Source organism: Aquabacterium sp. A7-Y (assembly GCF_026153205.1).
Classification (GTDB): domain Bacteria; phylum Pseudomonadota; class Gammaproteobacteria; order Burkholderiales; family Burkholderiaceae_C; genus Caldimonas.
Genome location: NZ_JAPFBW010000009.1, coordinates 167,572 through 216,157, shown reverse-complemented (window position 1 = coordinate 216,157; position 48,586 = coordinate 167,572). Strand labels below are relative to the sequence as shown.

General features: G+C 67.5%; 40 protein-coding genes, 2 tRNA genes and 2 pseudogenes (1 of these 44 cut by a window edge). 34 read left to right on the top strand and 10 right to left on the bottom strand.

Features of this window, described 5'->3' with window-relative positions; all coding sequences use genetic code 11:
* The 7 genes and pseudogenes from OOT46_RS10725 to OOT46_RS10695 form a co-directional block, all read left to right on the top strand.
* Window positions 1–206 (top strand): annotated as a pseudogene (locus OOT46_RS10725) (Tol-Pal system protein TolB); the annotation flags it as partial.
* Between the two features lie 157 nt (window positions 207–363).
* Complete coding sequence (gene pal, locus OOT46_RS10720; RefSeq protein ID WP_265403581.1) at window positions 364–891, top strand: peptidoglycan-associated lipoprotein Pal; 528 nt, start codon at window positions 364–366, stop codon at window positions 889–891.
* A 13-nt stretch (window positions 892–904) separates the two neighbouring features.
* Entirely contained in the window at window positions 905–1,693 is a 789-nt protein-coding gene (gene ybgF / locus OOT46_RS10715; protein ID WP_265403580.1) for a tol-pal system protein YbgF, read from the top strand.
* A 48-nt stretch (window positions 1,694–1,741) separates the two neighbouring features.
* Window positions 1,742–2,857, top strand: coding sequence for a YeeE/YedE family protein (locus tag OOT46_RS10710; protein ID WP_265403579.1), 1,116 nt, complete (start codon window positions 1,742–1,744; stop codon window positions 2,855–2,857).
* Window positions 2,858–2,874: 17 nt separating this feature from the next.
* Complete coding sequence (locus OOT46_RS10705; protein WP_265403591.1) at window positions 2,875–3,669, top strand: tRNA threonylcarbamoyladenosine dehydratase; 795 nt, start codon at window positions 2,875–2,877, stop codon at window positions 3,667–3,669.
* Window positions 3,670–3,707: 38 nt separating this feature from the next.
* Window positions 3,708–3,783, top strand: a tRNA-Lys gene (locus OOT46_RS10700).
* Between the two features lie 51 nt (window positions 3,784–3,834).
* Window positions 3,835–3,910, top strand: a tRNA-Lys gene (locus tag OOT46_RS10695).
* Between the two features lie 28 nt (window positions 3,911–3,938).
* Here the strand turns inward: OOT46_RS10695 and OOT46_RS10690 are convergent.
* Entirely contained in the window at window positions 3,939–6,539 is a 2,601-nt protein-coding gene (locus tag OOT46_RS10690) for a hypothetical protein (protein ID WP_265403578.1), read from the bottom strand.
* A 106-nt stretch (window positions 6,540–6,645) separates the two neighbouring features.
* Window positions 6,646–9,234: a PEP-CTERM sorting domain-containing protein gene (locus OOT46_RS10685; protein WP_265403577.1), complete on the bottom strand. Its 2,589-nt coding sequence runs from the start codon at window positions 9,232–9,234 to the stop codon at window positions 6,646–6,648.
* 287 nt (window positions 9,235–9,521) lie between these two features.
* Between OOT46_RS10685 and OOT46_RS10680 the strand changes: the two genes are divergently transcribed.
* Together OOT46_RS10680 and OOT46_RS10675 are read left to right on the top strand one after the other, a co-directional pair.
* On the top strand, window positions 9,522–10,037 hold the full coding sequence (locus tag OOT46_RS10680; RefSeq protein ID WP_265403576.1) for a hypothetical protein: 516 nt from the start codon (window positions 9,522–9,524) through the stop codon (window positions 10,035–10,037).
* Between the two features lie 16 nt (window positions 10,038–10,053).
* The gene (locus tag OOT46_RS10675; RefSeq protein WP_265403575.1) at window positions 10,054–10,404 is read left to right on the top strand and encodes an ArsC family reductase; all 351 of its coding nucleotides are present in this window, start codon (window positions 10,054–10,056) and stop codon (window positions 10,402–10,404) included.
* Window positions 10,405–10,490: 86 nt separating this feature from the next.
* Here the strand turns inward: OOT46_RS10675 and acnA are convergent, their stop codons facing one another.
* Both acnA and OOT46_RS10665 read right to left on the bottom strand, forming a co-directional pair.
* Window positions 10,491–13,241, bottom strand: a complete 2,751-nt coding sequence (gene acnA / locus OOT46_RS10670; RefSeq protein ID WP_265403574.1) for an aconitate hydratase AcnA — start codon at window positions 13,239–13,241, stop codon at window positions 10,491–10,493.
* 142 nt (window positions 13,242–13,383) lie between these two features.
* Window positions 13,384–13,995, bottom strand: a complete 612-nt coding sequence (locus OOT46_RS10665) for a DUF4349 domain-containing protein (RefSeq protein WP_265403573.1) — start codon at window positions 13,993–13,995, stop codon at window positions 13,384–13,386.
* Between the two features lie 174 nt (window positions 13,996–14,169).
* Here OOT46_RS10665 and OOT46_RS10660 point away from each other — a divergent pair, with 174 nt between their 5' ends.
* Both OOT46_RS10660 and OOT46_RS10655 read left to right on the top strand, forming a co-directional pair.
* A complete protein-coding gene (locus OOT46_RS10660) occupies window positions 14,170–16,536 on the top strand; it encodes a hypothetical protein (RefSeq protein WP_265403572.1) in 2,367 nt (788 codons plus the stop codon).
* Between the two features lie 44 nt (window positions 16,537–16,580).
* Window positions 16,581–17,324, top strand: coding sequence for a DUF72 domain-containing protein (locus tag OOT46_RS10655; protein WP_265403571.1), 744 nt, complete (start codon window positions 16,581–16,583; stop codon window positions 17,322–17,324).
* 102 nt (window positions 17,325–17,426) lie between these two features.
* Here the strand turns inward: OOT46_RS10655 and acnB are convergent, their stop codons facing one another.
* From acnB to OOT46_RS10625, 6 genes are all read right to left on the bottom strand, one after another.
* A complete protein-coding gene (acnB, locus tag OOT46_RS10650) occupies window positions 17,427–20,012 on the bottom strand; it encodes a bifunctional aconitate hydratase 2/2-methylisocitrate dehydratase (protein ID WP_265403570.1) in 2,586 nt (861 codons plus the stop codon).
* A 153-nt stretch (window positions 20,013–20,165) separates the two neighbouring features.
* Entirely contained in the window at window positions 20,166–21,617 is a 1,452-nt protein-coding gene (locus OOT46_RS10645; protein WP_265403569.1) for a bifunctional 2-methylcitrate dehydratase/aconitate hydratase, read from the bottom strand.
* A gap of 27 nt (window positions 21,618–21,644) precedes the next feature.
* Window positions 21,645–22,109 carry a hypothetical protein gene (locus OOT46_RS10640; protein ID WP_265403568.1) on the bottom strand — a complete coding sequence of 155 codons (465 nt, stop codon included), beginning with the start codon at window positions 22,107–22,109 and terminating at the stop codon, window positions 21,645–21,647.
* Window positions 22,110–22,182: 73 nt separating this feature from the next.
* Window positions 22,183–23,343 (bottom strand): 2-methylcitrate synthase, encoded by a 1,161-nt coding sequence (prpC, locus tag OOT46_RS10635; RefSeq protein ID WP_265403567.1) that lies wholly within the window; start codon window positions 23,341–23,343, stop codon window positions 22,183–22,185.
* Window positions 23,344–23,404: 61 nt separating this feature from the next.
* A complete protein-coding gene (locus OOT46_RS10630; protein WP_416136177.1) occupies window positions 23,405–24,463 on the bottom strand; it encodes an HpcH/HpaI aldolase/citrate lyase family protein in 1,059 nt (352 codons plus the stop codon).
* A 93-nt stretch (window positions 24,464–24,556) separates the two neighbouring features.
* Entirely contained in the window at window positions 24,557–25,543 is a 987-nt protein-coding gene (locus OOT46_RS10625; protein ID WP_265403566.1) for a malate dehydrogenase, read from the bottom strand.
* Between the two features lie 204 nt (window positions 25,544–25,747).
* On the opposite strand from OOT46_RS10625, the gene OOT46_RS10620 reads away from it, so the two are divergent.
* The 23 genes and pseudogenes from OOT46_RS10620 to OOT46_RS10510 all read left to right on the top strand — a co-directional run.
* Window positions 25,748–26,527, top strand: coding sequence for a GntR family transcriptional regulator (locus OOT46_RS10620; RefSeq protein WP_265403565.1), 780 nt, complete (start codon window positions 25,748–25,750; stop codon window positions 26,525–26,527).
* A 104-nt stretch (window positions 26,528–26,631) separates the two neighbouring features.
* On the top strand, window positions 26,632–27,051 hold the full coding sequence (sdhC, locus tag OOT46_RS10615) for a succinate dehydrogenase, cytochrome b556 subunit (protein ID WP_416136176.1): 420 nt from the start codon (window positions 26,632–26,634) through the stop codon (window positions 27,049–27,051).
* Window positions 27,052–27,070: 19 nt separating this feature from the next.
* Complete coding sequence (gene sdhD / locus OOT46_RS10610) at window positions 27,071–27,469, top strand: succinate dehydrogenase, hydrophobic membrane anchor protein (RefSeq protein ID WP_265403563.1); 399 nt, start codon at window positions 27,071–27,073, stop codon at window positions 27,467–27,469.
* The gene (sdhA, locus tag OOT46_RS10605) at window positions 27,469–29,244 is read left to right on the top strand and encodes a succinate dehydrogenase flavoprotein subunit (RefSeq protein WP_265403562.1); all 1,776 of its coding nucleotides are present in this window, start codon (window positions 27,469–27,471) and stop codon (window positions 29,242–29,244) included. Before sdhD ends, sdhA begins: the two co-directional genes overlap by 1 nt.
* Window positions 29,245–29,268: 24 nt before the next feature.
* Window positions 29,269–29,976 carry a succinate dehydrogenase iron-sulfur subunit gene (locus OOT46_RS10600; RefSeq protein ID WP_265403561.1) on the top strand — a complete coding sequence of 236 codons (708 nt, stop codon included), beginning with the start codon at window positions 29,269–29,271 and terminating at the stop codon, window positions 29,974–29,976.
* 37 nt (window positions 29,977–30,013) lie between these two features.
* Window positions 30,014–30,283 (top strand): succinate dehydrogenase assembly factor 2, encoded by a 270-nt coding sequence (locus OOT46_RS10595; protein ID WP_265403560.1) that lies wholly within the window; start codon window positions 30,014–30,016, stop codon window positions 30,281–30,283.
* 28 nt (window positions 30,284–30,311) lie between these two features.
* The gene (locus OOT46_RS10590) at window positions 30,312–31,625 is read left to right on the top strand and encodes a citrate synthase (RefSeq protein WP_265403559.1); all 1,314 of its coding nucleotides are present in this window, start codon (window positions 30,312–30,314) and stop codon (window positions 31,623–31,625) included.
* A 141-nt stretch (window positions 31,626–31,766) separates the two neighbouring features.
* Window positions 31,767–33,176: a 3-isopropylmalate dehydratase large subunit gene (leuC, locus tag OOT46_RS10585; protein ID WP_265403558.1), complete on the top strand. Its 1,410-nt coding sequence runs from the start codon at window positions 31,767–31,769 to the stop codon at window positions 33,174–33,176.
* Between the two features lie 28 nt (window positions 33,177–33,204).
* Window positions 33,205–33,852 carry a 3-isopropylmalate dehydratase small subunit gene (gene leuD, locus OOT46_RS10580; protein WP_265403557.1) on the top strand — a complete coding sequence of 216 codons (648 nt, stop codon included), beginning with the start codon at window positions 33,205–33,207 and terminating at the stop codon, window positions 33,850–33,852.
* A gap of 118 nt (window positions 33,853–33,970) precedes the next feature.
* A complete protein-coding gene (gene leuB, locus OOT46_RS10575) occupies window positions 33,971–35,050 on the top strand; it encodes a 3-isopropylmalate dehydrogenase (protein ID WP_265403556.1) in 1,080 nt (359 codons plus the stop codon).
* A gap of 122 nt (window positions 35,051–35,172) precedes the next feature.
* Window positions 35,173–36,306 carry an aspartate-semialdehyde dehydrogenase gene (gene asd / locus OOT46_RS10570; RefSeq protein WP_265403555.1) on the top strand — a complete coding sequence of 378 codons (1,134 nt, stop codon included), beginning with the start codon at window positions 35,173–35,175 and terminating at the stop codon, window positions 36,304–36,306.
* 283 nt (window positions 36,307–36,589) lie between these two features.
* Complete coding sequence (locus tag OOT46_RS10565) at window positions 36,590–38,032, top strand: FimV family protein (RefSeq protein WP_265403554.1); 1,443 nt, start codon at window positions 36,590–36,592, stop codon at window positions 38,030–38,032.
* Window positions 38,017–39,192, top strand: a complete 1,176-nt coding sequence (locus OOT46_RS10560; protein ID WP_265403553.1) for a FimV/HubP family polar landmark protein — start codon at window positions 38,017–38,019, stop codon at window positions 39,190–39,192. The genes OOT46_RS10565 and OOT46_RS10560 overlap by 16 nt, the downstream gene beginning before the upstream one ends.
* An 18-nt stretch (window positions 39,193–39,210) precedes the next feature.
* Complete coding sequence (gene truA, locus OOT46_RS10555) at window positions 39,211–39,993, top strand: tRNA pseudouridine(38-40) synthase TruA (RefSeq protein ID WP_265403552.1); 783 nt, start codon at window positions 39,211–39,213, stop codon at window positions 39,991–39,993.
* A gap of 18 nt (window positions 39,994–40,011) precedes the next feature.
* The gene (locus tag OOT46_RS10550) at window positions 40,012–40,659 is read left to right on the top strand and encodes a phosphoribosylanthranilate isomerase (RefSeq protein ID WP_265403551.1); all 648 of its coding nucleotides are present in this window, start codon (window positions 40,012–40,014) and stop codon (window positions 40,657–40,659) included.
* Between the two features lie 22 nt (window positions 40,660–40,681).
* A pseudogene (gene trpB / locus OOT46_RS10545) lies at window positions 40,682–41,900 on the top strand (tryptophan synthase subunit beta); the annotation flags it as partial.
* Between the two features lie 7 nt (window positions 41,901–41,907).
* A complete protein-coding gene (gene trpA, locus OOT46_RS10540) occupies window positions 41,908–42,738 on the top strand; it encodes a tryptophan synthase subunit alpha (protein WP_265403549.1) in 831 nt (276 codons plus the stop codon).
* Window positions 42,735–43,607, top strand: a complete 873-nt coding sequence (gene accD, locus OOT46_RS10535) for an acetyl-CoA carboxylase, carboxyltransferase subunit beta (protein WP_265403548.1) — start codon at window positions 42,735–42,737, stop codon at window positions 43,605–43,607. The genes trpA and accD overlap by 4 nt, the downstream gene beginning before the upstream one ends.
* A 128-nt stretch (window positions 43,608–43,735) precedes the next feature.
* A complete protein-coding gene (gene folC, locus OOT46_RS10530) occupies window positions 43,736–45,094 on the top strand; it encodes a bifunctional tetrahydrofolate synthase/dihydrofolate synthase (protein ID WP_265403547.1) in 1,359 nt (452 codons plus the stop codon).
* Window positions 45,095–45,175: 81 nt separating this feature from the next.
* On the top strand, window positions 45,176–46,018 hold the full coding sequence (locus OOT46_RS10525; protein ID WP_265403546.1) for an SPOR domain-containing protein: 843 nt from the start codon (window positions 45,176–45,178) through the stop codon (window positions 46,016–46,018).
* 10 nt (window positions 46,019–46,028) lie between these two features.
* On the top strand, window positions 46,029–46,523 hold the full coding sequence (locus OOT46_RS10520; RefSeq protein ID WP_265403545.1) for a CvpA family protein: 495 nt from the start codon (window positions 46,029–46,031) through the stop codon (window positions 46,521–46,523).
* A 30-nt stretch (window positions 46,524–46,553) separates the two neighbouring features.
* Window positions 46,554–48,071, top strand: coding sequence for an amidophosphoribosyltransferase (gene purF, locus OOT46_RS10515; RefSeq protein WP_265403544.1), 1,518 nt, complete (start codon window positions 46,554–46,556; stop codon window positions 48,069–48,071).
* An 11-nt stretch (window positions 48,072–48,082) separates the two neighbouring features.
* Window positions 48,083–48,586: the beginning of an O-succinylhomoserine sulfhydrylase gene (locus OOT46_RS10510; protein ID WP_265403543.1), read on the top strand. 738 nt of this gene lie beyond the right edge of the window; the window shows 504 of its 1,242 coding nt (coding positions 1–504); its start codon is at window positions 48,083–48,085; its stop codon lies beyond the right edge, outside the window.

Sequence of the window (48,586 nt, the reverse complement as noted above, 5' to 3'; positions counted from 1 at the left end):
CCTCCGGCACCGTGACGACCATCTCCGACACCCGCGACGACGAAAGCCCGAGCTTCGCGCCGAACAGCCGCCTGGTGCTTTTCGCCACCCGGGCCCAGGGGCGCGACGTGTTGATGACCTCCACGCTTGATGGCAAGATCAAAGCGACCCTGCTGTCCAACCGCGGGGATGTGCGCGAGCCGGTCTGGGGGCCGTTCTCGCGCTGAGAGGCCGGGGCTGTGCGGATTCGTTGTGTCGGCCTCACAATCACGCACCGTGCCGCTGGGCGGTCACTGTTTCCCTGCCTGCCCGTCTTTTGTGGGTGGGCCTTCACCCCAAGCGTGGTCCCGGATCACGCGTTTCGTTCTTGATAGGAGCTATTCCATGAAACTTCGCACTGTGTCCTCCGCGCTGGCAACCGCATGCCTGTCCGCGGTTCTCGCGGGCTGCGGATCCAGCGTGAAGCTGGACGAGACCCCGGTCGAAAGCCGCACCGGCAATCTGGTGGGGCAGGGCGGTGCTGCGGAGTCGGCTGTCAAGCAGGTTGAGCTGCAGGGTCAGGACAACCAGCAGGGCGCCGCCGGCAAGCTGGACCGCGTCGTCTACTTCGACTTCGACAGCTATGTCGTCAAGGACGAGTACGGCCAGACCATGTCCTCCTATGCCAAGCTGCTGAACGGCGGTCAGCGTCGCCTGACCATCGAGGGCCACGCCGACGAGCGCGGCGGCCGGGAGTACAACCTGGCGCTGGGCCAGAAGCGCGCCGAGGCGGTGCGCAAGTCGCTGGCGCTGCTGGGCGTCAAGGAAGCCCAGATGGAGGCGGTGAGCTATGGCGAGGAGCGTCCCGTCGCGCTGGGCACGGACGAAGAAGCCTGGGCCAAGAACCGCCGCGCCGAGCTGAACGTGCGCTGAGCGCCCCGAGGCGATGAGATCCCGCATTATCTCGGGCCGCCTGGGCAGTGTGGCGCAGGCTACGCTGCTGGCGCTGGCCTGCGCGGCGCCGCTGTCCGCGCATGCGATCTTCAGCGACGACGAGGCGCGCCGGGCCATCCTCGAGCTGCGCCAGCGCCTCGACCAGGCCACCGAGCAGCGCCGCGGCGAGCAGACGCGCAACACCGAGCAGATCGAGCAGCTGCGCCGCAGCCTGCTCGATTTGAACAACCAGCTGGAGCAGACCCGCTCCGAGCTGGCCCGGCTGCGCGGCGAGAACGAGCAGCTGGCCCGCACGCTGGCCGAGCTGCAGCGCGGCCAGACCGACCTGAAGGCAGGCTTGGACGAGCGCATGCGCCAGTTCGAGCCGCAGCGTGCGGTGGTGGACGGCAAGGACATCCAGGTCCGGCCCGACGAAAAGCGCGACTACGAAGCGGCCCTGGAGCTGTTCCGCAAGGGCGACTTCCCGGCTGCGGCCGATGCTTTTGCCGCCTTCCAGCGCCGCTACCCCGGCAGCGGCTACAACGAGGCGGTGCTCTACTGGATGGGCAACGCGCTCTACGGCAAGCGCGACTACCGCGAGGCCATGACGGCCTTCCGCAGCCTGGTCACGGCCTCGCCCCAGCACCTGCGGGCGCCCGAGGCGCTGCTGTCGATCGCGATGTGCCAGATCGAGCTCAAGGACCGGACGGGCGCGCGCCGCACGCTGGACGAGCTGATCAAGGCCCACCCGCAGAGCGAAGCCGCGGCCGAGGCCAAGGAAAGGCGGGCGGCGCTGCGGTAACTGACCCTGCAGCTGCCGCGGCGTCGGGGCGCTTCTAAAATCGGTCCCATGCAAGACGCCGATCTTCCAGCCATCGCAGCCCAGGTTCTCTGGGCTGCTTTCTTTTTGTCGGTCGCTTTCGGCGTGATCGCGCACCGCAGCCGCTTCTGCACCATGGGTGCCGTCGCCGACATCGTCGCGATGGGAGATTGGGGTCGCATGCGCATGTGGGTGCTGGCGATCGGCGTGGCCATCGTCGGCTTCAACGCGATGGCAGGGCTGGGGTGGGTGGAGGCCTCCAAGAGCCTCTACGGCGGGCCCCGCCTGATCTGGCTGTCGGCGCTGGTCGGCGGCTTCCTGTTCGGGATCGGCATGGTGCTGGCCTCGGGTTGCGGCAGCAAGACGCTGGTCTGCATCGGCGGCGGCAATCTCAAGTCGCTGGTGGTCTTCCTGGTGCTCGGGCTGGCGGCCTACGCGACGCTGCGCGGCGTGACGGGCGTGCTGCGCGTTCACACGGTGGACCAGGCGGCGCTGACCCTGCCGGCCGGCCAGGACCTGCCGAGCCTGCTCAGCCATCTCTCGGCCGGTCCGCGCACGCTGTGGTCGTGGGGGCTGGGCCTGGGCATCGGCGGCACCTGTATCGCCTGGGCCCTGGCCCGGTCGGAAGGGCGCAGCGCCGAGCGGCTGCTGGGCGGTATCGGCATCGGCCTCGTGGTGGTCGGTGTCTGGTGGGTCTCGGGCCGCCTGGGTTATGTGGCCGAGGATCCGAACACGCTGCAGGAGGCCTTTGTCGCGACCCACTCTCAGCGCATGGAAGCGCTGAGCTTCGTCGCGCCGGTGGCCTACACACTCGACTGGCTGATCCTCTTCAGCGACCGCAGCCGCGTGCTGACCCTGGGCATCGTCTCGGTACTGGGGGTCGTGGCAGGCGCCGCGCTGCATGCGCTGGCCACCCGCAGCTTCCGCTGGGAGGGCTTCCGCGACGCGCCGGACACCGCGCGTCACCTGATCGGCGGGGTGCTGATGGGGGTGGGCGGCGTCACGGCGATGGGCTGCACCGTAGGGCAGGGCGTCTCGGGCCTTTCGACCCTGGCACTGGGCAGCTTCATTGCCTTCGCAGCGATCCTGGCCGGGGCCGTCGCCGCGCTGAAACTGCAGCTGTGGCTCATGGAGCGTGGGGTATGAACGATACGACGGCCATCATGGCGGCTGCGGTCACCGACAACGATGACGGCGACGGCGGTGAGCGCCGCTTCGGCGGCCTGCGCCGGCTCTACGGCACCGAGGGTTACCAGCGCATCCGCGCGGGACGGGTCGCGGTGGTGGGAGTGGGCGGCGTCGGCTCCTGGGCGGCCGAGGCGCTGGCGCGCAGCGGTGTGGCCGAGCTCTGGCTGTTCGACCTCGACCATGTGGCGCTTTCCAACGTCAACCGGCAGGTGCATGCGCTGGAGACCACGCTGGGCCAGGCCAAGGTGCTGGCGCTGCAGGAGCGCATCGCGCTGATCCATCCGGGCTGCCGGGTGCATCCGGTCGAGGAGTTCGTCGAGCCAGACAACTGGCCCGCGCTGCTGGGCGGGCCGGTGGATGCGGTGATCGACTGCTGCGATCAGGTGCGTGCCAAGAGCACCCTGGCCGCCTGGTCGCTCGCGACCGGCACGTCCTTGGTGGCCATAGGCGCAGCCGGCGGCAAGCAGCGCGCGCAGGACGTCGAGCTGGCCGACCTCGCGCTGACCACACACGACCCCTTGCTCGCCTCGATGCGCCAGCGCCTGCGGCGCGAGCACGGCGCGCCGCGCCGTGGCGAGATCGGCGTGAGCTGCGTGTTCTCGCGCGAGTCGGTGACGCGGCCGCCCGAGAGCTGCGACGTGGATGGCAGCCTCAACTGCCACGGGTACGGCTCCGTGGTCAGCGTCACGGCGACCTTCGGGCTGGTGGCTGCCGGCGAGGTGATCCGCCGGCTTGCGAAAACTTCGCGCAAGTCCGCTCACACCTCTTGATCGCATCGTAAAACCCTGTCTATAATCTAAGGCTTCGCGGGTTGTTAGCTCAGTCGGTAGAGCAGCGGACTTTTAATCCGTTGGTCGCAGGTTCGAATCCTGCACAACCCACCACCAGATTTTGTGAGACACTTCGGTCCTCGCAAAATTCAGCGAACAGGTTTCGGGCTCTTAGCTCAGTTGGTAGAGCAGCGGACTCTTAATCCGTAGGTCGAGTGTTCGAGTCACTCAGGGCCCACCAGATATCTCGAAAAGAACCCCGGTAGCCGTCAGGCTCCGGGGTTTTCTTTCAGGTGCAGTCCGGAGCACGGTAGCACGCTCGCCCACTGCATGCGCCGGCGTCGCAAGCACCCGCACAACATGACCAGTCCCCCCGCCGACAAGGCCCAGCTTCCGGGCTCCGGGGCGGTCGACACCACCAGTTCCACGTAATTCGGGCCGTAGTTCACGGCAAGCTGGAAGTGCGACGTGTCGAGATTGCTGCCCAGGGTGGCGAACTGGCCGTAGACGCCTCCGTCGGCGGTCAGGAAGCGGTAGACGCCGGGCGCCAGAGCCGGGGTGTCGAAATCCGCCCACAACAGGCCGTCGAGGGTCGCGATGCCGGCGACGCGGACATGGTCGAAGACGGCGCTGCTGTCCACGTCGAGCAGCAGCCGGCTGCTGCCGAAGCTCAGGCGGCCGAGCAGCGTCGCTTCGCCGACCTGCCCCTCGGCCCCGGCGCTGAAATCGCCCTCGAAGATGTCCGCACTCCAGGGGTCCAGCGTGCCGGCCAACCAGGTGGCGGGACGCGCTTCGGACCCTGGATCGCCGCGTTGCGTGTAGCCATCCGTCTTCAGCACGCTGCCTTCGTCCACCTGGAGCCGGCCGATGTTCTGCATCCAGCCGCTCTGCAGCGAGGCGCCGTTCAAGAGGGCCAGTTCGCCGGCATTCAAGAGGCTTTCACCCAAGGCGTTGTGGTCACTGCCTTGCCAGAACGTCGCGATGCGCGCCTGCGGGCCGTCGAGAACGATGCGGCCCTTGTTGGTGGCAATGGCGGTGGGACGGGTGCCGTCCGGCACACTGCCCAGGTTCAGGGCCAGCGTGCCGTTGCGCACGACATAGTCCCCGGCGGCGAGCCCGCCTTCTTTCCACTGCGCCAAGGGCCCCCAGATCATCAGGCGCGACCGATCGACCTCCAGCACCCCTCGGTTGTCCAGCGCGCCGGCGAAGGTCAAAGGGGCGGCCTTCACCAGCTTGACCACCCCCAGGTTCTCGAAGGCGGACTCGACCACCGTCTGTCCGGCGCCGGTCTTCACATAGGTGCCTTCGTTGCGGAAGCTGCTGACGGCCACCCGGGTGGGGCGGGGGCGCAACGGCAAGCTCTCTACATCGCGCGTCCCGCGAGCATTGCGATCCTCGAAACGGGTGCCCGCCGCCACCCGGATGCTGCCGCTGCCGAAGACATCGGCGCTCCCGTCCCAGATCACGCCGCCCAGGAAGGCCGCGGCGGTCCGGATTTCCTTGTGTGGCGGCGGCTCGTCGTAGTAGGTCCAGGAGCGCGGATCGTCGCCGGACAGGACGGCTTGGCCTTTGACAGTGAGCGGGCCGCTCAGCTCGAGGCGACCCACACCCCATTCAAGACGGTCCAGCACGACCTGGCCTTGGACGACCAAGCTGCTGAACCGGGATACCCCAGCGGCGCCCTCATCGGATGGCCGCGATTCCCCGATCCTGAGACGAGCGATGCGCAGGTCCCCTTCCACCTTCAGCTGGGCCCCTCGCGCGAGCTCCAGGGTGCCCGGCCCGCGGAGTTCGACGTCCTTCTGCAAGCGCGCCTCCCCCTCCGAGAAACGCAGGGTGCCGGCGTTGTCGATCAGGCCGGTGGAGAAACGCGCTTCGAAGGTCTCCCCGTATTTCTGGGCCGAGCGTATCTCCACCCGGCCCCCTTCGGCGATATGCCAGGCTCCCGTGCTGAGCAGCCGGCCGCGCTCGTGTCGCACGGCCAGCGTGCCGCCGCGAAGTGCCTCCACCCGGCCTTCCTGCAAGAAGGAAGCCGATTCGACAGAGACCTCGGCCCGGGCGTTCTCGACGCGCAGCAGGCCCTGATTGCGCCATGAGGCATCGACCAGCCCCACGGACCGCCAGTGGCCGCCCAGCACCTCGAGCGTGCCCAGGTTCTCGAAGCGACGGGTGTGACCCACGCTGGTCGTTGCAGCCCCCGTTTTGACATAGCGCCCCTCCACGGTCATGAGGTCCAGGCCCGAGCGACCCAGAACGTGGTCTGCGGAGTTGGCGTCGTCGTGGAAGACGGCCCCTGTCCCGACCGAGAAGATGGAGGCCGGCTCCAGCGCGGAGGCGCCGTCCTGCCACAGCGTCGCCCCGTCCAGATGCAGGCGGGTGCCGTACTCGACCTGCAACGTGCGTCCGGCCAGCACCGCCGGACCCTGCACTCGCACCTCAAAGGGCTGGTCCGACCATTGCCCGGCGTAGCCGAGGACCCCACCGGTCCATTGCAGACGGCCGACACTCAATGAGGCGCTGTGCCCTGCCAAGCGCCCGCTGCTCAACTCGAGGCCGCCGACACTCGAAGGTCCGCGCAGGTCCAAGGCTGCACCCGACATCTGCAATGCGCCTGTGCCTTCGAGCTGCCGAGCGAGGAAGGAGCCGCGACGCAAGGTCGTGTTGCTGGCGCCCAGCAGCACGTCGGTGTCCGCTGCTGCCGGCCAGCCGGCGGACCAGTTGGCAGCGAGGTCCCAGAAGGGCGCGTCAGGGCCGGCGCCCCCGATCCAGCGGGTGTCTGCGGCCATCGCCGGCGCGGCCGCCAACACGAGCTGCAGGGCGGCGGCCACAGCGGTGCAGCCCCACGAACGAGCGGTGCTTCTTGCCATCATCGACATCTCCATCAAGGGACACGCTCGAAGCGCACGAGCGAGTGTTGGTGAACGGCATTGAAAGGCCGCCACCGGGTCGGTGGACGGCCACGCTAGGCTGCGATGCTCACGCCGGCTCTGCCTGCGCGGCCCGGCGTCGGCGCGCTCTGCCTGCCAGGGCTGCCGCGCCGATGCCAGTCAACATCCAGCTGCCCGGCTCGGGGACGCTCGACACCACCAGATCCACGTGATGCGTGCCGTAGCGGGCCGACAGGTGGTAGAGCGCGGGATCCAGATTGCTGGCAAGGGACGAGAAGGTCCCGCTGACGCCGCCGCCCGCGGTGAGGAAGCGATAGCTGCCTGGCGCTGCCGCGGCGTCGACGAATTCAGCCCGGAGGGTGCCATTCAGCTCCACGCTGCCCGAGATGCGAAGACGGTCATAGACCTCGGCCGCCGCCACGTCCAGCAGCAGCCGGCTTCCGGCGAGCGACACCGACTCCCCGAGCAGGCTGGCATCGCCGACTTGCCCCTCGAGGCCGGCACTCAGTCTGCCGTGCTCGAAATGGACCTCCCGCACGTCCAGGATGCCGGCGAGCCAAGTGGCCGCCTCTGGCGTCGGTTCCTGGGTCATCGCCTGCCAGAACATGTCGGCTTGCAGCACGCTGCCGGCGCCGATCTCGAGCCGGCCGTAGTTGGTGAGGGACAGCGTCTGCAGCGTCGCGCCGCCCAGCAGGGACAGCTGTCCTTCGTTGCCCACCCAACTGCTCAGTGCGTTCTGCTCGACGCCGCGCCAGACCGTGACGAAGCGCGCCTCCGGTCCATCGAGGACGATGGTGGCGCGGTTCTGCTGGATCAGGGCCGGCCCGAACCCGTATGCGGCATCGCCAAGATTGAAGACCAGGCTGCCGTTGCGAGCGATGTAGCGACCCGCCCTCAGCTCACCCTCCCGGTATTGCGCCAGCGGACCCCAGATCACGACCCGGGACCGGTCGGCCTCCATCGTCCCCGTGTTGTCGAGCCGGCCGGCGAAGGTCAGTGTCCCGGCCGCCACCGAGCGCACGCTGCCCCGGTTGACGAAGGAGGAGACCACCGTCGTCTGCCCCGCCCCGGTCTTCAGGTAGCTTCCCTCGTTCAGGACACTGGCCACCGCCACGCGGGTCGGACGCGCCGGACGGTCTCCCGCATCACGGGTGCCGCGCGAGTTGTGGTCCTCGAAGCGTCCACCGGAGCCGATGTGGATGCTGCCGCTGCCTTGCAGATCCGCATTGCCGTCCCAGCGGGTGGGCCCCAGAAAGCTGAAGGCGGTCTTGATCTCCTTGACTGGCGGCCTCATGGGGCCGGCCCAGTACTCGAGCCGGTCGTACAGTTCGGCCTGGCCTCGAACGGTCAGGGGCCCGCTGGTGTCCAGCCAGGCTTCCCCCCACTCCAGGCGATCCAGCGTCGCACGGCCGTGGAGCTCCACCCGGCTGTACACGGCGTTGTAATACGGTGGTGATTCGCCGCGGTTGTCCGGCTCACCGATCCTGAGGCCGCCGACGTCGAGGTCGCCTTCTATCGTCAGGCGTGCTCCCCGCGCGGCTTCGATGGTGCCGGGTCCGTGCCACTCCACCTCTTTCGAGACCCGCGCGCGTCCCTGGGAGAAACGGAGGGTGCCGGCGTTGTTCACTGCGCCGCGTAAGAACAGCGCCTCCCCTTCATAAGGGTCGTCGTTGCTCACCTCGACGGTGCCGCCCTCCGCGATATTCCAGAGGCCGGTGCTGCCCAGCCAGGCCCGGTCATGACGCAGCGTGATCTTTGCGTTGGACAGGACGTCAACGATGCCGTGCTGGCCGATCGGCGAGCGGAAGGTCGACACCTTCATCTCGGCATCCTGGACGCGAATCCTGCCGGTGTTGCTCCAGGTTCCATTCGGGAAGTTGTGTTGCTCCCACGTTCCCCCCAGCACCTCGAGAAGCCCGCGGTTCTCGAAAGCGTCGTAGCCGCTGCCGACTGTGGTGGTTGCCGCGCCCGTCTTGACGTAGCGACCTTCGAGGATGCTCGCGCCCATCCGGTGGTCCGCCGTGCGGGCGTCGTCATGGAAGACGCCGCGCGGACCGGTGGCGAGATGTGCAAGCGCAAGGGTGGAGGCGCCGTCCTTCCAGGAGGTGAGGCCCTCCAGCCGCAGCACCGCGCCGCCGAACGACAAGCTCGCGCCCTGCAGCACCGCCGGCCCTTCCACGGTGAAGTTCATCCCGCTGTCCTCGGGACTGGACGCGACGCCGACCTGCCCGGCCGTCCACCGCAAGCTGCCGACCCGCAGCGCTGCCTGGTGGCCCACGATGCGGCCGCCCGACAACTCGAGACGGCCCAGGCTCGATGCGCCTGCATGCAGGTCCAACTGTCCTCCCTTCATGCTCAACGCGCCTGTGCCCCGCACGCTCCTCGCCACGAAGGAGCCGCTGCGCAATGTCGTGTCGCTGCTGGCGAGCTGCACGTCGGTGTCGGCGCTCGCCGGCAGGCCGGCGGACCAGTTGGACGCCAGATCCCAGAAGGGCTGGGCCGCCCCGGCCTGCCCCGTCCACAGGGTCTCGAGCGAGAGCGCCGGGCCGGCGTGACAGGAGAGCTGTATCGCGGTGACCAGGGCGAGGAGCGGGGCGCGCCTGCCAGGGGCCGGGCTGGGTAACGAGAACCGAGGGTGCCGGGGCGTTAGGGAAGGACATGAAGCAAGCTCAGCCATGCGCCATCTCCTCGATCAGGACTTGATGCGAAGCCGATGCGCCGAAAGTCGGGCGCCTGACTGTCAAGTTAGGCGCCAGAAGGCAGGCTTGCGCCCCCCAAGGTCGGGGGCGATCCTCAGCCGGCACGACTTGCCCCTCGCTCGGCAGCATGACACTGCACGTCTTCAGCACAGCGCCGATACGCCTCGGCCCTTGCCCGCCGCAGGCAAAATGCTTCCTTCCCTGGCAGGCTCGCCGCCCCACCCCGTGGTGGCAGGCGGGAGCGCCGGTTGCAGAAGGAGAGACCATGCAATCCACCGTTTTTTCCCGGCGCCTTGTAGCGGCGGCAGGCGCAGCGGCTCTCCTCGCCGGCTGCGCCACGGCCTACTCGCCCGGCCAGCTCGCGGCCGGCACCCCGGCCTCCGAGGTCATCGCGCGCATGGGGCCGCCTACCGGCGAGCATGCCGGACCACAAGGCACGCGGCGCCTGGAGTTTGCGCGCGGGCCGTTTGGCAAGCACACCTACATGGTCGACCTCGACAGCCAGGGCCGAGTGACCGGCTGGCAGCAAGTGCTCGACGAGAAGACCTTCAACGCGCTGCCTGTGGGCATCGGCCGGCAGGACGTGCTCTACCGCCTGGGCCGTCCGTCGAACGTGATGGAGATTCCCCGCCGCAACGAGCTGGTCTGGTCTTACCGCTACGATGCCGTCTTCTGCCAGTGGTTCCAGGTCAGCCTGGACCGCACCTCACAGCAGGTGACCTCCACCAATTACAACGTCGACCCGATGTGCGATCCGGACGATCGCGTCGTCCCTTTCTGATCTCCTTCACCGCCCAATGATCACTCTCTACGGCATCCCGAATTGCGACACCGTGAAGAAAGCGCGCCGCTGGCTCGACGAGCACGGCCTGGCCTATACCTTCCATGACTTCAAGAAGCAGGGTGTTCCCGAGGACGGCCTGGACCGTTGGCTGGCGGCGAAGGGCTGGCAGACTCTGGTGAACCGCCAGGGCACCACCTGGCGCAAGCTGGACCTTGCGCAGCAGGCGGCCGTCACCGACGAGGCGAGCGCGCGCGAGCTGATGAGGGCGCAGGCCAGCGTGATCAAGCGCCCGGTGCTGGAGTCTGGCGGCTGTGTACTGGTCGGCTTCGACCCGCAGGCGTACGCGGAGCTGGCAGCGGGCTGACGCCGGGCCTCCTTCCCGAGCCATGAAAAAAGGCCGTGCCCCTCGGGGACGCGGCCTTGCGCTTGGACCGGTACGGCGAGCCGGGCTCAGGCCGCCAGCAACTGGCGCAGCACGAAGGGCAGGATGCCGCCGTGCTTGTAGTAGTCGACCTCGATCGGCGTATCGATGCGCAACTTCAGGGTCACGCGCTGCTCCTCGCCGCCGGTGCGGCGGATCACCAGCGTGGCCTCCTGCTGCGGGCGGATATCCTCGCCGACCAGCACGTCGAACTCCTCGTCGCCGCGGATGCCCAGCGACTCCCAGGAGTCGTTCCCGAGGAACTGCAGCGGCAGCACGCCCATGCCGACCAGGTTGGAGCGGTGGATGCGTTCGAAGCTGCGCGCCACGACTGCCTTGATGCCCAGCAGCTGGGTGCCCTTGGCGGCCCAGTCGCGCGAGGAACCGGTGCCGTACTCCTCGCCGCCGAAGATGATGGTGGGCGTGCCCTGCTCGATGTATTTCATCGCGGCGTCGTAGATGAACATCTTCTCGCCGCCGGGCTGGAACAGGGTCAGGCCGCCTTCCTCGCGCGAGCCGTCCTCGCGCGCCGGGATCATCAGGTTCTTGATGCGCACATTGGCGAAGGTGCCGCGCATCATTACCTCGTGGTTGCCGCGCCGCGAGCCGTAGCTGTTGAAGTCGGCCTTGATGACACCGTTTTCCTTCAGCCAGCGGCCGGCCGGCGAGTCCTCCTTGATGGAGCCGGCCGGCGAGATGTGGTCGGTCGTGATGGAGTCGCCGAACAAGGCCATCGCACGAGCACCGCGCACGCCGGCGTCGGTGAAGGTCGGCTCCATCGCGAACCCTTCGAAGAAGGGCGGCTCGGCGATGTAGGTGGACTTGGGCCAGTTGTAGACCTGGCCGGCCACGCCCTCGATCTGGGTCCACAGTTTGCCCGGCTCGCTGCTCACCTTGGCGTAGTTCTCCTTGAACGCCTTGGCGTTCATCGCGTACTTCATCAGTGCATGGACCTCGTCGCTGGTCGGCCAGATGTCGCCCAGGTAGATGTCGCGGCCGCCCTTGCCCTTGCCGACCGGCTCGGTCATCAGGTCGCGGCGCACGTTGCCGGCGATCGCATAGGCCACCACCAGCGGCGGCGAGGCCAGGAAGTTGGCCTTGATGTTCGGGTGGATGCGCGCCTCGAAGTTGCGGTTGCCCGACAGCACCGCCGCGCAGACCAGGTCGTTGCGCCAGATCACCTCGTTGAGCTCGGGCGCCAGGTCGCCGGCATTGCCGATGCAGGTGGTGCAGCCGTAGGCGGCGACGCTGAAGCCGAGCTTTTCGAGGTAGGGCAGCAGGCCCGCCTTCTCAAGGTATTCGGTGACGATACGCGAGCCCGGGGCCAGCGAGGTCTTGATGTGCGGCTTGACCTTCAGGCCCGCCTCCACGGCCTTTTTCGCCAGCAGGCCCGCGGCCAGCAGCACGCCCGGGTTGGAGGTGTTGGTGCAGGAGGTGATGGCCGCGATCAGCACGTCGCCGTTGCGGATGTCCAGGCCGTTGCTGGTCGGGAAGACCTGTTCCAGCTTCTCGGGCGGCTGGTTGAAGCCGTTTTCCGAGGTCGGCTTGCTGAACAGCTCGCTGAAGGTGCTGGAGAGCCTGCCGATCTCGATGCGGTCCTGCGGCCGCTTGGGGCCGGCCAGGCTGGGCGTCACCGTGCCCAGGTCCAGCTTCACGACCTTGGTGTAGTTGATCTGGCCGGCCTGCGGCACGCCGAACAGGCCCTGGGCCCGGAAATAGGCCTCGAAGGCCTCGATCTCCTGCTTGCTGCGACCGGTGCCCCGGAAGTAGTCGATGGTCTTCTCGTCGACCGGGAAGAAGCCCATGGTCGCGCCGTACTCGGGCGCCATGTTGCCGATGGTGGCACGGTCGGGCACGGCCAGCGAGGCGGTGCCCTCGCCGAAAAACTCGACAAACTTGCCCACCACTTTCTCCTTGCGCAGGATCTCGGTGACGGTCAGCACCAGGTCGGTCGCGGTGACGCCTTCGCGCAGCTGGCCGCTCAGCTCGAAGCCGACCACGTCGGGCGTCAGGAAGTAAACCGGCTGGCCCAGCATGCCGGCCTCCGCCTCGATGCCGCCGACACCCCAGGCGACCACACCGATGCCGTTGATCATGGTGGTGTGGCTGTCGGTGCCGACCAGGGTGTCGGGATAAAACACGCCATCGGCGCGCTGGTGCACGCCGCGCGCCAGGTATTCCAGGTTCACCTGGTGCACGATGCCGAAGCCCGGCGGCACCACGCCGAAGGTGTCAAAGGCCTGCATGCCCCACTTCATGAACTCGTAGCGCTCCTGGTTGCGCTGGAACTCGAGGCGCATGTTGAGGTCCAGGGCCTTCTTGCTGCCGTAGTGGTCGATCATCACCGAGTGGTCGACCACCAGGTCCACCGGCACCAGGGGCTCGATGGTCTTCGGGTTCTTGCCCATGTCCTGCGCGACCGAGCGCATCGCCGCGAGGTCGGCCAGCAGCGGCACGCCGGTGAAGTCCTGCAGCACCACCCGGGCGACGACGAAGGGGATCTCGTCGGTGCGCTCGGCGGTGGCCTGCCAGTTCGCCAGCTGCTCGACATGCTCGGTGGTCACCTTCTTGCCGTCACAGTTGCGCAGCACGCTCTCGAGCACGATGCGGATCGACACCGGCAGCCTGGCGACATTGGGGAACTGCTTGGCAAGCTCGGGCAGCGAGAAGAACTTGCCGGTGCGGCCGGAAGCCGTTGCAAAGGTCTTCTGGGTCTTGGCGAAGGCATGCACGGGCGCTTTGGCGTCCTTCTGGCGGGGCGCGAGGGTGGCTTTGGCCATGGGGGTCACTCCGAGGTGCGGTTCAAGGTGGGGCGGATCGTGGCGATTCTCTCAGTTTGGGCTTGCGTGGCAAGAAGCGTGCAGGCGCTTCGCGAGGGTGCGCCCCTCGCGGTCGATCCTGCCCGGGGCCCTTCAGGCCGCTTCAGCCGCGCGTGCCCGGGCTTGCCGAGTGCGCCGCAGCGGCGCCATGCCAGCGCCCCCCGCCGAGACCGAGGGCCCTGGGCAGCGCGGCGACGACGACGTGGATCAAGGTCGCCACGCTGTCCGCCCGCACGTGCCCGGCACGCAGCACCGCGTCGCGCACCGGCGACCACATCCCCGTCTCAAGCACCGAGGGGCGAGCCTGGATAGAGAGCCTGACGTGCACCTTGTCGGTGAGGCCGGCCAGTGCCTTGCGGCGCGAGGCCAGGCGGTCGATCTCGCTCTGCACCCGGGTCAGCTCGCGCTCCACCTCGATCAGCTTTGCCAGCTTGGCCTTCGGTGTGGCCATCAGGCGCCGCAGCTGGTCCCGGAACTCGCTCATGTTCTTCAGCCGCGCCTCGGTGTCGACCACCTCGTCGGTGCGATCCTCCGCGGTCTTGTTGTGCTGCCCCACCTGGCCCAGCGCGGTGACACGCGCCAGGAAGGCGTCCAAGGCCGCCGTGTAGAGGCCGAGCTCGTGGCGCACTGCCAGGTAGCGGCGCGGCGCAGCCGGCTCGGCGGGCGCCTCGGCCCGTCGGGCCCGCTCGATCAGGCGGCGGGGAGGGCAGGGCATGTGGGCTCCAGGGCAGTGCAGACGTGAAATGACTTCGACGCAGGCGACCATGCGACGGGGTTGACCGGAGCTCACGCGGCGTGTGGGGGGTTACTTACACTTGCTATAGGTAGCGACTTTTTGCTACTTCGCTGCGGTTTAATCCCGTTCACAACAAATCCCAAGGAGGTTTTCTTGAAGTTGCGTCCCTCGTACGCGGCGGGTCTCGCTGCGCTTTCACTTGCCGCCTGCGGCGGCGGTTCCGGCGGTTCCACCGACTCTTCTTCCGCTCAATCGCCAGCTCGCGGTCAGGCCGAGGCCCCGGCACCGGGCCCGTCGTGCCGCGCCGCGCGTCCGCTGGAGGAACTGCCTCCGGGGCAGACCGCGGTCGCGGAGTCCGCCTTCGACACCGACTTCACGGGCCTGGCGCCCGGCTGGCAGGTCAACCAGTGGGGCGGTGCCGCCTGGGATGCCGGCCGCAGCACCGACGCCCGAAACAGCAGCGGAGCGCAGCGTTTCCGGGTCAACAACCGTGGGACGGGTGATGCGCAGCTGTTCTACGACTTCGCCTTCAAGGCCAACAAGATGTACCGCGCGGTCTTCTACATCAAGAAGATCAAGCAGGACTCCGAGGAAGCCGACACCCTGGTGGACGTGATGTTCCGCCGGCACAAACCCTATGACGTCGCGACGAAGACGACCGTCAGCGTCGGCGGCAACTGGCAGCGCGTCGAGATCGAGGGCTATTACCGCTGGACGGACCGCGGCGCGCTGCGCATCGCCGTGCAGGACGTCGGCAAGGACATCCTGATCGACAGCATGACGCTGATCGAACTTAGCGACGAACTCCGGGCGGCGCCGACTCCGCTGCCGAACAGCGATCCGCTCGCCACGCCGGTGTCCACGCTGGTCAGCTGCTCCGACTTCAGCGGGTCCCCGGACAGCAAGTTCGGCTGGGGGTGGAAGGTGAACGATTGGTGGGTCGACGGTCAGCCCAGGCCCAAGTACCTGGCCGAGGTCCGCACGGACGGCGGCATGGGTGGCTACCAGCGTTTCCAGCTCGAGAGCAAGGGCTCGGGCGATGCGCACCTGATCTATGGCTACCCCTTCCGCGTCGGCCGCACCTACCGCGTCGAGATGCTGGCGCGGACGAGCGGGGACGGCAACCCGGCGGTCACGCTGGGGATCCGGCGGGAGCGCAAGGACAGCCACCCGATGCTGATCGAAAAAACCTTCAGGCCGGGGCCCTCCTTCCAGCGGATCGGTTTCGAAGTCGCGATCGACGGACGCGAGCCGAAGACCCTGAGGCTGGCGCTCGACCAGCCCGGCACCCTCGACATTGACGAGGTCCGCATTTACGAAGTCAACAAGAACGACGTGAAGCCGGCCAGCAAGAGCGTGGCGCCCGACTTGCTGTTCGGCGTGCACTACACCCTGCTCCCCGAGCATGCCCTGGACGCGGGTGTGAACGCATCGGTGCTACGGCTCTGGGACACCACGACGACGTGGAAGGATCTCGAGGATGCCGGGCCGGGCCAGTGGTCGACGAAGATCTTCAGAGACCGGCTTCAGTGGGTCTATCTGGCGCGTGCGACCAGCAAGGGCCAGAAGGTCCTGATGACGCTCGGGCAGACGCCTGGGTGGGCACAGCCGAAAGGCCCGCAGTACGCGCCCGAGCGCTTCGACGATTGGAAAAACTACGTTCGTCACCTGAAAGAGCATCCAAATCTCGCGGGCAAGATCCACTACTGGGAAGTGTGGAACGAAGCCGACTACAACCTCTTCTACAAGGACAGCGTCGCCAATCTGTTGAGGCTGACCGAGACGACACGCGAGGCGCTCGGGAACGACGCGGTGATCATCTCTCCGAGCTTCACGGTCAGCACCGGCCTGGCCCGGCTGGAAAGCTTCCTGGCCGCGGGCGGCCACAACCATGTCGACAAGATCGGCTACCACTTCTATTACAACCCGGTGAGGCCCGAGAACATCGTGGCGCCGATTGCCAACGTGCGCGCCGTGCTGAAGAGCCACGGCGTCACCAAGCCGATCTGGAACACCGAGGGCGGTCCCTACTGCTCGGTGTCCGACACGGCCACGGGTGGCTGCGTCGCGGACAATCCGACGGAGAACGAGCACTGGGCCAGCATGCCGCGCGCGCTGATGGTGATGTGGTCACAGGGGATCGAGAACTTCAACTACTACCAGTACGAAGGCAAGCGCAACTTCTCGCCGGTGAGCGCGCTGGCGCGTCCGGACTCGGGCTGGCGGCCGCTGACCACCGCCGGCAAGGCCTATAACAAGATCCGCGAATGGCTGACCGGCGCGCAGCTGGAGGACGCGTACGAAGTGCGCGACAACCCGACCGACGAGAACCTCGTTTATGTGTTCAAGCTGAAGCGTGGCACCCGGTCCTTTGCAATCCTTTGGTCGACCAATGAGGGCCGCAAGGTCCAGCTGCCCGCCACCTGGGGCTTCACCACCGCGACACCGCTGAACGGCAGCCAGGCCCCCATCTCCGGCCAGCAGCTGACCCTCGGCGTGGTGCCGGTCCTGCTCCAGTGAGTGCGGGCGGGGGCCCCGGCCTCCGCCCTGCCATACTGGCTCGCATGATCCGCATCGGAACGGCGGGATGGAGCGTCCCGCGGGCGGCTGCGGCCGCCTTTCCCGGCGAGGGCTCGCACCTGGCGCGTTACGCCCGGGTCCTGCCCTGCGCCGAGATCAACACGTCCTTCTACCGGCCGCATCAGCGCAAGACCTATGAGAGCTGGGCGGCGCAGGTGCCTGAGCACTTCCGCTTCGCGGTCAAGCTGCCGCGGACCATCACCCACGAAGGACAGCTGCGGCGGGCCCGTCAGCCGCTGGCTGCCTTCCTCGAGCAGGTGGGTGGCCTGGGCGACAAGCTCGGCGTCCTGCTGGTCCAGCTGCCGCCATCCTTTGCCTTCGAGGCGCGCGTCGCACGCACCTTCTTCGACCTGCTGCGCGAGCTGCATGAGGGCGCGGTGGTCTGCGAGCCGCGCCACAAGAGCTGGTTCGAGCCGGCGGCAGAGCGCCTGCTCGTCTCGCGCCGCATCGGCCGCGTGGCGGCCGACCCCGCCCGGCCGGAAGGGGCGGGCCAGCCCAGCGGTTGGCTGGGCCCGCAAGGTGACGGCGCCGGGGCGACCGTCTACTACCGCTGGCACGGCTCACCGCGTATCTACTACTCGCGCTACGACCCCGAGCGGCTGGCGCAGTGGGCCGAGGAGGTGCGGCGCTGGCATGCCGAGGCGGACCTCTGGTGCATCTTCGACAACACCGCCTCCGGCGCCGCGGCGGAAAACGCGCTCGAACTGCAAACCCTGCTGGGCCGCTGACCGCTGCCGGCACCGGCAGGTACGCCCGGCTCGCCCTCCGGAGGCAAAAAAAAACGGCCCGCATTGCGGGCCGTTCCTGGTCGGGAGGAGTCTGCCGGTCGATCAGACCGCCACTTCCTTCGCCACCTCGCTGAACTCCTGGATCTGGTCGAAGTTCATGTAGCGGTACACCTTGTCGCCGTCCTTGTTGATCACGCCCATGTCGGCGTGGTACTCGGCCACGGTCGGGATGCGGCCCAGCTTGGAGCAGATCGCGGCCAGCTCGGCCGAGCCGAGGTAGACGTTGGTGTTCTTGCCCAGGCGGTTGGGGAAGTTGCGGGTGCTGGTGGACATCACGGTCGCGCCTTCGCGCACCTGGGCCTGGTTGCCCATGCACAGGCTGCAGCCCGGCATTTCCATGCGGGCGCCGGCGCCGCCCAGCACGCCGTAGTGGCCTTCCTTGGTCAGCTCGGCCGCGTCCATCTTGGTCGGCGGGGCGACCCACAGCTTGACCGGGATGTCGCGCTTGCCTTCGAGCAGCTTGGAGGCTGCACGGAAGTGGCCGATGTTGGTCATGCAGGAGCCGATGAAGACCTCGTCGATGGTCGCGCCCTGCACGTCGGACAGCGTCTTGGCGTCGTCCGGGTCGTTGGGGCAGCAGACGATCGGTTCCTTGATGTCGGCCAGGTCGATCTCGATCACCGCGGCGTACTCGGCGTCCGCGTCCGGCTGCAGCAGCTCGGGCTTGGCCAGCCACTGCTCCATCGCCTTGATGCGGCGCTCCAGGCTGCGCTTGTCCTGGTAGCCGTTGGCGATCATCCACTTCAGCAGCGTGATGTTGCTGTTGAGGTACTCGATGATCGGTTCCTTGTTCAGGCGCACCGTGCAACCGGCCGCGCTGCGCTCGGCCGAGGCGTCGCTCAGTTCGAAGGCCTGTTCCACCTTCAGGTCGGGCAGGCCCTCGATCTCGAGGACGCGGCCCGAGAAGATGTTCTTCTTGCCTTGCTTGGCGACCGTCAGCAGGCCCTGCTTGATCGCGTACAGCGGGATCGCGTGCACCAGGTCGCGCAGGGTGATGCCGGGCTGCATCTTGCCCTTGAAACGCACCAGCACCGATTCCGGCATGTCCAGCGGCATCACGCCGGTGGCGGCGGCGAAGGCGACCAGGCCCGAGCCGGCCGGGAAGCTGATGCCGATCGGGAAGCGGGTGTGGCTGTCGCCGCCGGTGCCCACGGTGTCGGGCAGCAGCATGCGGTTGAGCCAGCTGTGGATCACACCGTCACCGGGGCGCAGCGCGATGCCGCCGCGGTTGCTGATGAAGGCGGGCAGCTCGCGGTGCATCTTGACGTCGACCGGCTTGGGATAGGCGGCCGTGTGGCAGAAGCTCTGCATCACCAGGTCGGCGCTGAAGCCCAGGCAGGCCAGGTCCTTCAGCTCGTCGCGGGTCATCGGGCCGGTGGTGTCCTGGCTGCCGACCGAAGTCATGCGCGGCTCGCAGTACGTGCCCGGGCGCACGCCCTGGCCTTCCGGCAGGCCGCAGGCGCGGCCGACCATCTTCTGCGCCAGCGTGAAGCCCTTGGTCGAGGCGCTCGGCGAGGTCGGCAGGCGGAAGGCCGTCGAGGCGGGCAGGCCCAGGAAGTCGCGTGCCTTGGCGGTCAGCGAGCGGCCGATGATCAGGTTGATGCGACCGCCGGCACGCACTTCGTCGAACAGCACGTCGCTCTTGAGCGCGAACTCGGCGATCTTGGCGCCGTTTTTCTCGATCTTGCCGGCATAGGGGTAGATGTCGACCACGTCGCCCATGTCCATGCCGGACACGTCGACCTCGATCGGCAGCGCGCCCGAGTCTTCCTGCGTGTTGAAGAAGATCGGGGCGATCTTGCCGCCCAGGCAGATGCCGCCGAACCGCTTGTTGGGCACGAAGGGGATGTCCTCGCCGGTGGCCCAGATCACGCTGTTGGTGGCGGACTTGCGGCTGGAGCCGGTGCCGACCACGTCACCGACGTAGGCGACCAGGTGGCCCTTCTTCTTCAGGTCTTCGATGAACTTGACCGGGCCGCGCTTGCCGTCTTCCTCGGGCGTGATGCCGGGGCGGGCGTTTTTCAGCATCGCCAGGTAGTGCAGCGGGATGTCCGGGCGGCTCCAGGCGTCGGGGGCGGGCGACAGGTCGTCGGTGTTGGTCTCGCCGGTGACTTTGAAGACGGTCACGGTGATCTTCTCGGCCACTTCAGGGCGCGAGGTGAACCACTCGGCATCGGCCCAGGACTGGATCACGGCCTTGGCATGCGCGTTGCCGGCTTTGGCCTTCTCGGCCACGTCGTGGAAGTAGTCGAACATCAGCAGGGTCTTCTTCAGACCTTCTGCAGCGACCGGGGCCACGTCGGCGTCGTCGAGCAGCTCGATCAGCGGCTTGACGTTGTAGCCGCCCACCATGGTGCCCAGCAGCTCGGTCGCCTTGGCGCGCGAGATCAGCGCGACCTTGAGCTCGCCGTCGGCCACGGCGGCCAGGAAGGAGGCCTTGACCTTGGCCGCGTCGTCCACGCCCGGCGGGACGCGGTGCGTCAGCAGCTCGAGCAGGAACTGTTCTTCGCCGGCGGGCGGGTTCTTCAGCAGTTCGATCAGCTCGGCGGTCTGCTGGGCAGACAGCGGCAGCGGGGGAATGCCGAGCGCGGCGCGTTCAGCGACGTGGTCGCGGTAGGTTTGCAGCATGTGGGGCTCCGGGGATGGCCGGCTCCGTGACGGGCCGGCGACTTTCGTATTTTATGTCTTATATAAGACTTGCCAAGCCGGACAGGCGTGGCATGTCGTGCGTCTTCGACAAAAAGGCCACCCGGAGGCGGCCTCGGCAGGGCGGAGCGTGCGTCAGATGACGTACAGGTCCACGTACTCGTGCACCGGCATCGCCTCCAGCGCCTTCTGATCCAGCGAGACGGCGAGGATGCTGTCCTGCTGCTTTTTCGGGAAGCGGCGCGCGAGCTTGGTGCGGAACTTGGCCTCGAGCAGCGGAATGCCGTCGGCGCGGCGGCGCTTGTGGCCGATGGGGTACTCCACGACGATCTCGTCCAGCCGGGTGCCGTCCTTGAGTTCCACGGTGAGTCCATTGGCGATGGAGCGCTTCTCGGGGTCGTGATAGTCGTGCGTGAACTGCGCATCCTCGATGCAGACGATCTTGTCGCGCAGCGCGTCAATGCGCGGGTCGCCGGCAATCTCGTCCTCATAGTCGGCCGCGGTCAGGCGGCCGTAGATCAGCGGCACCGCCACCATGTACTGGATGCAGTGATCGCGGTCGGCCGGGTTGTTCAGCGGGCCCTGCTTGTCGATGATGCGGATGCAGGCCTCATGGGTCCGGATGTTCACCTTGCGGATGTCGTCCGAGGTCTTGCCGCGCTGGGCCAGCTCGGCGTGCAGGCTCATCGCCGCTTCCACGGCGGTCTGGCCGTGGAACTCGGCCGGGTAGCTGATCTTGAACAGCACGTGTTCCATCACGTAGCTGCCGTAGGGGCGCTGGAACTTGAATTCCTGGCCCTTGAAGAGCACGTCGTAGAAGCCCCAGCCCTTGGCCGTCAACACGCTCGGGTAGCCCATCTCGCCGGTCTTGGCGATCAGCGCCAGGCGCACCGCGCGGCTGGTGGCGTCGCCGGCGGCCCAGCTCTTGCGCGAGCCGGTGTTGGGTGCATGCCGGTAGGTGCGCAGGGCCTGGCCGTCGACCCAGGCGAGCGACACGGCGTTGATGATCTCGTCGCGAGTGAGCCCCAGCATCCGGGCCACGACGGCGGTGGAGGCGACCTTCACCAGCACCACGTGGTCGAGGCCCACCTGGTTGAAGGAGTTTTCCAGCGCGATGCAGCCCTGGATCTCGTGGGCCTTGATCATCGCGGTCAGGACCTCACGCATCCGCAGCGGCTGCTTGCCGGCGGCCACGGCGTTGCGGCTTTGCCAGTCGGCGGTGGCCAGGATGCCGCCCAGGTTGTCGGAGGGGTGGCCCCACTCGGCCGCCAGCCAGGTGTCGTTGAAGTCCAGCCAGCGGATCATTGCGCCGATGTTGAAGGCGGCCTGGATCGGGTCAAGCTGGAACTGGGTGCCGGGCACCTTGGCGCCGTTGGGCACCACGGTACCGGGCACGACCGGCCCCAGGAGCTTGGTGCACGCCGGGTACTCCAGGGCCTCCAGTCCGCAGCCGAGCGTATCGATCAGGCAGTGGCGCGCGGTGTCGTAGGCGAGCTGCGAGTCGATCTCATGGCTCGTCACATAGTCGACGATGTCGACCAGGACCTGGTCGGGATCGGGACGGACGTTGGAGATGCCGGCGGACATGCGTCCTCTTGGGGCTTTCGGGAAGGTTTACTGCGTCGCGGCGGCTGCCTTGAGGGCGTCGGCAGCGTCACGCTGCTTCTCATGAACGCAGTCGTCCACCATACGCTGGCCGCTCTTCGTGTTCATCAACATCGACTTGTTGGCGATCTGCAGGTAGAGGGTTTCACCGCGCACGTCTTCCAGGCGCATCGCGCCGGTGGACGACAGCACCGGTTTCATCACATACGTTTTCTTGCCGTACTTCAAGTCCACGTAGCCGGGCGTCTTCGAGTTTGCCTCCAGGTCGACCGACTGCTTGCCCTCGCACTGGCTCACACCGTAGTGCACACGCTCGGCGGCCTGCAGCTGCTCGGGGGTCGCGGCGGCCAGGACCGTGGCGGCCGCCGCGCTGCGTTTCTTCTTCTTGGCCGGCTGGCTGTCCGTCGCATGGGCCAGCGAGACCGCCATCAGGGCAGAAGCGACGCACGCGACACGAATCAGGGTTTTCCTCATGGTGTTCTCCAACTCTCGGGTTCTGATGGATCAGGGAGTCCCGATTGTGGTCGCGTGCATTTTGTAACCAAGCTCAGGCACGATCCTTGATTGCGACAAATTTCAGGTCTTCGGGACCTGTGTAATTGGCGCTGGGCCGGATGATCTTGCCGTCGATCCGCTGCTCGATGATGTGCGCGCTCCAGCCCGAGGTCCGGGCGATGACGAACAGCGGCGTGAACATCGCCGTGGGCACGCCCATCATGTGGTAGCTCACGGCCGAGAACCAGTCCAGGTTGGGGAACATCTTCTTGACCTCCCACATGACCGATTCCAGCCGTTCCGCGATGTCGAACATCTTCATGTTCCTGGCGTCGGCCGACAGGCGCTTGGCGACGCCCTTGATGACCTTGTTGCGCGGGTCGCTCACGGTGTAGACGGGGTGGCCGAAGCCGATGATGACTTCCTTGCTCTCGACCCGGCGGCGGATGTCGGCCTCGGCCTGGTCGGGCGTGTCGTAGCGCTTCTGGATCTCGAAGGCGACCTCGTTGGCGCCGCCATGCTTGGGGCCGCGCAGCGCGCCGATCGCGCCGGCGATGGCCGAGTACATGTCCGAGCCGGTGCCGGCGATGACACGGCCGGTGAAGGTGGAGGCGTTGAACTCGTGCTCGGCGTAGAGGATCAGCGAGGTGTGCATCGCCTGGACCCAGGCCTCGCTCGGCTTGCGGCCGTGCAGCAGGTGCAGGAAATGGCCGCCGATGGAGTCGTCGTCGGTCTCCACCTCGATGCGCCTGCCGTTGTGGCTCCAGTGGTACCAGTAGAGCAGCATCGGGCCCAGGCTGGCCATCAGCTTGTCGGCGATGTCGCGCGCGCCCGGGTGGTTGTGGTCGTCCTTCTCGGGCGAGACACAGCCGAGCACCGAGACGCCGGTGCGCATCACGTCCATCGGGTGGGCGCTCGCCGGCAGTTGCTCCAGCGCCGCCTTGACCGCGGCCGGAACGCCGCGCAAGGCCTTGAGCTTGGCCTTGTAGGCGACCAGCTCGGCGAGCGTCGGCAGCTTGCCGTGCACCAGCAGGTGGGCGATCTCCTCGAACTCGCAGCTCTCGGCCACGTCGAGGATGTCGTAGCCGCGGTAGTGCAGGTCGTTGCCGGTGCGGCCGACGGTGCACAGCGCCGTGTTGCCGGCGGTGGTGCCGGAAAGGGCGACCGACTTCTTGGGCTTGAAGCCGGTGGCTGCGGTGGGGGTCTCGCTCATCAAAGTCTCCTGGGTTGTCGCCTGCGGGCCTCGCGGAAGCAGCCGCCCGGGGGCGGGGCGATCATGTCGAAGTCTCCGTGAAAAACGCCTGGATGGCCTCGGCCGGCAGCGGCCGGCCGGTGCGGTGGGCGCGTTCGAGCACGTGCCAGTAGTAGCGGTAGCTGGCGCGGTCGTGCAAGGTGTCGCTGCCGCGGGTGCGGTGGCGCACCGGTCCCCAGCCGGCGGCCTGTGCGCCCAGCAGGATCTCGGCGGCCGCGACGATCTCCTCCTCGTCCGGCGCGAAGGCCTCGACGATGGGCAGGATCTGGTTCGGGTGGATGCTCCACATCCGGGTGTAGCCGAGTTCGCGGCAGGCCTTGCGGGCCGCGCTGCGCAGCGCGTCGAGGTCGTTGAACTCGGTCACGACGCCGTGCGAGGGCGTCTTCGCGGCGGCATGGCAGGCCGCCGCGATCTCGATCTTGGCGCGCAGCACCAGCGGGTGCGTGAATTGGCCGGCCGCGCTCATGCCGCTCGAGGGGATGGCGCCGCGGTGGGCCGAGACGAAGTCCATCAGCCCGAAGGACAACGACTCGACCCGGGGATGCGCCGCGATGTCCCAGACCTGGCGCAGCGCGCCATGGGTCTCGACCAGCACGTGAACGGGGATCTTGCGCGCCAGGCCCAGCGAGCCGCCGATCGCGTCGATACGCTCGCAGGCCGACTGCACGTCGCCCAGGCTGCGGGGCTTGGGGACCATCAGGTAGGCGAGCCGGGCGCCGCAGCGCCGCAGCAGGATCTCGACCTCGGCGTCGAAGCTCGGATGGCTGACCGGGTGCACCCGCGCGCCGACCCGGTTCCAGCGGTTGTGCGGCGAGTCGACCAGCTCGGCGATCAGCGCCGCATGCTCCCTTTCGCCACCGACGGGCGCGCCGTCCTCGGCGTCCAGCGTCGCGTCGAACACGGCGGCGCCGCAGCGCTCGCCCAGTTCGGCCTGCAGCGCCAGGCTCTTGCGCATGCGCGCCTCGACGCCGGCGTAGTGGTCGCAGACGGGCAGCGAGGGCAGCGCTTCACCGGCCTCGAACAGCGCGCGGGCGGGGTGCAGCGGGGCCGAAGCCGCGGAAGGAGCAGGGGAGGGGTTCAATTGACCCACACGTAAATCGAAGGTCGAAAAAAAGGCCGACAAGCAGACGCTGCCGGCCTTTCCTGTCGGGGCCCTGCGAGGCCCCCGGGCCGATCAGAGCAGGTGCTTGACGCCGTCCTGCTCTTCCTGCAGTTCCTTGAGCGTCAGGTTGATGCGCTCCTGCGAGAAGGCGTCGATCTCCAGGCCTTCGACGATCTTGTACTCGCCGTTCTCGACCGTGACCGGGAAGCCGAACATGACGTCCTTGGGAATGCCGTATTCGCCGTTGGACGGGATGCCCATCGTGACCCACTTGCCCTTGGTGCCCAGGGCCCAGTCGCGCATGTGGTCGATCGCGGCGTTGGCGGCCGAGGCGGCCGAGGACAGGCCGCGCGCCTCGATGATGGCGGCGCCGCGCTTGCCGACGGTGGGCAGGAACACGTTCTTGTTCCACTCCTCGTCGTTGATCATCTGCTTGACCGGCTGGCCGTCGATGGTCGCGAAGCGGTAGTCGGCGTACATCGTCGGCGAGTGGTTGCCCCACACGGCCAGCTTCTCGATGCTGGCGACCGGCTTGCCGGTCTTGGCGGCGATCTGGCTCAGCGCGCGGTTGTGGTCCAGGCGCAGCATCGCGGTGAAGTTCTTGCGCGGCAGGTCGGGGGCCGACTTCATCGCGATGTAGGCGTTGGTGTTGGCCGGGTTGCCGACCACCAGCACGCGCACGTTGCGGCTGGCCACCGCGTTCAGGGCCTTGCCCTGGGCGGTGAAGATCTGGGCGTTGGCCGACAGCAGGTCCTTGCGCTCCATGCCGGGGCCGCGGGGGCGGGCGCCGACCAGCAGGGCGTAGTCGGTGTCCTTGAAGGCGGTCATCGGGTCGCTGTGCGCTTCCATGCTGTGCAGCAGCGGGAAGGCGCAGTCCTCGAGTTCCATCATCACGCCCTTGAGCGCCTTCTGGGCCTTCTCGTCCGGGATCTCCAGCAGCTGCAGGATCACGGGCTGGTCCTTGCCCAGCATCTCGCCGGAGGCGATGCGGAACAGCAGGGCATAGCCGATCTGGCCAGCGGCGCCGGTGACGGCCACGCGTACGGGTTTCTTGCTCATGTGAGACTCCAGGGATCGTGTTGTGTGGATCGAGGGCCGAGGTGCCGGGCGACACGAAGGGCGTCGCGCGCGTACCTGCTCCAGGTCCGAAGTGTAGGGGAGTCTAGGGTTCGCTCTCCACACTGTCAACGGTCTTATGTCTTATATAAGACATCATTCATCTGTTTCTGGACTTAGTGATGGCGATGTGATGCAATCGCGCCCATGGCGCCCTTGCCCCCATCGTCCCTGCCTGAAACTTCCGCCTCGCCAGCCGAGTCGGGCGGGCCTGCCTTCAGCCCGCTCTATCAGCAGATCAAGGGGCTGATCCTGCGCAGTCTGCAGGCCGGTGAATGGAAGCCCGGCGAGGCGATTCCCAGCGAGGTGGAGCTGGCCGGGCGTTTCCGGGTCAGCCAGGGCACGGTGCGCAAGGCCATCGACGAGCTCGCGGCCGAGAATCTGCTGGTGCGGCGGCAGGGCAAGGGTACCTTTGTCGCGACGCATGCCGAGGAAAAGATCCAGTACCGCTTTCTGCGGCTGACGCCGGACGAGGGTGGCGAGATTTCGCCGGTCGAGCGCAAATTCATCGACTGCCGGCGCCTGCGCGCGCCGGCTGAAGTGGCCCGCGCGCTCGAGCTCAAGTCGGGCGATGCGGCGCTGCAGATCCGGCGCGTGCTCTATTTCAAGGGCCTGCCGGTGGTGCTGGACGACATCTGGCTGCACGGCCTGCTCTTCAAGGGGCTCACCGCCGAACGGCTGAGCGACTACCGCGGCCCGATGTATGGGCTGTTCGAGACCGAGTTCGGCGTGCGCATGATCCGCGCCGAAGAGAAGCTGCGCGCGGTCGCGGCCGACGCCACCAGCGCTGGCCTGCTGAACCTGCCCGAGGGCGCTCCCCTGCTGAGCGTCGAGCGCCTCTCACTCACCTACGGCGACAAGCCGGTCGAGTTCAGGCGCGGTCTCTACAACACGGCGTCGCATTTCTACCGCAACGAAGTCAGCTGAAGGTGCGGTGTTTGAATCCCTGAAGAGTCCGAATGCAGCTGCGTCTGCTGCGTTGCAATAAAATCCTCTGGTTTCACCGTCGTTACATCGCAAGAAGGTTGGGTATGCCTGAAATCCGAAAACAGCCCCCGGGGACCATGGGTCTCATCGACGCGCTCAAATACCGGCTTCCCCTCGCCGGCGTGGTGTCGATCCTGCACCGTGGCAGCGGCCTGATTCTTTTCCTGCTGCTGCCTTTTGTCATTTGGCTGTTCGACAAAAGCGTCACATCGGAAATTTCCTACGCTGAGTTCACCTCGACCTTCACGGCCGGCCTCGGTGTGCTGCCGGGCTGGTTCATGAAGGTGGTCGTGCTCGGCCTGATCTGGGCCTACCTGCACCACTTCGTCGCCGGCATCCGCTACCTGGTGATGGATGCCTTCCACACGGTGAGCAAGGACCAGGGCCGCAACTCCGCGATCGCCACGCTGGTCATCAGCCTGACGCTGACGCTGGTGCTGGGCTACAAGCTCTTCATGTACTGAGTCTCCCGAGAAACCCACGATGAGCAAAAACTACGGATCCCAGCGCCTGGTGGTGGGCGCACATTACGGGGCGCGCGACTGGCTCGCGCAGCGCATCACCGGTCTGCTGATGGCACTGTTCACGCTTGCGGTGATCGCCCAGGTCCTCTTTCCCTGGTATCGCAAGGAGCCGGACGGCGCCCGCGGCGCCGAGATCGTCGGCTATGACAAATGGGCCGGCATCTTCTCGCAGCAGTGGATGAAGGTGCTGACCTTCGCGGTCATCGTTTCGCTGGCCTACCACGCGTGGGTCGGCATGCGCGACATCTGGATGGACTATGTGAAGCCGGTGGGCCCCAAGCTCGCGCTGCACGTGGCCACCATCGTCTGGTTGGTCGGATGCGCCGGTTGGGCGATCCAAGTGCTGTGGAGGCTGTAATGCAAGTGGGAACTTCCGTCCCGAAACGCCGGTTTGATGTGGTCATCGTCGGGGCCGGCGGCTCCGGCATGCGGGCTTCGCTGCAGCTCTCGCTGGCTGGCCTCAACGTCGCCGTCCTGACCAAGGTCTTCCCGACCCGCTCGCACACCGTGGCCGCCCAGGGTGGCATCGGCGCCTCGCTCGGCAACATGTCCGAGGACAACTGGCACTATCACTTCTTCGATACCGTCAAGGGTTCCGACTGGCTCGGCGACCAGGACGCGATCGAGTTCATGTGCCGCGAAGCGCCGAAGGTGGTCTACGAGCTGGAGCACTTCGGCATGCCCTTCGACCGCAACCCGGACGGCACCATCTACCAGCGCCCCTTCGGCGGCCATACCGCGAACTACGGCGAGAAGCCGGTGCAGCGCGCCTGTGCGGCGGCCGACCGCACCGGCCACGCGCTGCTGCACACGCTCTACCAGCAGAACGTGCGCGCTCGCACCAACTTTTTCGTCGAGTGGATGGCGCTGGACCTGATCCGCGACGCCGATGGCGACGTGGTGGGCGTGACGGCGCTCGAGATGGAGACCGGCGAGGTCTACATCCTCGAAGCCAAGACGGTGCTGCTGGCCACCGGCGGGGCAGGGCGCATCTTCGCCGCCTCGACCAATGCCTTCATCAACACCGGCGACGGCCTGGGCATGGCGGCTCGTGCCGGCATCCCGCTCGAGGACATGGAGTTCTGGCAGTTCCACCCCACCGGCGTCGCCGGCGCGGGCGTGCTGCTGACCGAGGGCTGCCGCGGCGAAGGCGCGATCCTGCGCAACGCCAACGGCGAGCGCTTCATGGAGCGTTATGCGCCGACCCTGAAGGACCTGGCGCCGCGCGATTTCGTGTCGCGCTCGATGGACCAGGAGATCAAGGAAGGTCGCGGCTGCGGTCCCAACAAGGACTACGTGCTGCTGGACATGACCCACCTGGGTGCCGACACCATCATGAAGCGGCTGCCCTCGGTGTTCGAGATCGGCCACAACTTCGCCAACGTCGACATCACCAAGGAACCGATCCCCGTGGTGCCGACCATCCACTACCAGATGGGCGGTATCCCGACCAACGTCCACGGCCAGGTGGTGGTGCCGAAGAACGGCGTGCCCAACGACATCATCAACGGGCTGTACGCGGTGGGCGAGTGCTCCTGCGTGAGCGTGCACGGCGCCAACCGCCTGGGCACCAACTCGCTGCTCGACCTGGTGGTGTTCGGCCGTGCCGCCGGCAACCACATCGTCGACTTCAACCTGAAGAACAAGAGCCACAAGCCGCTGCCCAAGGACGCCGCCGATCGCACCCTGGCCCGGCTGGCCCGGCTCGACTCGGCCGCCAGCGGCGAGTACGCGCAGGACGTCGCCAACGACATCCGCACCAGCATGCAGGCCCACGCCGGCGTCTTCCGCACCCAGGCGAGCATGGACGAAGGCGTCAAGAAGATCCTCGAGATCGACCAGCGTGTCGGCAGCATCGGTCTGAAGGACAAGTCCAAGGTGTTCAACACCGCCCGCGTCGAGGCGCTGGAGGTCGAAAACCTGATCGAGGCCGCCAAGGCGACCATGATTTCGGCCGCCGCCCGCAAGGAAAGCCGGGGTGCGCATGCGCACAACGACTTCCCCAACCGGGACGACGAGAACTGGATCAAGCACACGCTGTTCTACAGCGAGGGCAATCGCCTCGACTACAAGCCGGTGAACATGAAACCGCTGACGGCGGAATCGATTCCGCCCAAGGTCCGTACTTTCTGACGCGGCAGCACGCAGGAACCCACGATGAGCCAGAAACGCACTTTCTCGATCTACCGCTACGATCCGGACAAGGACGCCAAGCCCTACATGCAGACGCTCGAGATCGAACTCGACGGCAATGAGCGCATGCTGCTGGACGCCCTGGTCAAGCTCAAGGCGGTCGACCCGACCCTCTCGTTCCGCCGCTCCTGCCGTGAAGGCGTGTGCGGCTCGGACGCGATGAACATCAACGGCAAGAACGGCCTGGCCTGCCTGACCAACATGCGCACGCTCAAGGACCCGATCGTGCTGCGCCCCTTGCCCGGCCTGCCCGTGATCCGCGACCTGATCGTGGACATGACGCAGTTTTTCACCCAGTACCACTCGATCAAGCCCTACCTGGTCAACGACACGCCGCCGCCCGAGAAGGAGCGCCTGCAGTCGCCCGAGGAGCGCGAGGAGCTCGACGGCCTCTACGAGTGTATCCTGTGCGCGAGCTGCTCGACGAGCTGCCCGAGCTTCTGGTGGAACCCGGACAAGTTTGTCGGCCCGGCCGGCCTGCTGCAGGCCTACCGCTTCATCGCCGACAGCCGCGACCAGGCCACCAACGAGCGGCTGGACAACCTGGAAGATCCGTACCGGCTGTTCCGCTGCCACACCATCATGAACTGCGTCGACGTCTGCCCGAAGGGCCTCAACCCCACCAAGGCGATCGGCAAGATCAGGGAACTGATGGTGCGCCGCGCGGTGTAATGCCGGCGTGCTTGTTCCATTGACAGCAGCCTCTATCATGGACGACACAAGGCTCGACGAACGTTCTCTCAGCAAGCTGCGCTGGCGCTGCCGGCGCGGCCTGCTCGAGAACGATTTGTTCGTCGAGCGGTTTTTTGCGCGCTACGAAAGCACCCTGACGGTGCGGCAGGCCGAAGGCCTGGTGGCGCTCATGGACCTGTCCGACAACGATTTGCTGGACCTGCTGCTGGCGCGCAGGGAGCCGGAGGGGGAACTCAACCGGCCCGAGGTCCGCGACGTACTCCTCCAGATGCGCCAGCCAGCTTAAACGTTTCTCGAAAAACCAAGGAAATGCCATGACTCCGTCAGACGTGAAAGCGAACCTCTCGTTCTCCGATGGCAGCCCCAGCATGGAGCTGCCCATCTACAAGGGAACCATCGGACCGGATGTCATCGACATCCGCAAGCTGTACGCGCAGACCGGCAAGTTCACCTACGACCCGGGCTTCCTGTCCACCGCGTCCTGCAACTCCGCGATCACGTACATCGACGGCGACAAGGGCGAGCTGCTGTACCGCGGCTACCCCATCGAGCAGCTGGCGGTGAACTGCGACTTCCTCGAGACCTGCTACCTGCTGCTGTACGGGGACCTGCCGGACGCGGCCCAGAAGGCCGACTTCGTCCAGCGCGTGACCAACCACACGATGGTCAACGAGCAGATGCAGTTTTTCCTGCGCGGCTTCCGTCGTGACGCCCACCCGATGGCGGTGCTGACCGGTCTGGTCGGCGGGCTGTCGGCCTTCTATCACGACAGCACCGACATCAACAATCCGGAGCACCGGGAGATCTCGGCCATCCGCCTGATCGCCAAGCTGCCGACCCTGGTGTCGATGGCCTACAAGTACTCGATCGGCCAGCCCTATATCTACCCGAAGAACTCGCTGTCCTACGCCGCGAACTTCACCCGCATGATGTTCGCGACGCCTTGCGAGGACTACGAGCCGAACGAGGTCGTGGTGCGCGCGCTGGACCGCATTTTCATCCTGCACGCCGACCACGAGCAGAACGCGTCGACCTCGACCGTGCGCCTGTGCGGTTCCTCGGGCACCAACCCCTTCGCGGCGATCGCCGCCGGCGTGGCCTGCCTGTGGGGCCCGGCCCACGGCGGTGCGAACGAGGCCTGCCTGAACATGCTGGAGGATATCCAGCAGATGGGTGGCGTCGCCAAGATCGGCGAGTTCATCAGCAAGGTCAAGGACAAGAACTCCGGCGTGCGCCTGATGGGCTTCGGCCACCGGGTCTACAAGAACTACGACCCGCGCGCCAAGCTGATGCGCGAAACCTGCCACGAGGTGCTCAACGAGCTGGGCCTGGGCAACGACCCGCTGTTCAAGCTCGCGATGGAGCTCGAGAAGATCGCGCTGGAAGACGAATACTTCGTCGCCCGCAAGCTCTACCCGAACGTCGACTTCTACTCCGGCATCGTGCAGCGCGCGATCGGCATCCCGGTGTCGCTGTTCACCGCGATCTTCGCGCTGGCCCGCACGGTCGGCTGGATTGCGCAGCTCAACGAGATGATCGGCGACCCCGAGTACAAGATCGGCCGTCCGCGCCAGCTCTACGTCGGCGCGACCAAGCGCGACGTCAAACCCATCGGTCAGCGAGGCTGACGGGCCCCGGGGCAGGCCCGCCTGCCCAAGAACACACTAAAACCCCGGCTCCCGCGCCGGGGTTTTTGCTTATTCACAACTAAAATTGGCGATTCGCGCGCCGCGCGAACCTTCCCACGAGCCTGAGAACGCGAGTCAACCATGGGCCGCACGCTTTACGACAAGATCTGGGACGAGCACGTCGTCCACACCGAGGAAGACGGCACCGCCGTCCTGTACATCGACCGCCACCTGCTGCACGAGGTGACCAGTCCGCAGGCCTTCGAAGGCGTCGAAGTTGCGGGCCGCAAGATCTGGCGGCTCTCGGCCAACCTGGCAGTGAGCGATCACAACGTGCCCACCACCGACCGTCGCCAGGGCATCGCCGACCCGGTCTCCCGCCTGCAGGTCGACACTCTGGACGCGAACTGCGACCGCGTCGGCATCACGCAGTTCAAGATGAACGACAAGCGCCAGGGCATCGTTCACGTGATCGGCCCGGAGCAGGGCGCCACCCTGCCGGGCATGACGGTCGTCTGCGGCGACTCCCACACGTCCACCCACGGCGCCTTCGGCGCGCTGGCGCACGGCATCGGCACCAGCGAGGTGGAGCACGTGCTGGCGACCCAGACCCTGCTGGCCAAGAAGGCGAAAAACATGCGCATCGTGGTCGAGGGCCAGCTCGGCCGCGGCTGCAGCGCCAAGGACATCGTGCTGGCGATCATCGGCCGCATCGGCACCGCCGGCGGCACCGGCTACACCATCGAGTTCGCCGGCAGCGCGATCCGGGCGCTCAGCATGGAAGGTCGCATGACGGTCTGCAACATGGCCATCGAGGCGGGCGCGCGCGCCGGGCTGGTGGCCGTGGACGAGACCACGATCCAGTACGTCAAGGGCCGTCCCTTCTCGCCCTCGGGTGTCGAGTGGGACCAGGCCGTGGCCTACTGGCGCACCCTCCACTCCGACCCGGACGCTCACTGGGATGCGGTGGTCGAACTCGACGCGACGCAGATCCGTCCCCAGGTGACGTGGGGGACCTCGCCCGAAATGGTCGTTTCGGTCGAGGACCGCGTGCCGGATCCCGAGAAGGAGAAGGACGCCGTCAAGCGCAGCGCGATGGAGCGGGCACTGCAGTACATGGCGCTGGAGCCGAACAAGGCGGTCAACGACATCCGGATCGACAAGGTCTTCATCGGGTCGTGCACCAATTCGCGCATCGAGGACATCCGCGAGGCGGCCGCGATCGTGCGGCGCATCGGCGGTCGGGTGGCGTCCAACGTCAAGCTCGCGATGGTGGTGCCGGGCTCGGGCCTGGTGAAGGAGCAGGCCGAGCGCGAAGGGCTGGACCAGGTCTTCAAGGCGGCCGGCTTCGAGTGGCGCGAGCCCGGTTGCTCGATGTGCCTGGCAATGAACGCGGACCGGCTGGAGCCGGGCGAGCGCTGCGCCTCCACCTCCAACCGCAACTTCGAAGGCCGCCAGGGCGCCGGCGGGCGCACCCATCTGGTCAGCCCGGCGATGGCCGCCGCGGCCGCGATGCAGGGCCACTTCGTCGACGTGCGGCGCCTGGCCTGACCCGTCCCGGGAACAAGAGTTAGACATCATGCAAGCATTCCGAGTGCACAAGGGCCTGGTCGCGCCGATGGACCGGGAAAACGTCGACACCGACGCCATCATTCCCAAGCAATTCCTCAAGTCGATCAAGCGGACCGGCTTCGGCCCCAATCTGTTCGACGAGTGGCGCTACCTGGACGTCGGCGAGCCCGGACAGGATCCGGCCAGCCGCCGGCCCAACCCCGACTTCGTGCTGAACCAGCCGCGCTACCAGGGCGCCTCCATCCTGCTGGCGCGCAAGAACTTCGGCTGCGGCTCCAGCCGCGAGCACGCACCCTGGGCGATCGAACAGTACGGCTTTCGCGCGCTGATCGCGCCCAGTTACGCTGATATCTTCTTCAACAACTGCTTCAAGAACGGCCTGCTGCCCATCGTGCTGCCTGAGCACGAGGTGGCGCGATTGTTCGACGAGGTGTTCGCCTTCGTGGGCTACCAGCTGAGCGTGGACCTGGAGCGCCAGGTGGTGGTGAAGCCCGACGGAACCGAGCTGCCCTTCGAGGTGCAGCCTTTCCGCAAGTACTGCTTGCTCAACGGCCTCGACGACATCGGCCTGACCCTGCGCCATGCCGACAAGATCAAGGCCTACGAGGCCGAGCGGCTCGCCACCAAACCCTGGCTGAACCATCGGATCGTCTAGCCGGGTTGATCGACCGGCGGGCTCCGATGGTGGCGCCGCCCGCCTCGCAGGGCGGGTCGGCGCCTGGCTTTTTCAGGCGGGTGATTTTTTGCAGACCCGCCTCCCTGAAAGGACAGACATGAAGATTGCCGTATTGCCGGGCGACGGCATCGGGACCGAGATCGTTGCCGAGGCGGTCAAGGTGCTGCGTGCCCTCGACCTGCAGATCGAGATGGAGGAGGCCAAGGTTGGTGGTGCCGCCTATGAGGCCCACGGCCATCCCCTGCCCGAATCCACGCTCAAGCTCGCGAAGCAGGCCGACGCCGTGCTGTTCGGCGCTGTCGGCGACTGGAAATACGACAAGCTGGAGCGCTCGCTGCGGCCGGAGCAGGCCATCCTGGGCCTGCGCAAGCACCTGGAGCTGTTCGCCAATTTCCGCCCGGCGATCTGCTACGAGGAGCTGACCCACGCCTCCAGCCTCAAGCCCGAGCTGGTCGCGGGCCTGGACATCCTGATCATTCGGGAGCTGACGGGCGACATCTACTTCGGCCAGCCACGTGGCCGCCGCAGTGCCCCGGACGGCGCCTTCGCCGGCCAGCCGGAGGCTTTCGATACCATGCGCTACAGCCGCCCGGAAATCGAGCGCATCGCCCATGTGGCCTTCCAGGCGGCCCGCAAGCGCGGCAAGAAGGTCACCAGTGTCGACAAGGCCAATGTGCTGGAGACCTTCCAGTTCTGGAAGGACGTGGTGACCGAGGTGCACACGCAGTACCCGGACGTCGAGCTGGAGCACATGTACGTCGACAATGCCGCCATGCAGCTGGTGAAGGCGCCGAAGAAGTTCGATGTGCTATTTACCGGAAACATGTTCGGCGACATCCTCAGTGACGAAGCAGCGATGCTGACCGGCTCGATCGGCATGCTGCCGTCGGCTTCGCTGAACGCCCGTGGGCAGGGCCTGTACGAGCCGAGCCACGGTTCGGCGCCCGACATCGCGGGGCAGGGCGTCGCGAATCCGCTGGCCACCATCCTGAGCGCCGCGATGATGCTGCGTTTCAGCCTGAACCAGCCGGAAGCCGCTGAGCGAATCGACAGGGCCGTGAAAAGCGTACTGGCGCAAGGCCTGCGTACCGCCGATATTTATAGCGATGGCACGACAAAAGTCGGGACGAAGGAGATGGGCGACGCTGTGGTCGCCCGTTTGAAAGCGCAAGACTGACCTTCAGACCCGCCCGGGCTGTGCCCGGGCCGATCACGACGGCCGCCGCAGCGGCTCCGGCAGGAGCGGAGCCCCCTCACGCGGCGGCGCGGGCGAAACACCGATAGATACAGGATCGATAAATGACGACGACTTTGGTTGGACTGGTGGGCTGGCGCGGCATGGTCGGCTCCGTCCTGATGGACCGGATGCAGCAGGAGAATGACTTTGCGCTGATCGAGCCGGTCTTTTTCAGCACCAGCAATGCCGGCGGCGCGGCCCCGGCAATGGCCAAGAACGAAACCACGCTGAAGGACGCCTTCGACATCGAGGCGCTGAAGCGCTGCGACATCATCATCACCGCACAGGGCGGCGACTACACCACCGAGGTCTTTCCCAAGCTGCGTGCTGCCGGCTGGAAGGGGCACTGGATCGATGCCGCCTCCACCCTGCGGATGAAGGACGACGCCATCATCGTGCTCGACCCGGTCAACCTGCCGGTCATCAAGAACTCGCTCGCGCAGGGCGGACGCAACTGGATCGGCGGCAACTGCACGGTCAGCTGCATGCTGATGGGCGTCGGTGCCCTCTACAAGGCCGGGCTGGTCGAGTGGATGAGCACCATGACTTACCAGGCCGCCTCCGGCGGCGGCGCCCAGCACATGCGCGAACTGCTGACCCAGTTCGGCACGTTGAACGCCGAGGTCCGGCCGCTGCTGGACGACCCGAAGAGCGCGATCCTCGAAATCGACCGGCGCATCATCGGCAAGCAGCGCGGCCTGTCCGCCGACGAGACGGCCCACTTCGGCGTGCCGCTGGCCGGCAGCCTGATTCCCTGGATCGACAAGGATCTCGGCAACGGCACCAGCAAGGAAGAGTGGAAGGGCGGCGCCGAGACCAACAAGGTCCTGGGCATCGGCGAGGGGTTTGGCAGCGCCGGCATCCCGGTGGACGGTTTCTGCGTGCGCATCGGTGCGATGCGCTGCCACAGTCAAGCGCTCACTTTCAAGCTCAAGAAAGACGTGCCGCTGGCCGATATCGAAGCGATGATCGCCAACGACAACGCCTGGGTCAAAGTGGTACCGAACACCCGGGAGGCCACCCTCCGCGACCTGACGCCGGTGGCGGTCACCGGAACGCTCAGCATTCCGGTCGGTCGTCTGCGCAAGATGGCGATGGGCCCCGAGTACCTCGGTGCTTTCACCATCGGCGACCAGCTGCTGTGGGGCGCGGCCGAGCCGCTGCGCCGCATGCTGCGTATCCTGCTTGACGCCTGAGGTGCAGGCACGGAGGCGTTGTGCACGCGAGACATCTTGGGAACCAAGCTACTCCGCGTTACAACGCCTTTGTCGGGCTCGGAATGTAGCAATTGCATGAGCTTGTCAGCGTATCTGCTTGATGTTATTGTAATTTCTGCATTTCCGACCGGCTTTTTTGCAGGCCAATCCGACCATAATGAAAGCTTCGCACGTTCGGCCGCTTGATCCATTGGGAGACGCCTTGAAACGAAACACACGATCCGTAGGGCGTTTCGCTCTGTCAGGGGTGGCCGCTGCCGCCATGTTTTTGGCTGCCGGCAGCGCTTCGGCGCTCGGGCTGGGCCGCCTGAACGTGCAGTCGGCGCTGGGCGAAAGCCTGCGTGCCGAGATCGACATCACGAGCATGACGCCCGAGGAAGAGGCGCAGTTCCGGGCCCGTGTTGCCGCGCCCGACGCCTACCGCGCCGCCGGGGTCGACTACAACGGCGTGCTGCCCGGCACCCAGGTCTCGCTGCAGCGCCGACCCGACGGCCGGCCCTATCTGCGCATCGTCAGCGACCGGGTCGTGCAAGAGCCCTTCGTCGACATGATTCTCGAAATGTCCTGGGCTTCCGGCCGGCTGGTGCGCGAGTACACCTTGCTGCTGGATCCGCCCCAGTCGCGCCAGGCCGCCGCACCGTCGGCCGCGCCGGCGCTGTCGAGCGACAACGGCGGTGCCACGTCGGCCAACGGGCGCTCTCGCGCCGCCGGCAGCGGCCTGGAGGCGCCCCCCGCGCCGGCGCCGCGTGCTCCGCGGGCCACCGCCGAACGCCGTCCAGAGCCGGCGCCCCGCCCCCCCCAGGACACGCCGCGCACGGCAGCTTCCGGTAGCAGCGAGGATGAATACACCGTGCGGCGCGGCGATACGCTGTCTTCCATCGCCGGCCGCGTGCAGCGTTCGGGCGTGTCGCTCGATCAGATGCTGGTGGCGCTCTACCGCCACAACCCCGATGCCTTCATCGCCGACAACCTCAACCGGCTGAAGGCCGGTGTGGTGCTGAGTGTGCCGAGCGCCGAGCAGGCCCAGGGGGTCTCACCCACCGAGGCGCGCCAGGTGATCCAGGCGCAGAGCGCCGACTTCGCCGCCTATCGCCAGCGCCTGGCCGGCGCGGTGCCGGCGGCCGGCACCGACGAACCCGGCCGCCAGGCCTCGGGCAAGGTCGAAGGCGCGGTCCAGGACCAGAAGCAGGCGGCGGCGCAGACGCCCGACCGGCTGACGCTCAGCAAGGGTGCCCTCGGCGCCCAGGGAGCGCCGTCGACCGAAGACCGCATCGCGCAAGAGCGTGCCAAGCGGGAAGGTGACACCCGTGTTGCCGAGCTCTCGAAGAACCTGAAGGAACTGCAGCAGATCAATCCGAAGTCGGGCGCTGGCTCGGGCGGAGCCGGCAAGGGCACCGGTTCGCCCGCCGCCGCGCCCGCCCCGGCCGCGGCCTCGGTGCCCGGCGTGCAGGTCCCGGCTGCGCCGCCTGTCACTGCGGCCCCTGCGCCGGCCGCGGCTGCGTCCTTGCCGGCTCCTGCGCCGGTCGAAGCGCCGTCGGTGGCGTCCGAACCCACGACCGCGGCGTCGGCCGAAGCACTGGCCTCCGCGCCGGAGACCGCCCCGGTGCCCCCCCCGAAGCGGCGTCCGAGCCGGCGCCGGCAGTCGCGCCGCCCGCTCCGGAGCCGGTCCAGGCGGCGGATGAGCCCGGCGTGCTCGACGCCCTGAAGGACAACCTGGCGCTGATCGGCGGCGCGCTGGCGGCGCTGCTGCTGGGCGGCTTCGCCCTGCACCGCGTGCGTTCGAAGGCCAAGAAGGACAGCGGCGAGACCTCCTTCCTGGAGAGCCGCCTGCAGCCCGATTCCTTCTTCGGCGCCAGCGGCGGCCAGCGCATCGACACCAAGGACGCCTCCGGCGCGCCGTCTTCTCTGAGCTATTCGCTGAGCCAACTCGACGCGATCGGCGACGTGGATCCGGTGGCCGAGGCCGACGTCTACCTGGCCTATGGCCGTGACCTGCAGGCCGAGGAAATCCTCAAGGAAGCGATGCGCGCCACGCCCGACCGGCTGGCGATCCGCACCAAGCTGCTCGAGGTGTATGCCAAGCGCCGCGACACCAAGGGCTTCGAACTGCTTGCGACGCAGCTGTACGGCCTGACCGGTGGTCAGGGTGAAGACTGGGCGCGAGCCCAGGAACTGGGCCGCCAGGTCGATCCCGACAATACGCTCTACCAGCCCGGCGGTGCCCCGGCCGACGCGCGTGTGGCCAGTGTGCCGGCCGAACCGCTCGGCGCGACGACGATGCCGCACTCGGTGATGCCGGGCGCCTCCAAATTCGAGCAGCCGCCGGCCGCCGATGCCGGTGTCGACCTCGACATCGACCTGCCGGTCGACCAGCCGCCGCCCGCGGCGCCGCTGAACCTGGACGACACCAAGCCGTTCAGCCCGGCGTCGCCGTCGGCGCTGCCGGACTTCGACCTGCCGGCGCCTGCCCCGACCTCGTCGGCCGGTGTGCGGGATCTGGACATGTCCTTCGACCTGCCGGACCTGCCTGCGGAACCGGTGCGCCAGCCCGAGCCCGCCGCGTCCAACGCGATGGACTTCAACCTCGACGACATCTCGCTCGACCTCGACACGCCGAAGACCGACGAGACCACACGCATCCAGGCGCCGTCCTCGCAGCCGGCCCAGTTCGACGCGCTGCCCGACTTCGAGCTGGGTGACGTCGAGGATTCCGGCGATCCGCTGGCCCGCAAGCTGGAGCTGGCCGAGGAGTTCCGCCAGATCGGCGACCGCGAAGGTGCCCGCGAACTGCTTCAGGAGGTCGTCACCCGCTCCAGCGGCGCCCTGAAGGCCAAGGCGCAAACCATGCTGGCCGAGCTGGCCTGAGCGGGTGCAACCACGCCCTTGAGGATCGCCCTCGGCATCACCTACCGCGGCACCGCCTACCAGGGCTGGCAGAGCCAGCCCGGTGGGCAGACCGTGCAGGACCACCTGGAAGACGCCCTGAGCCGGTTCGCCGGCCAGGGCGTTCGCACGCTCTGCGCCGGGCGCACCGACGCCGGCGTGCACGGGCTCAACCAGGTGGTGCACTTCGATACCGAGATCGAGCGCGCCGATTTCTCCTGGGTGCGCGGCCCCAACACCTTCCTGCCGCCGGACATCGCGGTGCAATGGTGTCAGCGGGTGCCCGAGCACTTCCATGCCCGCAACAGCGCACTGGGGCGGCGCTACCGCTACATCGTGCGCGAGGCGGCGGTGCGTCCGGCGCTTGAAACCGGTTTCGCCGGCTGGGTGTTCCGGCCGCTCGACGGCGAGCGCCTGCGCGAGGCCGCGGCCCTGCTGATCGGCGAGCACGACTTCAGCGCCTTCCGTTCCTCGGAGTGCCAGGCCAAGTCGCCGGTCAAGACCTTGCGCGAGATCTCCATCACCCGCCATGGTGCCTACTGGCGCTTCGAATTCGAGGCCAGTGCCTTCCTGCACCACATGGTGCGCAACCTGATGGGCTGCCTGCTCGCGGTGGGCAGCGGCAGCCAGCCGGTCGCCTGGGTCGCCGAGGTGCTGGCCTCGCGCGACCGCAAGCTCGCGGCGCCGACCTTCGCCCCTGACGGGCTCTATTTCATGGGACCGCGCTACGATGCCGCCTTCGGCCTGCCGGAGACCGTGGCGTCGTCCGACTGGCTGCCCTGACGGTCGAGGCGCTTTTCCATGCATCAACGCACACGCATCAAGATCTGCGGACTGACCCGCGAAGCCGATGTCGACGCGGCTGTCGAAGCCGGTGCCGACGCCATCGGCCTGGTCTTCTACGCGCGCAGCCCCCGACACGTGACGCTGGAGCGCGCGGTCGCGCTGGCGCAGCGCCTGCCCAGCTTCGTCACGCCGGTCGGGCTGTTCGTCAACGCCGATCCGGCCGAGGTCCGCGCCGCCTGCGAGGCGGTGCCCCACCTGCTGCTGCAGTTCCACGGCGACGAGGAGGTCGAGCACTGCAAAGCCGCCGGCCGCCCCTACCTCCGGGCGGCGCGCATGGCCCCCGGCTTCGATTTGCTACACTTTGCCGGTCAATACGCCACCGCCCAGGCACTCCTGCTGGATGCCCATGTCGAAGGTTACGGTGGCGGCGGAAAGGCTTTCGATTGGTCACTCATTCCACCAAACGTGCCTCGTCCGGTCGTTTTGTCTGGTGGGTTAACGCCTGCAAACGTGACCGATGGGGTGCTTCAGGTCCGGCCCTGGGCCGTTGATGTGAGTTCCGGCGTGGAGAGCGCGAAGGGCATCAAGGACCCCCTCGCGATCCGCCGGTTCTGTGAAGCCGTCCGCGAAGCCGATGCACGCATCGCCTCGGCCGGCAGCTGAAACACCCGAATCACCTGAAGCCATGAACGAATACCAGCAACCCGATGCCCACGGGCATTTCGGGCCCTATGGCGGTTCTTTCGTCGCCGAGACCCTGGTCCACGCGCTGGACGAGTTGAAGGCGGCCTACGAGAAGTACCGCAAGGACCCCGACTTCCTCGCCGAATTCCGCAGCGAGCTGTCCCACTACGTCGGCCGGCCCAGCCCGGTCTACCACGCGGCGCGCACCAGCCGGGAGATGGGCGGCGCGCAGATCTATCTGAAGCGCGAGGACCTGAACCACACCGGTGCGCACAAGGTCAACAACACGATCGGCCAGGCCCTGCTGGCGCGCCGCATGGGCAAGCCGCGTGTCATTGCCGAAACCGGTGCCGGCCAGCACGGCGTCGCGACCGCAACCATCTGCGCGCGCTACGGCATGGAGTGCATCGTCTATATGGGCAGCGAGGACGTGAAGCGCCAGTCGCCCAACGTCTACCGCATGCACTTGCTGGGCGCCAAGGTGGTGCCGGTGGAAAGCGGCTCCAAGACCTTGAAGGATGCGCTCAACGAGGCGCTGCGCGACTGGGTCACCAACGTCGAGAACACCTTCTACATCATCGGCACGGTGGCGGGCCCGCATCCGTATCCGGCGATGGTGCGCGACTTCCAGAGCGTGATCGGCGAGGAGTGCCTGCAGCAGATGCCCGAGCTGTGCGGCCGCCAGCCGGACGCGGTGGTCGCCTGTGTCGGCGGCGGCAGCAATGCGATGGGCATCTTCTACCCCTACATCGGCCATGCCGGCACGCGTTTGATCGGCGTCGAGGCGGCCGGGGAGGGCCTGGACACCGGTCGCCATGCGGCTTCGCTGAGCGCCGGTTCGCCCGGTGTGCTGCACGGCAACCGGACCTATCTGCTGCAGGACGACAACGGCCAGGTGATCGAGACCCACTCCGTCTCCGCCGGCCTCGACTATCCCGGCGTCGGCCCGGAACACGCCTGGCTGAAGGACATCGGCCGGGCCGAGTACGTCGGCATCACCGACGAGGAAGCGCTGCACGCCTTCCACTACCTGTGCCGCACCGAGGGCATCATCCCGGCGCTGGAGTCCAGCCATGCCGTCGCCCATGCGATGAAACTGGCCAAGACCATGCGCCCGGACCAGTCGATCCTGGTGTGCCTGTCGGGCCGCGGGGACAAGGACATCGGCACGGTGGCGGGCCTGGCCGGCATCAACCCGATGTCGACCGCGCAGCCGGGGGGCGCGAAATGAGCCGCATCGAACAGACCTTCAAGACGCTCGCGGCGCAGGGCCGCAAGGCGCTGATCCCCTACGTCACGGCTGGCGACCCCTATCCCGAGACCACCGTCGAGCTGTTGCTCGCGCTGGCCGACGCGGGCGCCGACGTGATCGAGCTGGGCGTGCCCTTCTCGGACCCGATGGCCGACGGTCCGGTGATCCAGAAAGCCTCCGAGCGGGCCTTGGCCAAGGGCATCGGCATGGCGCAGGTGCTGGACTATGTGCGCCGCTTCCGTGAGCGCAACCAGACCACGCCGCTGGTGCTGATGGGCTATGCCAATCCGGTCGAGCGCTACGACCAGCGCCACGGCGAGGATGCCTTTGTCAATGCCGCGCAGGCTGCTGGCGTCGACGGCGTGCTGGTGGTCGACTACCCGCCCGAGGAGTGCGAGGTCTTTGCCGCGCACCTGAAGTCGCGCGGGCTGGACCCGATCTTCCTGCTTGCCCCGACCTCGACCGAGCAGCGCATGAAGGACATCGGCCGCATCGCCAGCGGTTATGTCTACTATGTCTCTCTCAAGGGCGTGACCGGTGCCGGCCACCTCGACACCGAGGCGGTGGCGCGCATGGTGCCGCGCATCAAGGCGCATGTGAGCGTGCCGGTGGGTGTCGGTTTCGGCATCCGCGACGCGGCCACCGCGCGGGCGGTCGGCGCCTCGGCGGATGCGGTCGTGATCGGCTCCCGCCTGGTCCAATTGCTCGAAGACCAACCGGCCGCGAATGTGGCGGCCACCGGGGCGCGGTTCATCGCGGAGATCCGCGCCGCCCTCGACACCCTCAACGAAGGAGTGAACGCATGAGCTGGTTAGAAAAACTGCTGCCTCCCAAGATCCAGCAGACCGACCCGGCCGAACGCCGCTCGGTGCCCGAGGGCCTGTGGGTCAAGTGCCCGTCCTGCGAGACGGTGCTCTACAAGACCGACCTGGAGCAGAACGTCTATGTCTGCCCGAAGTGCTCGCACCACCACCGCATCAGCGCCCGTGCGCGGCTCGACAAGTTCCTCGATCCCGAGGGCCGCTACGAGATCGGGCAGGAGGTCATCCCGGTCGATGCGCTGAAGTTCAAGGACAGCAAGAAGTACCCCGACCGCCTGAAGGACGCGCTGGAGAACACCGGCGAGACCGATGCCCTGATCGTGATGGGCGGCGCGGTGCACAGCCTGCCGGTGGTCGCGGCCTGCTTCGAGTTCGACTTCATGGGCGGCTCGATGGGCTCGGTCGTCGGCGAGCGTTTCGTGCGCGGCGTCGAGACGGCCTGCGAGCAGAAGACGCCCTTCATCTGCTTCACCGCCACCGGCGGCGCGCGCATGCAGGAAGGCCTGCTGAGCCTGATGCAGATGGCCAAGACCAACGCTGCGCTGACCCGCCTGGCGAAGGCGAAACTGCCCTACATCAGCGTGCTGACCGACCCCACCATGGGCGGCGTGTCGGCCAGCTTCGCCTTCATGGGCGATATCGTGATGGCCGAGCCCAAGGCGCTGATCGGCTTCGCCGGGCCGCGCGTGATCGAGAACACCGTGCGCGAGAAGCTGCCTGAGGGTTTCCAGCGTTCGGAGTTCCTGCTCCACAAGGGCGCCCTCGACATGATCGTCGACCGTCGCGAACTGCGCGGCACCGTGGCCCGTGCGTTGGCGATGCTGCAGCGCCAGCCGGCCGACGCGGTCGCCTGAGGCCGCCGCGGCCCCGGCCGTCCTGCACAGGCTCCCGGGCCGGCATCCGCCGGCCCGTTTTTCGTTCCGGCCCGGCGGCGATGCCTTCGAGCCGGCGGGTTATGTCCCCCCCGCTACCATAACGCCCCATGTCCGACGCCAGCTCCGAAGCCAGCCCTCCCGCCCCGCCCGCCACGCTCGCCGACTGGCTGGCTCACTGCGAGCGCCTGCACCCCAGCACGATCGACCTGACGCTGGAGCGGGTGGCAGCGGTGGCCCGGCGCCTGGACCTGCGCTTCGAATGCCCGGTTTTCACCGTCGCGGGCACCAATGGCAAGGGGTCGACCTGCGCGATGCTGGAGGCCATCCTGCAGCAGTCGGGCTACCGCACCGGCGTCTACACCTCGCCGCACCTGGTGCATTTCGAGGAGCGCTGCCGCATCAACGCCGAGGTCGTCAAGGCCGGGTTGCTGCTGCCGCACTTCGCCGCGGTGGAGCAAGCGCGGGAGGGCGCCCAGCTGACGTACTTCGAGTTCACCACGCTGGCCATCCTGCGCCTGCTGTCGCAGTGCGGCCTGGACGCGGTCGTGCTGGAAGTCGGGCTGGGCGGGCGGCTCGACGCGGTCAACGTCATCGACACGGACTGTGCCATCCTGACCAGCATCGATCTGGACCACATGGACTTCCTCGGCCCCGATCGCGAGTCCATCGGCCGCGAGAAGGCCGGCATCATGCGCCCCGGCCGCCCCGTCGTGGTGAGCGACCCGGTGCCGCCGCAGAGCGTGCTGAGCCACGCCGAGGCGATCGGCGCCGATCTCTGGCGTTTCGGCCAGGACTACAACTACGCCGGCCAGCAGGGCAGCGGCGGCAACTGGCAGCAATGGTCCTGGGCCGGGCGCAGCAAGCGCTACACCGGTCTGGCCTACCCGGCACTGCGCGGCGCCAACCAGCTGATCAATGCCTCCGGTGTGCTGGCGGCGCTGGAAGCGCTGCGCGAGCGGCTGCCGGTGACCGCCCAGGCGGTGCGCACCGGGCTCGCGCTGGTGGAGCTGCCCGGGCGCTTCCAGATCGTGCCCGGACAGCCCACCCTGGTGCTGGACGTCGCCCACAACCCGCACGCGGTGGCGACGCTGGCGCAGAACCTCGACCAGATGGGCTACTACCCGCGCACCCTGGCCGTCTTCGGTGCGATGGCGGACAAGGACAGCGGCGGCATCCTGCAGCGCCTGCTGCCGATGGTGGACAACTGGTACTTCACCGACCTGCCCACCGCGCGGGCCAGCTCGGCGGCCGAGCTGATGCAGCGCTGGCAGGCCCTGCCGAAAACAGGCGCCGGAGCTGCGCAAAAAGCCACAGCGAGCTGCCATGTCGACCCGATGTCGGCCCTGCAGGCGGCCCTCGGCGAGGCAGACCCCACTGATAGAATCGTGGTGTTCGGCTCCTTCTACACGGTGGGCGGCGTGCTGCAGAACGGCACCCCCCGCCTCGCCGCGAAACACCTCGGCTGACGCTGTCTCCCATTCTTTCCGATCGAAGCCACGCGGCCTCGCCTTTCGGCGTCAAGGCCGCAGCCATTACCTGACAAACGCATGGGTCTGCTCTCCTTCTTCAAGCGTTCCGCGGCCGCCCCCGGCGCCACGCCCGGGGCCACCTCGAACCAGGAGTCGATCGACCAGGCGCGCACCCGTGCGCGCCACCGCCTGATCGGCGCGGCCGTGCTGGTCGGCATCGGAGTGATCGGCTTCCCGCTGCTGTTCGAGACCCAGCCCCGGCCCATCGGCGTCGACCTGCCGATCGAGATCCCGAAGAAGGACGCGGTGCCGCCGCTGGTCGTGCCGCCGCCTCAGCCCGTGACCGAAACGCCCGCTCCTGCGCCCGAGCCGACGCCGGCGGCCCGGCCGACCGAAGTGATCGACGAATCCTCCGCCGAGTCCGGCGGTGATGCGGCACCTCCCGCGCCTGCCGCCTCGGAGTCACGCGTGACGGTCGCGCCCCCGGCCGCGGAGCCTCCCAAGCCGGCGGCCCGGCCGGAGCCGAAACCCGATCCCAAGCCGGCGCCCAAACCCGAAGTGAAGCCCGAAGCCAAGCCGGCCCCCCGTCCCGAGCCGGCCCGGCCGACGCCCGCCGAGGCGGCGCGCGCCCAGGCCTTGCTGGAAGGCAAGGAGACGCCGCGTTCGGAAGCCGCCAAGCCGGCGGCCGACAACGGCCGCTTCATCGTCCAGGTGGGCGCCTACGGCGAGCAGGGCAGCGCCCGCGAGGCGCGCCTGAAGGTCGAGCGCCTGGGCCTGAAGACCTATACCCAGGTGGTGCAAACGGCCGACGGCCAGCGCATCCGTGTGCGGGTCGGCCCCTTCGCCTCGCGCAGCGAGGCCGAGCAGGCGGCCGGCAAGATCAAGGCGGCCGGCCTGCCCTCGGCCCTGCTGGCGCTGTAGGGCCAGGGCCATGGACCTCGGCTGGGTCGATCTCGCGCTGCTGGCGCTGCTGCTGGTCTCGCTGATCATCGGCGTGATGCGCGGGCTGGTGTTCGAAGTGCTGTCCATCGCCGGCTGGGTGGTGTCCTATGTGGCCGCCCAGTGGCTCACGCCGCAACTGGCGCCCCGCGTGCCGGTCGGGGTGCCGGGCTCGGTGCTCAACCACGTCGCGACCTTCGGCATCGTGTTTGTCGCCACGCTGATCCTCTGGGGCCTGCTGGCCTGGCTGATCAAGCGCCTGGTGCATGCGAGCGTACTGAGCGCGGCGGACCGTGTGATGGGCGCAGGTTTTGGCCTGGTGCGGGGCTTGTTGATTGCATTGGTGATCGCCACCTTGGTGGCGTGGACGCCGCTGGCGCGCAGCGCGGCGTGGCGGGAATCTCACGGCGCAGCGATGCTGCAGAGGGTGATCAGCGGGCTGAAGCCGCTGATGCCCGCCGTCTTGGCGCAGCAGCTGCCGGGCTAGGGCCGGCAGCACAACTTCTGGGGTATCGGTATGTGTGGCATCGTAGGCGTGATCTCGAAAGCGCCGGTCAACCAGCTCATTTATGACGCATTGCTGCTGCTGCAGCACCGCGGCCAGGATGCGGCCGGCATCGTCACCGCGATGGACACCAAGGTGTTCATGCAGAAGTCGCGCGGTTTCGTGCGTGACGTGTTCCGCACCCGCAACATGCGCGCGCTGCCCGGCAATGTCGGCTTGGGCCAGGTGCGTTATCCGACTGCGGGCAATGCCTACAACGAGGAAGAGGCCCAGCCCTTCTACGTCAACGCGCCTTTCGGCCTGGTGCTGGTGCACAACGGCAACCTGACCAACGCGCACGCGCTGAAGCAGGAGCTGTTCGAGATCGACCGCCGCCACATCAACACCGAGAGCGACTCCGAGGTGCTGCTCAACGTGCTGGCCCACGAGCTGGAGCTGGCCGCACGCGACCTGCCGCTGACGCACGAACAGGTTTTCAACGCAGTGCAGGCGGTGCACCGGCGCATCAAGGGTTCCTACGCGGTGGTCTGCCTGATTGCCGGTTACGGGCTGCTGGCCTTTCGCGACCCCTTCGGCATCCGCCCGCTGTGTTTCGGCGAGGCCGACACGCCCGAGGGCAAGCAGGTGATGGTCGCGAGCGAATCGGTCGCGCTCGAAGGCACCTTGCACAAGTTCGTGCGCGACGTGGCGCCCGGCGAAGCCATCTTCGTCGACCTCGAGGGCCGGCTCCATGCGCGCCAGTGCGCCGAGCACCCGACCCTGCAGCCCTGCGTCTTCGAGTTCGTCTACCTGGCCCGTCCCGACTCGGTGATCGACGGCATGTCGGTCTACCAGGCGCGCCTGAACATGGGCGAGACGCTGGCCCAGCGCGTGATCTCGACCATGCCGCCGAGCGAGATCGACGTCGTGATCCCGATTCCGGAGTCCAGCCGGCCGGCCGCCATGCAGCTGGCACAGAAGATCGGCAAGCCCTACCGTGAAGGTTTCGTCAAGAACCGCTACGTCGGCCGCACCTTCATCATGCCGGGACAGGCGGTGCGCAAGAAGTCGGTGCGTCAGAAGCTCAACGCGATCGCCCAGGAGTTCAAGGGCCGCAACGTGCTGCTGGTGGACGACTCCATCGTGCGCGGCACCACCTCGAAGGAGATCGTGCAGATGGCCCGCGAGGCCGGCGCCCGCAAGGTCTACATGGCGTCGGCCGCGCCGCCGGTGCGTTTCCCGAACGTCTACGGCATCGACATGCCGACCAAAAGCGAGCTGATCGCGCACAACCGCAGCATCGAGGAGATCCGCGAGTTCATCGGCGCCGATGCGCTGATCTACCAGGACGTTGCGGCCATGAAGCGGGCGGTGGGCATGCTCAGCAAGAACATCGACGGCTTCGAAGCGTCCTGCTTCGACGGCGTCTACATCACCGGTGACGTCAGCGCGGCGGACTTCGACACGATGGCGACTCAGCGGGCTGCGCAGGGCGACGATGAGGACACCCAGCGATCGCGCCTGGCGTTGCAGGGCGCCACCGAGCAGTGAAGGGTTCAGCGATGAACGACAAGAAGATTCCCCGGGTCGACTTGCCGGCCGACGTGCGGCTGGACACCCTGGCCGTGCGCGAAGGTCTGCCGGCCACGCCCTGGGGCGAGAACTCGGAGGCGCTGTTCCTGACCAGCAGCTTCGTGCATCCGGACGCGGCCACCGCGGCGGCGCGTTTTGCCAACGAGGAAGAGGCCTTCGTCTATTCGCGCTTCAGCAACCCGACCGTCATGATGATGGAGCGGCGCCTCGCGGCCCTGGAAGGCACGCAGGCGTGCATCGGCACCTCCAGCGGAATGAGTGCCATCCTCTTGACAGTGATGGCCCTGCTCAAGGCGGGCGACCACGTGATCTGCTCGCAGAGCGTGTTCGGCTCGACCATCAAGCTGCTTGGCGGCGAGTTCTCCAAGTTCGGCATCGAGACCAGTTTCGTGTCCCAGACCGACATCGGTGCCTGGCAGCGCGCAATGCGCCACAACACCCGGCTGCTGTTCGCCGAGACGCCGACCAACCCG

Excerpts from the sequence above, each read along its gene's own strand:
- pal (WP_265403581.1), top strand. The coding sequence starts at position 364 with ATGAAACTTCGCACTGTGTCCTCCGCGCTGGCAACCGCATGCCTGTCC.
- ybgF (WP_265403580.1), top strand. The coding sequence starts at position 905 with ATGAGATCCCGCATTATCTCGGGCCGCCTGGGCAGTGTGGCGCAGGCT.
- OOT46_RS10710 (WP_265403579.1), top strand. The coding sequence starts at position 1,742 with ATGCAAGACGCCGATCTTCCAGCCATCGCAGCCCAGGTTCTCTGGGCT.
- OOT46_RS10705 (WP_265403591.1), top strand. The coding sequence starts at position 2,875 with ATGGCGGCTGCGGTCACCGACAACGATGACGGCGACGGCGGTGAGCGC.
- OOT46_RS10690 (WP_265403578.1), bottom strand. The coding sequence starts at position 6,539 with ATGATGGCAAGAAGCACCGCTCGTTCGTGGGGCTGCACCGCTGTGGCC.
- OOT46_RS10685 (WP_265403577.1), bottom strand. The coding sequence starts at position 9,234 with ATGGCTGAGCTTGCTTCATGTCCTTCCCTAACGCCCCGGCACCCTCGG.
- OOT46_RS10680 (WP_265403576.1), top strand. The coding sequence starts at position 9,522 with ATGCAATCCACCGTTTTTTCCCGGCGCCTTGTAGCGGCGGCAGGCGCA.
- OOT46_RS10675 (WP_265403575.1), top strand. The coding sequence starts at position 10,054 with ATGATCACTCTCTACGGCATCCCGAATTGCGACACCGTGAAGAAAGCG.
- acnA (WP_265403574.1), bottom strand. The coding sequence starts at position 13,241 with ATGGCCAAAGCCACCCTCGCGCCCCGCCAGAAGGACGCCAAAGCGCCC.
- OOT46_RS10665 (WP_265403573.1), bottom strand. The coding sequence starts at position 13,995 with ATGCCCTGCCCTCCCCGCCGCCTGATCGAGCGGGCCCGACGGGCCGAG.
- OOT46_RS10655 (WP_265403571.1), top strand. The coding sequence starts at position 16,581 with ATGATCCGCATCGGAACGGCGGGATGGAGCGTCCCGCGGGCGGCTGCG.
- acnB (WP_265403570.1), bottom strand. The coding sequence starts at position 20,012 with ATGCTGCAAACCTACCGCGACCACGTCGCTGAACGCGCCGCGCTCGGC.
- OOT46_RS10645 (WP_265403569.1), bottom strand. The coding sequence starts at position 21,617 with ATGTCCGCCGGCATCTCCAACGTCCGTCCCGATCCCGACCAGGTCCTG.
- OOT46_RS10640 (WP_265403568.1), bottom strand. The coding sequence starts at position 22,109 with ATGAGGAAAACCCTGATTCGTGTCGCGTGCGTCGCTTCTGCCCTGATG.
- prpC (WP_265403567.1), bottom strand. The coding sequence starts at position 23,343 with ATGAGCGAGACCCCCACCGCAGCCACCGGCTTCAAGCCCAAGAAGTCG.
- OOT46_RS10625 (WP_265403566.1), bottom strand. The coding sequence starts at position 25,543 with ATGAGCAAGAAACCCGTACGCGTGGCCGTCACCGGCGCCGCTGGCCAG.
- OOT46_RS10620 (WP_265403565.1), top strand. The coding sequence starts at position 25,748 with ATGGCGCCCTTGCCCCCATCGTCCCTGCCTGAAACTTCCGCCTCGCCA.
- sdhC (WP_416136176.1), top strand. The coding sequence starts at position 26,632 with ATGCCTGAAATCCGAAAACAGCCCCCGGGGACCATGGGTCTCATCGAC.
- sdhD (WP_265403563.1), top strand. The coding sequence starts at position 27,071 with ATGAGCAAAAACTACGGATCCCAGCGCCTGGTGGTGGGCGCACATTAC.
- sdhA (WP_265403562.1), top strand. The coding sequence starts at position 27,469 with ATGCAAGTGGGAACTTCCGTCCCGAAACGCCGGTTTGATGTGGTCATC.
- OOT46_RS10600 (WP_265403561.1), top strand. The coding sequence starts at position 29,269 with ATGAGCCAGAAACGCACTTTCTCGATCTACCGCTACGATCCGGACAAG.
- OOT46_RS10595 (WP_265403560.1), top strand. The coding sequence starts at position 30,014 with ATGGACGACACAAGGCTCGACGAACGTTCTCTCAGCAAGCTGCGCTGG.
- OOT46_RS10590 (WP_265403559.1), top strand. The coding sequence starts at position 30,312 with ATGACTCCGTCAGACGTGAAAGCGAACCTCTCGTTCTCCGATGGCAGC.
- leuC (WP_265403558.1), top strand. The coding sequence starts at position 31,767 with ATGGGCCGCACGCTTTACGACAAGATCTGGGACGAGCACGTCGTCCAC.
- leuD (WP_265403557.1), top strand. The coding sequence starts at position 33,205 with ATGCAAGCATTCCGAGTGCACAAGGGCCTGGTCGCGCCGATGGACCGG.
- leuB (WP_265403556.1), top strand. The coding sequence starts at position 33,971 with ATGAAGATTGCCGTATTGCCGGGCGACGGCATCGGGACCGAGATCGTT.
- asd (WP_265403555.1), top strand. The coding sequence starts at position 35,173 with ATGACGACGACTTTGGTTGGACTGGTGGGCTGGCGCGGCATGGTCGGC.
- OOT46_RS10565 (WP_265403554.1), top strand. The coding sequence starts at position 36,590 with ATGTTTTTGGCTGCCGGCAGCGCTTCGGCGCTCGGGCTGGGCCGCCTG.
- OOT46_RS10550 (WP_265403551.1), top strand. The coding sequence starts at position 40,012 with ATGCATCAACGCACACGCATCAAGATCTGCGGACTGACCCGCGAAGCC.
- trpA (WP_265403549.1), top strand. The coding sequence starts at position 41,908 with ATGAGCCGCATCGAACAGACCTTCAAGACGCTCGCGGCGCAGGGCCGC.
- accD (WP_265403548.1), top strand. The coding sequence starts at position 42,735 with ATGAGCTGGTTAGAAAAACTGCTGCCTCCCAAGATCCAGCAGACCGAC.
- folC (WP_265403547.1), top strand. The coding sequence starts at position 43,736 with ATGTCCGACGCCAGCTCCGAAGCCAGCCCTCCCGCCCCGCCCGCCACG.
- OOT46_RS10525 (WP_265403546.1), top strand. The coding sequence starts at position 45,176 with ATGGGTCTGCTCTCCTTCTTCAAGCGTTCCGCGGCCGCCCCCGGCGCC.
- OOT46_RS10520 (WP_265403545.1), top strand. The coding sequence starts at position 46,029 with ATGGACCTCGGCTGGGTCGATCTCGCGCTGCTGGCGCTGCTGCTGGTC.
- purF (WP_265403544.1), top strand. The coding sequence starts at position 46,554 with ATGTGTGGCATCGTAGGCGTGATCTCGAAAGCGCCGGTCAACCAGCTC.